At 60.1% G+C, this 55,558-nt stretch carries 52 protein-coding genes and 1 other RNA gene (2 of these 53 cut by a window edge); 24 read left to right on the plus strand and 29 right to left on the minus strand.

The features are described 5' to 3' along the window. A protein-coding gene (locus AC0Z8Z_RS20020; protein WP_163022078.1) for an FdhF/YdeP family oxidoreductase crosses the window boundary here: on the plus strand, window positions 1-367 show its end. Its footprint begins 1,964 nt before the window's first position; the window shows 367 of its 2,331 coding nt (coding positions 1,965-2,331); its start codon lies beyond the left edge, outside the window; the stop codon is at window positions 365-367. A gap of 447 nt (window positions 368-814) precedes the next feature. After that, window positions 815-1,276, plus strand: coding sequence for a glycine zipper domain-containing protein (locus tag AC0Z8Z_RS20025; protein WP_037016408.1), 462 nt, complete (start codon window positions 815-817; stop codon window positions 1,274-1,276). 70 nt (window positions 1,277-1,346) lie between these two features. Here the strand turns inward: AC0Z8Z_RS20025 and AC0Z8Z_RS20030 are convergent, their stop codons facing one another. Both AC0Z8Z_RS20030 and AC0Z8Z_RS20035 read right to left on the minus strand, forming a co-directional pair. After that, window positions 1,347-1,775: an acyl-CoA thioesterase gene (locus AC0Z8Z_RS20030; RefSeq protein ID WP_122534061.1), complete on the minus strand. Its 429-nt coding sequence runs from the start codon at window positions 1,773-1,775 to the stop codon at window positions 1,347-1,349. A gap of 54 nt (window positions 1,776-1,829) precedes the next feature. Continuing rightward, entirely contained in the window at window positions 1,830-3,761 is a 1,932-nt protein-coding gene (locus tag AC0Z8Z_RS20035; protein ID WP_485620273.1) for a RecQ family ATP-dependent DNA helicase, read from the minus strand. A 244-nt stretch (window positions 3,762-4,005) separates the two neighbouring features. Here AC0Z8Z_RS20035 and AC0Z8Z_RS20040 point away from each other — a divergent pair, with 244 nt between their 5' ends. The 3 genes from AC0Z8Z_RS20040 (at window position 4,006) to AC0Z8Z_RS20050 (ending at window position 7,037) form a co-directional block, all read left to right on the plus strand. Then, the gene (locus tag AC0Z8Z_RS20040) at window positions 4,006-4,812 is read left to right on the plus strand and encodes a hypothetical protein (protein ID WP_485620274.1); all 807 of its coding nucleotides are present in this window, start codon (window positions 4,006-4,008) and stop codon (window positions 4,810-4,812) included. Between the two features lie 130 nt (window positions 4,813-4,942). Then, on the plus strand, window positions 4,943-6,070 hold the full coding sequence (locus AC0Z8Z_RS20045; protein ID WP_485620275.1) for a hypothetical protein: 1,128 nt from the start codon (window positions 4,943-4,945) through the stop codon (window positions 6,068-6,070). Window positions 6,071-6,302: 232 nt separating this feature from the next. Beyond that, on the plus strand, window positions 6,303-7,037 hold the full coding sequence (locus tag AC0Z8Z_RS20050) for a hypothetical protein (RefSeq protein ID WP_272629538.1): 735 nt from the start codon (window positions 6,303-6,305) through the stop codon (window positions 7,035-7,037). 60 nt (window positions 7,038-7,097) lie between these two features. Here the strand turns inward: AC0Z8Z_RS20050 and AC0Z8Z_RS20055 are convergent, their stop codons facing one another. Then, window positions 7,098-8,639: a phosphoenolpyruvate carboxykinase gene (locus tag AC0Z8Z_RS20055; protein ID WP_122534066.1), complete on the minus strand. Its 1,542-nt coding sequence runs from the start codon at window positions 8,637-8,639 to the stop codon at window positions 7,098-7,100. 191 nt (window positions 8,640-8,830) lie between these two features. Beyond that, entirely contained in the window at window positions 8,831-9,733 is a 903-nt protein-coding gene (hslO, locus tag AC0Z8Z_RS20060) for an Hsp33 family molecular chaperone HslO (protein ID WP_485620276.1), read from the minus strand. 98 nt (window positions 9,734-9,831) lie between these two features. Between hslO and AC0Z8Z_RS20065 the strand changes: the two genes are divergently transcribed. Next, the gene (locus tag AC0Z8Z_RS20065; protein ID WP_122534068.1) at window positions 9,832-10,641 is read left to right on the plus strand and encodes a phosphatase PAP2 family protein; all 810 of its coding nucleotides are present in this window, start codon (window positions 9,832-9,834) and stop codon (window positions 10,639-10,641) included. Between the two features lie 65 nt (window positions 10,642-10,706). On the opposite strand, the gene AC0Z8Z_RS20070 is transcribed toward AC0Z8Z_RS20065, so the two are convergent. Next, the gene (locus AC0Z8Z_RS20070) at window positions 10,707-11,108 is read right to left on the minus strand and encodes an RNA-binding S4 domain-containing protein (protein ID WP_205485232.1); all 402 of its coding nucleotides are present in this window, start codon (window positions 11,106-11,108) and stop codon (window positions 10,707-10,709) included. Window positions 11,109-11,227: 119 nt separating this feature from the next. Between AC0Z8Z_RS20070 and rimA the strand changes: the two genes are divergently transcribed. Genes rimA through rimK form a run of 3 tightly spaced genes read left to right on the plus strand, consistent with a single transcriptional unit; the run spans window position 11,228 to window position 13,401 of the window. After that, window positions 11,228-12,001 carry a S6 modification regulatory phosphodiesterase RimA gene (rimA, locus tag AC0Z8Z_RS20075; RefSeq protein WP_485620277.1) on the plus strand — a complete coding sequence of 258 codons (774 nt, stop codon included), beginning with the start codon at window positions 11,228-11,230 and terminating at the stop codon, window positions 11,999-12,001. 15 nt (window positions 12,002-12,016) lie between these two features. Beyond that, window positions 12,017-12,499 (plus strand): retropepsin-like aspartic endopeptidase RimB, encoded by a 483-nt coding sequence (rimB, locus tag AC0Z8Z_RS20080; protein ID WP_065987437.1) that lies wholly within the window; start codon window positions 12,017-12,019, stop codon window positions 12,497-12,499. After that, window positions 12,496-13,401 (plus strand): 30S ribosomal protein S6--L-glutamate ligase, encoded by a 906-nt coding sequence (gene rimK / locus AC0Z8Z_RS20085; protein ID WP_065987438.1) that lies wholly within the window; start codon window positions 12,496-12,498, stop codon window positions 13,399-13,401. The genes rimB and rimK overlap by 4 nt, the downstream gene beginning before the upstream one ends. 81 nt (window positions 13,402-13,482) lie before the next feature. On the opposite strand, the gene AC0Z8Z_RS20090 is transcribed toward rimK, so the two are convergent. After that, window positions 13,483-14,796, minus strand: coding sequence for an ATP-binding protein (locus AC0Z8Z_RS20090; RefSeq protein ID WP_065987439.1), 1,314 nt, complete (start codon window positions 14,794-14,796; stop codon window positions 13,483-13,485). A 166-nt stretch (window positions 14,797-14,962) separates the two neighbouring features. Beyond that, complete coding sequence (gene ompR / locus AC0Z8Z_RS20095; RefSeq protein ID WP_065987440.1) at window positions 14,963-15,703, minus strand: osmolarity response regulator transcription factor OmpR; 741 nt, start codon at window positions 15,701-15,703, stop codon at window positions 14,963-14,965. Between the two features lie 277 nt (window positions 15,704-15,980). On the opposite strand from ompR, the gene AC0Z8Z_RS20100 reads away from it, so the two are divergent. From AC0Z8Z_RS20100 to gshA, 3 genes are all read left to right on the plus strand, one after another. After that, window positions 15,981-18,305 carry a Tex family protein gene (locus AC0Z8Z_RS20100; RefSeq protein WP_172610339.1) on the plus strand — a complete coding sequence of 775 codons (2,325 nt, stop codon included), beginning with the start codon at window positions 15,981-15,983 and terminating at the stop codon, window positions 18,303-18,305. Continuing rightward, window positions 18,305-18,688 carry a PaaI family thioesterase gene (locus AC0Z8Z_RS20105; protein WP_122623487.1) on the plus strand — a complete coding sequence of 128 codons (384 nt, stop codon included), beginning with the start codon at window positions 18,305-18,307 and terminating at the stop codon, window positions 18,686-18,688. Before AC0Z8Z_RS20100 ends, AC0Z8Z_RS20105 begins: the two co-directional genes overlap by 1 nt. Before the next feature lie 197 nt (window positions 18,689-18,885). Beyond that, the gene (gene gshA / locus AC0Z8Z_RS20110; RefSeq protein WP_485620278.1) at window positions 18,886-20,472 is read left to right on the plus strand and encodes a glutamate--cysteine ligase; all 1,587 of its coding nucleotides are present in this window, start codon (window positions 18,886-18,888) and stop codon (window positions 20,470-20,472) included. A gap of 324 nt (window positions 20,473-20,796) precedes the next feature. On the opposite strand, the gene argA is transcribed toward gshA, so the two are convergent. Both argA and argE read right to left on the minus strand, forming a co-directional pair. Next, entirely contained in the window at window positions 20,797-22,095 is a 1,299-nt protein-coding gene (gene argA, locus AC0Z8Z_RS20115; RefSeq protein WP_122534074.1) for an amino-acid N-acetyltransferase, read from the minus strand. Window positions 22,096-22,244: 149 nt separating this feature from the next. Continuing rightward, window positions 22,245-23,393, minus strand: a complete 1,149-nt coding sequence (gene argE, locus AC0Z8Z_RS20120) for an acetylornithine deacetylase (RefSeq protein WP_485620279.1) — start codon at window positions 23,391-23,393, stop codon at window positions 22,245-22,247. 166 nt (window positions 23,394-23,559) lie between these two features. Between argE and AC0Z8Z_RS20125 the strand changes: the two genes are divergently transcribed. Continuing rightward, on the plus strand, window positions 23,560-24,927 hold the full coding sequence (locus AC0Z8Z_RS20125; RefSeq protein WP_485620280.1) for a CYTH domain-containing protein: 1,368 nt from the start codon (window positions 23,560-23,562) through the stop codon (window positions 24,925-24,927). Between the two features lie 764 nt (window positions 24,928-25,691). On the opposite strand, the gene AC0Z8Z_RS20130 is transcribed toward AC0Z8Z_RS20125, so the two are convergent. Next, complete coding sequence (locus AC0Z8Z_RS20130; RefSeq protein ID WP_122534077.1) at window positions 25,692-26,162, minus strand: Lrp/AsnC family transcriptional regulator; 471 nt, start codon at window positions 26,160-26,162, stop codon at window positions 25,692-25,694. A 148-nt stretch (window positions 26,163-26,310) separates the two neighbouring features. Here AC0Z8Z_RS20130 and AC0Z8Z_RS20135 point away from each other — a divergent pair, with 148 nt between their 5' ends. Together AC0Z8Z_RS20135 and tfpB are read left to right on the plus strand one after the other, a co-directional pair. Further along, window positions 26,311-26,658: a hypothetical protein gene (locus AC0Z8Z_RS20135; protein WP_485620281.1), complete on the plus strand. Its 348-nt coding sequence runs from the start codon at window positions 26,311-26,313 to the stop codon at window positions 26,656-26,658. 112 nt (window positions 26,659-26,770) lie between these two features. After that, complete coding sequence (gene tfpB / locus AC0Z8Z_RS20140) at window positions 26,771-28,555, plus strand: type IV pilus assembly ATPase TfpB (protein ID WP_122534079.1); 1,785 nt, start codon at window positions 26,771-26,773, stop codon at window positions 28,553-28,555. A gap of 182 nt (window positions 28,556-28,737) precedes the next feature. On the opposite strand, the gene AC0Z8Z_RS20145 is transcribed toward tfpB, so the two are convergent. Both AC0Z8Z_RS20145 and AC0Z8Z_RS20150 read right to left on the minus strand, forming a co-directional pair. Next, window positions 28,738-29,787, minus strand: coding sequence for an L-idonate 5-dehydrogenase (locus AC0Z8Z_RS20145; RefSeq protein ID WP_485620282.1), 1,050 nt, complete (start codon window positions 29,785-29,787; stop codon window positions 28,738-28,740). A 14-nt stretch (window positions 29,788-29,801) separates the two neighbouring features. Continuing rightward, window positions 29,802-30,572, minus strand: a complete 771-nt coding sequence (locus AC0Z8Z_RS20150) for a glucose 1-dehydrogenase (RefSeq protein WP_485620283.1) — start codon at window positions 30,570-30,572, stop codon at window positions 29,802-29,804. A 271-nt stretch (window positions 30,573-30,843) separates the two neighbouring features. Between AC0Z8Z_RS20150 and AC0Z8Z_RS20155 the strand changes: the two genes are divergently transcribed. Continuing rightward, the gene (locus AC0Z8Z_RS20155) at window positions 30,844-31,161 is read left to right on the plus strand and encodes a DUF2388 domain-containing protein (RefSeq protein WP_065987516.1); all 318 of its coding nucleotides are present in this window, start codon (window positions 30,844-30,846) and stop codon (window positions 31,159-31,161) included. Between the two features lie 97 nt (window positions 31,162-31,258). On the opposite strand, the gene gcvH is transcribed toward AC0Z8Z_RS20155, so the two are convergent. From gcvH to AC0Z8Z_RS20195, 8 genes are all read right to left on the minus strand, one after another. Continuing rightward, window positions 31,259-31,642, minus strand: a complete 384-nt coding sequence (gcvH, locus tag AC0Z8Z_RS20160; protein ID WP_192171356.1) for a glycine cleavage system protein GcvH — start codon at window positions 31,640-31,642, stop codon at window positions 31,259-31,261. A 67-nt stretch (window positions 31,643-31,709) separates the two neighbouring features. Then, window positions 31,710-32,792 (minus strand): glycine cleavage system aminomethyltransferase GcvT, encoded by a 1,083-nt coding sequence (gene gcvT / locus AC0Z8Z_RS20165; protein ID WP_485620284.1) that lies wholly within the window; start codon window positions 32,790-32,792, stop codon window positions 31,710-31,712. Window positions 32,793-32,946: 154 nt separating this feature from the next. Then, window positions 32,947-34,563 carry an ABC transporter permease gene (locus tag AC0Z8Z_RS20170; RefSeq protein ID WP_485620285.1) on the minus strand — a complete coding sequence of 539 codons (1,617 nt, stop codon included), beginning with the start codon at window positions 34,561-34,563 and terminating at the stop codon, window positions 32,947-32,949. Between the two features lie 194 nt (window positions 34,564-34,757). Beyond that, window positions 34,758-35,759 (minus strand): extracellular solute-binding protein, encoded by a 1,002-nt coding sequence (locus tag AC0Z8Z_RS20175; protein ID WP_485620286.1) that lies wholly within the window; start codon window positions 35,757-35,759, stop codon window positions 34,758-34,760. Window positions 35,760-36,037: 278 nt separating this feature from the next. Beyond that, the gene (locus AC0Z8Z_RS20180; protein WP_485620287.1) at window positions 36,038-37,258 is read right to left on the minus strand and encodes a 2-octaprenyl-3-methyl-6-methoxy-1,4-benzoquinol hydroxylase; all 1,221 of its coding nucleotides are present in this window, start codon (window positions 37,256-37,258) and stop codon (window positions 36,038-36,040) included. A gap of 49 nt (window positions 37,259-37,307) precedes the next feature. Beyond that, complete coding sequence (ubiH, locus tag AC0Z8Z_RS20185) at window positions 37,308-38,495, minus strand: 2-octaprenyl-6-methoxyphenyl hydroxylase (protein WP_485620288.1); 1,188 nt, start codon at window positions 38,493-38,495, stop codon at window positions 37,308-37,310. Next, window positions 38,492-39,826: a Xaa-Pro aminopeptidase gene (gene pepP, locus AC0Z8Z_RS20190; RefSeq protein ID WP_122534088.1), complete on the minus strand. Its 1,335-nt coding sequence runs from the start codon at window positions 39,824-39,826 to the stop codon at window positions 38,492-38,494. The genes ubiH and pepP overlap by 4 nt, the downstream gene beginning before the upstream one ends. An 81-nt stretch (window positions 39,827-39,907) precedes the next feature. Continuing rightward, window positions 39,908-40,465, minus strand: a complete 558-nt coding sequence (locus AC0Z8Z_RS20195; protein WP_172610326.1) for a YecA/YgfB family protein — start codon at window positions 40,463-40,465, stop codon at window positions 39,908-39,910. Between the two features lie 149 nt (window positions 40,466-40,614). On the opposite strand from AC0Z8Z_RS20195, the gene AC0Z8Z_RS20200 reads away from it, so the two are divergent. From AC0Z8Z_RS20200 to AC0Z8Z_RS20215, 4 genes are all read left to right on the plus strand, one after another. Continuing rightward, the gene (locus AC0Z8Z_RS20200) at window positions 40,615-40,824 is read left to right on the plus strand and encodes a TIGR02449 family protein (protein WP_037016503.1); all 210 of its coding nucleotides are present in this window, start codon (window positions 40,615-40,617) and stop codon (window positions 40,822-40,824) included. Next, window positions 40,821-41,144 carry a cell division protein ZapA gene (locus AC0Z8Z_RS20205; protein ID WP_282365809.1) on the plus strand — a complete coding sequence of 108 codons (324 nt, stop codon included), beginning with the start codon at window positions 40,821-40,823 and terminating at the stop codon, window positions 41,142-41,144. Before AC0Z8Z_RS20200 ends, AC0Z8Z_RS20205 begins: the two co-directional genes overlap by 4 nt. Window positions 41,145-41,175: 31 nt before the next feature. Next, a non-coding RNA gene (gene ssrS / locus AC0Z8Z_RS20210) (6S RNA) lies at window positions 41,176-41,354 on the plus strand. A gap of 101 nt (window positions 41,355-41,455) precedes the next feature. Continuing rightward, window positions 41,456-42,085, plus strand: a complete 630-nt coding sequence (locus AC0Z8Z_RS20215) for a 5-formyltetrahydrofolate cyclo-ligase (protein WP_485620289.1) — start codon at window positions 41,456-41,458, stop codon at window positions 42,083-42,085. 49 nt (window positions 42,086-42,134) lie between these two features. Here AC0Z8Z_RS20215 and AC0Z8Z_RS20220 read toward each other — a convergent pair whose 3' ends face one another. Then, window positions 42,135-42,284: a hypothetical protein gene (locus tag AC0Z8Z_RS20220; RefSeq protein ID WP_122534092.1), complete on the minus strand. Its 150-nt coding sequence runs from the start codon at window positions 42,282-42,284 to the stop codon at window positions 42,135-42,137. Between the two features lie 193 nt (window positions 42,285-42,477). Between AC0Z8Z_RS20220 and AC0Z8Z_RS20225 the strand changes: the two genes are divergently transcribed. Continuing rightward, complete coding sequence (locus AC0Z8Z_RS20225) at window positions 42,478-42,927, plus strand: EVE domain-containing protein (RefSeq protein ID WP_485620290.1); 450 nt, start codon at window positions 42,478-42,480, stop codon at window positions 42,925-42,927. Between the two features lie 17 nt (window positions 42,928-42,944). Here AC0Z8Z_RS20225 and AC0Z8Z_RS20230 read toward each other — a convergent pair whose 3' ends face one another. Then, complete coding sequence (locus AC0Z8Z_RS20230; protein WP_122623502.1) at window positions 42,945-43,355, minus strand: flagellar basal body-associated protein FliL; 411 nt, start codon at window positions 43,353-43,355, stop codon at window positions 42,945-42,947. 135 nt (window positions 43,356-43,490) lie between these two features. Between AC0Z8Z_RS20230 and AC0Z8Z_RS20235 the strand changes: the two genes are divergently transcribed. Continuing rightward, on the plus strand, window positions 43,491-44,468 hold the full coding sequence (locus tag AC0Z8Z_RS20235; RefSeq protein WP_485620291.1) for an NADPH:quinone oxidoreductase family protein: 978 nt from the start codon (window positions 43,491-43,493) through the stop codon (window positions 44,466-44,468). A gap of 59 nt (window positions 44,469-44,527) precedes the next feature. On the opposite strand, the gene AC0Z8Z_RS20240 is transcribed toward AC0Z8Z_RS20235, so the two are convergent. Beyond that, complete coding sequence (locus tag AC0Z8Z_RS20240; protein WP_485620292.1) at window positions 44,528-45,229, minus strand: energy transducer TonB; 702 nt, start codon at window positions 45,227-45,229, stop codon at window positions 44,528-44,530. 189 nt (window positions 45,230-45,418) lie between these two features. Between AC0Z8Z_RS20240 and AC0Z8Z_RS20245 the strand changes: the two genes are divergently transcribed. Continuing rightward, a complete protein-coding gene (locus tag AC0Z8Z_RS20245) occupies window positions 45,419-46,561 on the plus strand; it encodes an acyltransferase family protein (RefSeq protein ID WP_485620293.1) in 1,143 nt (380 codons plus the stop codon). On the opposite strand, the gene AC0Z8Z_RS20250 is transcribed toward AC0Z8Z_RS20245, so the two are convergent. Continuing rightward, window positions 46,558-47,547, minus strand: coding sequence for a WaaS/CpsH family glycosyltransferase (locus AC0Z8Z_RS20250; RefSeq protein WP_485620294.1), 990 nt, complete (start codon window positions 47,545-47,547; stop codon window positions 46,558-46,560). The two genes, AC0Z8Z_RS20245 and AC0Z8Z_RS20250, sit on opposite strands and share 4 nt — an antisense overlap. A gap of 217 nt (window positions 47,548-47,764) precedes the next feature. On the opposite strand from AC0Z8Z_RS20250, the gene glpT reads away from it, so the two are divergent. Further along, window positions 47,765-49,114, plus strand: a complete 1,350-nt coding sequence (gene glpT, locus AC0Z8Z_RS20255) for a glycerol-3-phosphate transporter (protein ID WP_172610318.1) — start codon at window positions 47,765-47,767, stop codon at window positions 49,112-49,114. Between the two features lie 56 nt (window positions 49,115-49,170). Here the strand turns inward: glpT and AC0Z8Z_RS20260 are convergent, their stop codons facing one another. From AC0Z8Z_RS20260 to rho, 5 genes are all read right to left on the minus strand, one after another. Then, on the minus strand, window positions 49,171-49,845 hold the full coding sequence (locus tag AC0Z8Z_RS20260; RefSeq protein WP_172613006.1) for a gamma-glutamylcyclotransferase: 675 nt from the start codon (window positions 49,843-49,845) through the stop codon (window positions 49,171-49,173). Window positions 49,846-50,057: 212 nt separating this feature from the next. After that, complete coding sequence (locus AC0Z8Z_RS20265; RefSeq protein ID WP_172610315.1) at window positions 50,058-51,026, minus strand: CDP-6-deoxy-delta-3,4-glucoseen reductase; 969 nt, start codon at window positions 51,024-51,026, stop codon at window positions 50,058-50,060. Further along, on the minus strand, window positions 51,026-52,492 hold the full coding sequence (gene ubiD / locus AC0Z8Z_RS20270; RefSeq protein ID WP_122534102.1) for a 4-hydroxy-3-polyprenylbenzoate decarboxylase: 1,467 nt from the start codon (window positions 52,490-52,492) through the stop codon (window positions 51,026-51,028). The genes AC0Z8Z_RS20265 and ubiD overlap by 1 nt, the downstream gene beginning before the upstream one ends. A 70-nt stretch (window positions 52,493-52,562) precedes the next feature. Next, window positions 52,563-54,521, minus strand: coding sequence for an acyltransferase family protein (locus AC0Z8Z_RS20275; protein ID WP_485620295.1), 1,959 nt, complete (start codon window positions 54,519-54,521; stop codon window positions 52,563-52,565). A gap of 94 nt (window positions 54,522-54,615) precedes the next feature. After that, window positions 54,616-55,558, minus strand: the 3' portion of a protein-coding gene (gene rho / locus AC0Z8Z_RS20280; RefSeq protein WP_037016529.1) for a transcription termination factor Rho. It continues 317 nt past the right edge of the window; only the last 943 of its 1,260 coding nucleotides appear in the window; its start codon lies beyond the right edge, outside the window; it ends in the stop codon at window positions 54,616-54,618.

The raw sequence follows: 55,558 nt of genomic DNA on the forward strand, positions 1-55,558 counted from the left end.
GATCATGCAGTCGATGCGTTCGCATGATCAGTACAACACTACTATCTATGGCCTGGACGACCGTTATCGCGGCGTGAAAGGTCAGCGTGACGTGATGTTCGTGAACGAGGCCGACATCATTCGGCTGGGCTTCGTACCGGGTCAGAAAGTCGACATCGTGTCGATCTGGGGCGATGACATCACCCGGCGCGTGAAGGGTTTCACCCTGCTGCCGTTTGACATCCCGGCCGGCCAGGCCGCTGCGTACTACCCGGAAGTGAACCCGCTGGTACCGCTGGAAAGCGTTGGCGACGGCAGCAGCACGCCAACTTCCAAGTTCGTCGCGATCAAGCTTGAGCGCCACGCGGAAACAGCGCGGATTATCTGATCTGCGTAGCAAAGCATGTCTATGTGGGCGAGATGGCCCACATAGTCCTGCTTTCAGTTTCTAGAGAAATTGGCTGAATGTTCCGGCCCATTCGTGAGCAAGCTCACTCCCACAGGTCCAGCGGCTTGGCCAAATATCAAGTTGACCGCTGCCCACGTGGGAGCGAGCTTGCTCGCGAAGGGGATCTGACAACCGCTGGATAGTTAGCGGATGTACCGGCCTCGTCGCAAGAAAAAGCTCACCCCTTCCTGCGGGCACAAAAAAGGCCCGAATCGCGAGATTCGGGCCTTTATCAAGTAGCGTATGACTCACTAACCTGACTTAGGTTCCCGAGCCAAAACAATAAGTTAGCGTTTTGTATACAGGTCGTGCTATTCGTCGGAATTCGATTGTGACATTTTCTTCATGATCGCAGGATCGCGGCGTCATCCCTATGAGCATCCATATATGAAGTATTCCTCGATTCTGTTGTTGTCGTTCTCACTGGTCAGCGGTTTTGCCTCAGCAGGCGATAACGTGACGGCCGGCGTGGGCGGCGCATTGGGTGGGGTACTCGGCTCCGTCGTTGGCCAACAGGTCGGCGGCAGCACAGGTTCGGCAATTGGTGCCGGCCTTGGCGGTGCGGCCGGTGGCGCAGTGGGCGCCAATCGCCGGAATCGTACCGAAGCCGCAATCGGCGGCGGCCTGGGTGCCGCTGGCGGTAACGTGATCGGTCGCAGCGTCGGTGGTAGCACCGGCAGTTTGATCGGCGCAGCAGCAGGCGGCGGCGCGGGCGGCGCACTTGGTAACTACATGGGCGACGAAAGCCGCCGTGACGACGACCGGGGCCGTGGCTACCGTGGCGATCGCCGCGACTACAAACATGGTCGCGGCCACGCGTATGGCCATCGCAAGCACCATCGTGACTGATGCCGTCGAGTTTCTCTCGCGCATCTGACCCGATAAACGCCGGCCGCCGATAACGCGGCCGGTTTTATGTTCAGGCCACCAATCGCTCAAGCGCCTGCCGCAACCCTGCCGGGATCGGCACTGGCTGATTGGACGCCCGATCCACAAACACATGCACGAAGCGGCCTGCTGCACGCGCCTCCTCCTCTCCCGTCTTGAATACTGCCAATTCATATTGCACCGAGCTGTTGCCCAGCTTGCCGACCCGCAGCCCGACCTCGATCAGCTCGGGATACGCAATCGACGCAAAGTAATCGCACGACGAACTCACCACGAATCCCACTGTTTCACCGTCATGAATATCCAGCCCGCCCTGTTCGATCAGGTAGGTATTCACCGCGCTGTCAAAAAAGCTGTAGTACGTGACGTTATTGATATGGCCATACACATCGTTGTCGTGCCAGCGCGTCACGATCGGCTGGAAGTGGCGATAGTCGGCGCGCTGCGGGGTGTCATTCATGGGGCTCCCTCCGGTGTGTCTGTCGTGTTTCATCGTTCATGAGGTTCGTGACCACTATTGAATCTGGCGTTGAATCCACTGACGCACCTCCGCATACGGATAGGCCTCCAGCGCCGCAAATCCGCCGATATTACGGGCCTTGAGCCGGGTAAACATCGGCACGCTGATCCCGCAGAGAAACCGCGTCAGGCACTCCGGGCCCGGTTCATGCCCTCGGACCTCGAGGTGCTTGCTGACGAAATCGCTGCACAGGTCCGCAAAGTCCTGCTCGCTCAAGGACGTCAAGGCTGGCGGCTCGGGGAGTACGGCCACATGCCCCTCGCACACCGAACAATGACCACAGCGCTCGGGCGCACGGTCGTCGCCAAAGTATTGAGCGAGACGATGACTAAGGCACTGCTCGCTGGCGAACAGCTCGAGCATCGCGTGGATGCGCGCGACTTCGGTCTTTTCATGATGGACGAAGTAGTCATGCAACTCCTCGCTCAGCGCCTGTGCGTCGAAGTCGGCAGCGATCAGGCTGTAGACCTCGGTCATCTGCTTGCTTTCAAGCTCGATCCAGCCCTTCTCCTGAAAGAAATCCAGCGCCGTCACCACGCGCCCTCGCTCGGCCTGATACTGCTGATACATCGCGTCGAAATTGACGGTTGCCCACGTCCGCGCCCGGCTTGATGTCTCGGTCAGCGCCTGCACGAATTCGCGTCGTTCGCCCTGAAACCGCTGCACCAGCACCTGCGGCTCGATCAGGTACTTGAAGCGGTACTCCGCGAAATACGAATAACGCGGCGCGATGATCCCGCGCAGTTCCAACTGCACCAGCAGCGTCTTGAGGGGCAGTTGGCGGATGTTGCTGAGGTCCGACAAGGGCGCCAGCAGAAACTCCCATTGACTGTCGTTGCGCGCGCCTTGCAGATCTTCCAGCACCAGTCGAATGCCTTCCTGCTCCGGCGTATCGCCGTACACGAAGTTCTCCAGCACGTTCAGGCTGTCGCGATTGGCCAGCACCAGACACTCCGACGTCGCCCCATCCCGGCCTGCACGACCGATTTCCTGGCTGTAGTTCTCGATGGATTTGGGCAAGTCGAAATGGACGACGTTGCGGATGTCACTCTTGTCGATGCCCATCCCGAAAGCGATCGTGGCGACGATGCAGTTGAGCCGCCCCTCCATGAACTGGCGCTGAATCGACTCGCGCTTATCGTGGGGCAGGCCGGCATGGTAGGCGTGCGCCTGGATGCCGTTCTGCGACAGATGAGCGGCCACGAACTCGGCAGTTTTCTGCAACGTGACGTAGACAATGCTCGGCTGCCCGGCCCGTTCGCCGAGCCACTCCACCAGCCGCCGGCGCTTGTCCCGGCCTGCGACGGGCTCAACCCTCAGGGTAAGGTTTGGCCGGTAGAAACCGGTCGTCACCACATCGTCCGGCGCGATGCCGAACTTGCTCTGCATGTCATCGATGACTTGAGGTGTCGCGGTCGCTGTCAGTAGCAGCGCCTGGGGGATGTTGAACTCGCGCTGGTAGTCAGGGAGTTTCAGGTAATCGGGCCGGAAGTTGTGGCCCCACTCGGAGATGCAGTGCGCCTCGTCGACGACCAGCAGGGAAATCGGCACTTGGGTGATGAAATGCCTGAAGCGTTCGTTTTTCAGGCGTTCGACGGAAATCATCAGGATTTTCAGCTCACCGGAACGCGCACGAGCCATGACATCGGCGACCTCGTCGCGACTTTGCGCGGAGTCGATACTCGCCGCCGCAATGCCGTGCCGCTGCAGGAAAGCCAACTGGTCCTGAATCAGCGCCAACAGCGGTGACACCACCAACGTCAGATGCGGCAGCAGCAATGCCGGCAGCTGATAGCAGAGGGATTTACCGGAACCTGTGGGAAATATCGCTGCGGCGGAGCGTCCGGCCAACACCGCACTGATGGCGGTCTCTTGCCCGGCGCGAAACTGCCGATAACCGAAAACCTGCTCAAGGGTTTGATGCATGTGCTGCCACTCCTTTGACCGTCGCCAGGGCGTGAACCATAGCGCGGTGGGTCCGGGCGCAATACACCTAAACCATTACAGAAATATCTGACAGGATACATCCCGGATACAAACACCGCGCGCAATGCTGGCAAAACGTCATTCCGAGGATTAATCTCGCGCGACGCGTATTCAAGCGCGGCACGTCAGACGCCCCAATCAACTGCAAACCGGTCGACACCACACGATTCGCCAAGGAGAGGCAATGCAATCCACGCCCCAGCCCGAGGATGACGGGCTCACCATGAAACGACTGGCGCCCGGCCAGTTCGACGTTGTACTCGGCTCTCACCCTGCCCGGCGAACCGCGGCGTCCGGCAATAGCAACTGGCCGTTCAGCAGCGTGCTGATCTGCTTGGCGCTGCTGATCGCAATCATCTTTCTGATCGCCCAGATGTTTCGCACACCCAAGCCAGCAGCGATGGTCATTCCCGCCCCGCCCACCGCAGAAGTCGTCAGCGAGCCCGAGGCGATACAACCTGTTGCTCAGGTGCGCAACGTCGAACAAGTCGTTTATATCGCCCCCAAGGCTGACGTCTCGCAACCCGTCACCGCGCGGCCGCTCGATACCTGCCTGAAAGGCGGCAACCTCATCGACCAGGATGTCGTGAACTGCCGCTTCGGGGACGCTCAGGGCAGCGACGCCCAAGCCGTCCGCCCCCAAGGGATGGTTTCAGAGCATTACATGGCGAGCTACAAGGCCGCTGCCGCAAAGCCCAGAACCGAGCCCGCTCGGCGTTATGAAGTAGCGGGTGTGTTTATCCGTGAAATCGACGGGCGAAACCGATATGAAGCCCGCTATCGTATTTCCAACAATCATATTGAAACCAGCAGTGTCTGCATGAACTTCCTGGCCGACAGTGTCGAACACCGTGAGTGCCGCCGGGCTGCCGTACCCTACTTCAAAGACATGTGCAGCGATTGGAGCAAACGCGTCGCCAAAGACAAAAGTGATAAAAATAAACTGGCGCAAGAACAGTACTGTACAGCGGCCCGGGATTATTCAGCGTGATGGATAACCCATTCACGCCGCTGGATATTTATTTACGCTCGTCACTCAACATGAAGTAACAACAACCGCGGACGCTTCCCCAAACAGTCTTCTAACCTCGTGGTTCCTATCAACCAACGAGGTTAGAAATATGACAACATTTACAATTTTCTTTTGCGGCACGGGCTCGACTAAATACGACAACCTGCACAAGAACTACTGGAACGGTGAACTGGTTGCGACGCTGGCCAATAACATTGCCGGTCACGAGTTCGCGGAGTGGATTGTTATCGACGGCCCGGGTAGCGGCAACATGCAGGCCGACGAACTGTTTACCGAATCCAAAGGATTTGGCTGGACTGGCACTGCATTCGGCAAAGGCTGGCATGAGAATGTGCAGCATGCTCTCAACATCATCCGGGGCCAATTCGATTGGCAAAGAACCAAGCTGTCTGAAGCCGACTACCAGCGTCTCAAGCGAGCCGACGTGCCTATTCCAGACGCGCAGGCACACGGCTCGTGGTTCTGGCGGCAATACGACTACGGCAATCGCATCAGCCCGCAGGAACTCCAGCAACAGCTGATCAAGAACCTGAGAAAAGACGGCTTGATTCCCAAACAGATCAACCTGGTGGGGTGGAGCCGCGGCGGGGTGAGTTGCCACATGCTCGCCAACGCGCTGATGGCGAATCCGGAAACGCGCCAGATACCGGTCAACATATTCGCGGTAGATCCGGTGCCCGGTCCCTTGAATTACCAGCTTGAGAAAGTTTCTCTCGGCAGCAACGTCAAAGAATACGTGGCGTTCTATGCCCGCGACGAACGCTCTAAAGGGTTCTCATGCATCATTCCGAAAACAGACGCCAGAACTAAAGTCAGCATCTTTCCCATGGCAGGGCGCCATGCGTCTTTGGTAGGTAATGCGTCGCTCACAGGGGCAAGCGGGCCCGGAGACCTTACAGAACCGGGCACAATCGTTCGACACTATGCCGAAGTCTGCCTGTCCCGATGGGGCACGAAGCTGCAACGAAAACTGAATCTGTCAGCGATCGATGTCAGCCGGCTTCATCAGAGCGTCGTCATGCACGAGGCTGACTTCATCAAGATGCGCAATCATTCTTACACTGTCTTGCGTGAAGACCATAAAACAGAGCGTTACGTCAGCTATGCAGATAAAGGGACTGGCTTCAGCATGGTTGCCGGTACTCCATTCAAGCCAGCGCAGGGCCTGGCTGCCACACTCGCGAAGGGGAATGAAGCCTACAATGACATCTGCTGAAACCAGACCCGGCGTCATGGGCAACTAAAGCCCTCTGATGGCTGTCCAGTCCATCGCCAATGGCCTCCTCGCCGAGCGCCGCGGTGGCGAAAACCAAATTCCTGAAGAAACCGCCCACGAGGGCGGTTTCTTCATCCCGCTTTTTGTCATTGCTGGATTGACCCGTCAGCGCTTTCTGCGGTCATACGGAGCTACAGTCAGAGCCAACCGCAGCGATTACGGACGGAATACCATGCCTCAAGCAGCCACGCGAACCACCACCCGCCTTTTCCCGCTGCTATTGGCCGTCACGACCGCCATGCTGTGCGGCTGCGGCGATGATTCCAAGACCTCCGACGTCGCGACGGCAAGCGCCTCGCCAGCGCAGAAAACCATGAGCGTGGATGTCAGCGGTGCGTTGAACCTTCATTACGAAGCGCGCGGGGATCAGGTGAGCCTGGGCTTCTTGCCCGGCAAACTGCCTGGCTCCAACTGGTTGACGCTGAGCGCGGACCAGGAAGCAGAAGGTGACCGCAATGAGGTCAGCATCGGGCCGATCCTCGGATTCTCCTTCGATAACCCCGATCAGGAAAAGAAGGCGATCATGTTTCAGGGAGGCCGCGTCGAAGTGGCCCACGATGAAAACAGCGCGTCCTACGACACCGGTTCGTACTACCAGTATTTCGATACGGACAAGAACGGCAGCAACAGCAACGTCCAACTCGTCTTCAGCAAAATCGAGAAGCTAAGCTCCCCTAACAAACTGCTCGACCGCTACCGGTTGATCGGTACGTTTCAGTTCAATGCGGCGCTGTCACCTGAGCAACCCACCGACGACTGCACCCGGGAAGCCGCTGCTTACGCGGCAGAGCACGGCGAGCGCCACCCGGGGTTTGACGCCAGGCTGTGTAACGCGAAAAGCGTCGTGGCGAAGGGCAGCTTTGATATCACCCAGGACTTTCCGGCAACGACGAAAGCAGACGGATAACATCGCGCAGGCATAAAAAAACCGCCCCGAAGGGCGGTTTCTTTTTAACAGGTGCCGATCTTACAGCTTCGGACCCGCTGCCTTGATCGCGTCGCTCACTTCAAACTTCTTGAAGTTCTCGATGAAGAGGCCGGCCAGAGCTTTGGCTGCTTCGTCATACGCGGCTTTGTCAGCCCAGGTGTTGCGCGGGTTGAGCAGGCCGGTTTCGACGCCCGGTACGGAAGTCGGGACGTCCAGGTTAACGGTGTCGAGGTGCTCGGTTGCTGCACCGATCAACGCGCCGCTCTGGATGGCCGCGATGACGCCACGGGTGGTCGGAATGTTGAAGCGTTTGCCGACGCCGTAGCCGCCGCCGGTCCAGCCTGTGTTGACCAGATAGACCTTGGAGCCGAAACCGCGGATGCGCTTGATCAGCAGCTCTGCGTATTCGCCCGCCGGACGCGGGAAGAACGGTGCGCCGAAGCAGGTGGAGAACGTCGACTTGATGCCAGCGCCCGAGCCCATTTCAGTGGAGCCAACCAGTGCGGTGTAACCCGACAGGAAGTGGTAGGCCGCTTGTTCTTCGCTGAGGATCGACACGGGTGGCAGCACGCCGGTGAGGTCGCAGGTCAGGAAGATGACTGCGTTTGGCTCGCCGCCCAGGTTCTTCTCGGAGCGCTTTTCAACGTGCTCTAGTGGATACGCGGCGCGGCTGTTCTGAGTCAGGCTGCTGTCGGCGTAGTCGGCATGACCGGCTGCGTCCAGCACCACGTTTTCCAGCACGGCGCCGTGCTTGATGGCCTTCCAGATAACCGGCTCGTTCTTCTCGGAGAGGTCAATGCATTTGGCATAGCAGCCGCCTTCGATGTTGAAGACAACGCCTTCGCCCCAACCGTGTTCGTCGTCACCGATCAGGTAACGGGTCTCGTCGGCGGACAGCGTGGTTTTACCAGTCCCGGACAGACCGAAGAACAGCGTCACGTCGCCGTCTTCACCGATGTTGGCCGCGCAGTGCATTGGCAGCACGTCGGACGCCGGCAGCAGGAAGTTCTGCACCGAGAACATGGCTTTCTTCATTTCACCGGCGTAACGCATACCGGCAATGAGCACCTTCTTCTGGGCGAAGTTGATGATGACGCAGCCGTCCGAGTTGGTGCCGTCACGCTCAGGCACGCACTCGAAGTTGGCCACGTTGAGCACTTGCCATTCTTCACGACCGGCCGGGTTGTACTGGGCCGGGTTAATGAACAGGCAGCGACCGAACAGGTTCTGCCAGGCTGTCTGCGTGGTCATCTTGACCGCGAGGTAGTGATCTTCGGCTGCGCCTACGTGAACGTGGGAAACGAAGTGTTCCTGGGCGTTGTTGAACGCCTCGACACGGGCCCACAGAGCGTCGAACTTATCGGCAGGGAATTTGCGGTTGATCGGACCCCAGGCGATCGCGGCCTGAGTGGTCGGTTCATCTACGATGAAGCGGTCGACAGGCGAGCGGCCAGTGCGGTGGCCTGTTTCCACGACGAGTGCGCCAGTATCGGACAGCACGCCTTCTTCGCGTTTGAGGGCTTCTTTAACCAGATCGTCGACACTGAGATCGGTGTGAACGGCGTTATTGGCTTGCGTCATGAGATTCCCCGTCGGCTCGATGGCCGAGTGCTCCAAACGTTTTGTAGTAGAAAAACCAACACTACTACAGCTAAAAAGTGGCCGGATTATGCCAGAAAAGCCCAAAAAAGGTAGGGCCCTCCTGTCAGAACTACATGAAGAAGAGTCAAGCGGGCCGGGCGGAAAGCTTTCAGCGCAGGACCCGCACTACATTAATGGCGGGTATCGGAAGGGGTATCCACCCCACCCCCTGCAAACAACTGCGCTACATCGGTCGCATCGAACAGATAGCGCTGATTGCAGAACTGGCAGTCGATCTCCACCGCACCGTGATGCTCGACCACCAACTGCTGTGCATCTTCCAGACCAAGACTGACCAGCGCATTGCCAGAACGTTCGCGCGAGCAGCTGCAACGGAACACCAATGGCTGGACGTCGAACATGCGCACGACGTCTTCGTGGAACAGCCGATGCAACACGGTTTCGTTGGTCAGGCTGAGCAGTTCCTCGGCGGTCAGGGTGTCGACCAGTGTGTTGACGTGCTGCCAGCTGGCCTCGCGTTCTTCAAGCTCTTTCAGCTTTTCAGCTGGCAGCTGTTGCAGCAGCAGGCCCCGTGCGCGCTTGCCGTCGGCCTTGATCCAGAAGCGAGTCGGCAATTGTTCCGACATCACAAAATACTCGGACAGGCACGCCGACAGGTCGACGCCATCAAGGCCCACGATGCCCTGATAGCGTTTGCCCTGACGCGGGTCGATGGTCATGGTCAGGTCGCCATTGGGCATCAGGTCGAGTAGCGTGGCGTCAGGCTTGACCAGGGTTTCGTCGTAGCGCGCAATGCCGCGCAATTCCCGCTCGCTGGAGCATTCGACCATCAGCAACGATACCGGCCCAAGCGACCGCGCCTGCAAAATCAGCAAGCCGTCGAACTTCAGTGTGCCGACCAATAGCGCGGCGGCGGCGAGCATCTCGCCGAGTAACTGGGCGACTGGCTCGGGGTACGGGTGCTTGGCAAGTACCTCGGCGTAGCTGCGCTCAAGGGCCACGAGCTCGCCGCGAACGTCGCTCTCGTCGAAGATGAAGCGCTGGGTGTAATCGGTATCCGCAAAGTCTGACATAGGAGAAGGTATCTGAATGGATGACAAAATGATGACAAGCGCCTATAAAGCGCGGTTTAGCACCGACGGGTGCACTGTCATGCCGATGGGGGCATTTTATGGACTATCCCGCATTGTTCCAACCCAAGTGGAACGCCAAAAAATTCATGCTGTGCAATCTGGTGGCACTGGCACTGCTGCTGCTTTGGATCTGGCCCACGGGCCACGCGGCTTTCACGCACTTCGATGAAGGCCTGTTTCACGTACTGAACCGCCCGCTTGAGCAAAACAAGGCGTGGTTGTGGATCTGGACGATTGCCAGCATGCGGCCCTTCGATGTCGTCGTTGGCCTGATCCTTCTTACGCTGCTTATCAAAGGCGAGTGGGTATTCAAATCACTGCAAACGCGTGCTGCGCTGATCGGCTTTGTGTTGACGCTGATTCTGCTGCTTATCATTCGAACGGTGTTTTCCAAAATCATCGACCACAGCGCACTGCAACATGACAGCGCATCGATGATGATCCCTGATGCCATCAAGCTCAGCGACATATTCCCGGGGCTTGAAGACAAGTGGCAGCTCAAGGATCGCTCCAGCCAGAGCTTCCCGGGCGACCACGCTTCGGTGCTGTTGATCTGGGCGATGTTCATGAGCGTCTATAGCCGCACGGTTGGCCAGCGTGTCGTCATCTGGGCGCTGGCGTTCCTGTTCATGATGCCGCGCCTGGTTGCTGGCGCTCATTGGGGTCAGGACGATTACATCGGCGGCGTGATGATCGCGTTGCTCGCCCTTGGCTGGAGCTGCTACACCCCGTTCGTTGCCACCGTCACCGCTTTCCTGTTTCGACTGACCGCGCCCGTGTTCAATGTGCTGGGCCGCCTGCCGCTGCTCAAATGCCTGAGCATCATGAAGCAGGGCTCTCATTTGTAAGCTGCCTGTCGCCACTGAGCAGTCCGGGGTCGATGAGTGCGCGATCCCGGAAAGCGGCTAGATCGTCAGTCGTCACCCGAACGAAAATGAAACAATTGCCGGCGCTGCTTCTTGGTCGGCCTGCCGTCAGTCGTCACGCCCAGGCTTCCGGCCTTGCGCATCTCGGCGGCTTGCTCGCGTTTGGCAAGGCTCTCCGGCGTTTCGCTATACAGCAACTGAGCCTCAGGCGCGCCACGGCGGACAATCGACAATGCCTTGACGACGACGGTCCGCTCATCGAAGCCTGCTCTGATCTGCAACTCATCCCCCACACGCGGCTCTTTTCCCGGCTTGCAACGCTCGCCGCGGCAATGAACCTTGCCGCTTTCAATGGCGGCTTTCGCCAAGGCGCGCGTTTTGAAGAAGCGTGCCGCCCAAAGCCATTTGTCCAGACGGACTTTGTCGTCCTCGTCTGACTTCTGTGTCATCTGAATTCCTCAATCGTGTAATGGTCAGAAACCGTACTACGTCACGCCGGGGACGCAGTAACCGCCACCCTCGTTTACACTGCCCACCAAGACTAAAGCACCGGCTTCAGGAGAACGACGTGACAGACTTCCCAACGTCATTGACTGGTGGGTGCGAGGGCTGCAAAGAAAGCTCCGTGCTGGATTTCGAATTTGAATTTGCCTATCAGCCTATCGTGGACGTCCGCGACCACTCGGTGTTTGCCCACGAGGCGTTGGTACGTGGCGTCAACGGCGAAGGTGCCTTGTCTGTGCTGAACCGGGTTGACGACACCAACCGTTACCGTTTCGATCAATTGTGCCGAACCCGCGCGATTTCAACTGCCGCCCGGCTGGGAATGGACGAACACCTGTCGATCAACTTCCTGCCGAATGCGGTTTATCGCCCCGAACTGTGCATTCGCAGCACCCTGGAAGCCGCCCGGGCCCACAACTTTCCGCTGGACCGACTGATCTTCGAGACCGTCGAAACCGAGCACATTTGCAACAACAGCCACCTGACCAACATTCTTCGCCAATACCGCCAGTTTGGCTTCAAGACCGCCATCGACGACTTTGGCGCCGGGCACTCAGGGCTGACCCTGCTCGCCGACTTTCAGCCTGACTTGATCAAGCTAGATATGGCGCTGGTGCGCAATGTCCATCTCGACCCCGCACGGCAGGCCATCGTGCGCGGCATTGTCACAATGTGTGCGGACCTGGGCGTTACAGTGATCGCCGAAGGCATTGAACATGCAGGCGAACGGGATTTCCTCGCCGACTGCGGCATTTACCTGATGCAAGGCTACTGGTTCGCCAAGCCAGCATTCCAGGCGCTGGCGCATATCGATGCCGCCGCCTGGCAGAACGTGTAAACGAACGGAACCGCTTTGAAAACATTTGACCATCTGACAGTTATCGGCCTTCGCGAATGGGTGGCTTTGCCCCATCTGGGAGTCGCCGGGTTGCGCGCGAAAATCGACACCGGGGCGAGCACTTCCAGTCTGCACGCGACAGAAATAGAACCGTTCGAACGGGACGGCGAAAAATGGGTGCGCTTCAACGCGCATCTGGGGACGGTGGTGCAGCTGCGTCATCGTCGCTGCGAGGCTCAACTGGTGGCGATGAAAACCATTAAAAGCTCCAACGGCCACGCCCAGGTTCGCTACGTCATTCGTACGACCTTGGCGCTGGGGGATCGGGTCTGGCCAGTGGAATTCACGCTGGCCTGCCGCAAGGCCATGCGCTACCGGTTGCTACTGGGCTCCAAAGCCCTGATTGATGGCCAGTTGGTGGTCAATCCGGGTGTTACTTATATTCAGGACAAGCCGGTATTCCCGGCTTCAAATCTCTCTGCCACAGGTGCTGCATGAAGATCGCTGTGCTTTCGCGAAACCCGCGTCTGTATTCAACTCGTCGTCTGGTCGAAGCTGGCATTCAGCGCGGCCATGAGGTCGTGGTGGTCGATACCCTGCGCGCCTATATGAACATCGCCAGTCATAAGCCGCAGATCCACTACCGAGGAAAACCCCTGGAAGGCTTTGATGCGGTGATACCGCGCATTGGCGCCTCCGTGACCTTCTACGGCTGCGCCGTGCTGCGTCAGTTTGAGATGATGGGCGTGTTCCCGCTCAATGAATCCGTCGCGATCGCACGATCGCGCGACAAATTGCGCTCGCTGCAGTTGTTGTCGCGTCGGGGTATCGGTTTGCCCGTCACCGGCTTCGCTCACTCACCGGATGACATCCCAGACCTGATTCAAATGGTCAACGGCGCACCCCTGGTCATCAAAGTGCTCGAAGGCACGCAAGGCATTGGCGTGGTGTTGTGCGAAACCGCGACGGCGGCTGAATCCGTGATCGAGGCCTTCATGGGTCTGAAGCAGGACATCATGGTCCAGGAGTACATCAAGGAAGCGGGTGGCGCCGACATCCGCTGCTTCGTGGTGGGGGACAAGGTCATTGCTTCGATGAAGCGTCAGGCGAAGCCCGGGGAATTCCGTTCCAACCTGCATCGTGGCGGCACCGCCAGCCTGATCAAGATCACGCCGGAAGAGCGCATGACGGCCATACGCGCGGCCAAGGTCATGGGTTTGAGTGTCGCGGGCGTCGATATCCTGCGCTCCAACCACGGGCCACTGGTGATGGAGGTGAACTCGTCGCCAGGTCTTGAAGGCATTGAAACCACGACCGGCAAGGATGTGGCGGGAATAATCATCGAATACATCGAAAAAAACGGCGGGCCGCACATGACCCGCACCAAAGGCAAAGGCTAACGGCTTAGCCCGTCTCTGCACGGAGGCCTTGGTCGCGAGCACGCCAGTCGCCCAGGGCCCCCAGGCAGAATCACGAACGAATCAATCGGCATCCCGCGGCAACAACAGCCCCAACGGCAGCCGAACCCTGGCCTCCAGCCCGCCTCCCGAACGATTGCGCAGCTCGACATTGCCGCCGTGCATCGCCGCAATGCGCTTGACGATCGCCAGGCCAAGCCCTGTGCCCTTGCCACTTCTGGCGCGGTCGCCACGGATGAAAGGATTGAAAATCCCCTCCAGTTCCGACGGATCAATACCCATACCGCGATCCAGCACGCTTAGCACCACATAGGGCGCACCGCTGTCGCCGGAAACGTAGGCCGCCACTTCAACGCCGTCACCGGCATGGTGCATGGCATTGCCGATGAGGTTATTGAGCAGCCGCTTCATGGAAACCCGTCGCAGCGGGAAAGGCGGAATGGACTCCAGACACAGCCGGACCTGCTCCACCGGGTTGTTGTATGGCGCGACAACTTCGTGGACCAGCTCAACCAGATCGACTTCCTCGACCTCTTCATCACGCCCATCCCTGATAAATGCCAGGAACTGATCGAGGATGGCGTCCATGTCTTCGATGTCGCGCACCATGCCTTCCATGAACTCGTTGTTGGTCGGCATCAACTCCAGTGACAGGCGCAACCGGGTCAGCGGCGTCCGCAAATCGTGGGAAACCCCGGCCAGCATCAGCTCGCGCTCCTGACCGGCTTGCTCAACGTCTTCGGCCATCTGGTTGAACGCGCGGTACACCTCGGTGATCTCGCTGGGCGTGTCGCCGACCGGCAAACGCACACTGCGCCCCTGCCCTAGCTGGCGCGCGGCAAAGACGAGGCGTTTGAGCGGCTGATTGAGCTGGCTGACGAAGATCCACGCCGATGCCGTCGAGAGCAACCCGATCGCCAGGAACCAGCCCAACACGCTCCAGATTTTCTGCCCGCGCAAGGGATGTGGGTACAGCGGCACTTTCAGCCAGCCATCGCCGAGACTCGGCGCCCTCACCCACAACGCCGGGGGCGCGTGGACACGCAGGCGCACTTCGGTGTCCGCGCCCAACTCATCCTGCATCTGCCGCTGATAGATCTCTGAGTACGGCCAGTGCTGCTCGCCTTCAGGCACACCGCCGCCTACCACACGGATAAGCCCGGCAGCGTCGGCGATGGTCTGCCGGTCGCTCTCATCGGCCGCCCAGTAAGCCCGCAAAGTGAGTGCAACGCCGTGGCTGTACTGGCGATCGACCAGAACATCCTCGTTCATCAGCAGATAGACGAGGGTCAGCGCCTTCGAAAACAGCACGACAATGAGCACCAGCCACAGGGTGCGGGAGAAAAAGCTTTGCGGGAACCAGAGCGGTGTCTTCATAACAGCAGCTATACACTTTGCGGAAGCGAGGCGGGCTCGCGAATTTGCGGAACACATGACACAGCAAAAACCAGTCACGCCAATGGCCGCTTCCGCGAACATTGAGGTGACTGGCTAACGGAGGCGGGCGTGAGACAGGCCCGGCAGGTTACCGTCGAACTTGCTGCTACTGCTTGTTGGCACCGTCTGGCACGAAAACATAACCCACTCCCCAGACCGTCTGAATGTAACGCGGCTTGGCAGCGTCCACTTCAATCAGACGACGCAGGCGGGAGATCTGGACGTCAATGGAGCGCTCCAGCGCGTCCCATTCGCGGCCACGGGCCAGGTTCATCAGTTTGTCCCGCGTCAACGGCTCACGGGCATGCATGACCAACGCCTTCAGCACGGCGAATTCACCGGTGGTGAGCATGTGAACTTCGTCGCCGCGCTTGAGCTCGCGAGTGGCGAGCGACAGAGCGTAATCGCCAAAGGTGACGGTTTCGTCTTCGGTGGCGGGTGCGCCGGGTACGGGTGCGGATTGACGACGCAGCACGGCGCGGACGCGAGCCATCAGTTCGTCAGGATTGAAAGGTTTTGCGAGGTAGTCGTCGGCGCCGAGCTCAAGGCCCTTGATGCGGCTAAGCTCGTCGCCCTTGGCGGTCAGCATGATGATGGGGACTTGATTGTTCGCGGCGCGCAGGCGGCGGCAGGCGGACAGGCCGTCTTCGCCCGGCAGCATCAGGTCCAGCACCACGAGGTGGAACACTTCGCGCGCCAGCAGCCGATCCATTTGCTCCACGTTGGGCACAGCCCGGGCGCGGTAGCCCTTGCTGTTGAAAAAGCGTTCTAGCAGGCTGCTCAAGCCCGGGTCATCGTCAACGATGAGGATTTTCTCGCCTTCAGCCGTTTGTGCAGTGCTGCTCATTGGAAGCTCCTTTGATCTCGGCGCGCATTATGGCGTAGCTGCAGTTATGCGCACCGTGTGCATTGTTAGCAGATTTTTCCTGACTCCACATGGGCGCTCTCGTCCAGTCGCCTGAGGGAAATTCACAGCGTCCGCGCGGGCTGAAACCGGCGTGACGGGCCGATCCCCTATTCAGGGCTCACTGGGTATAATGCGCCGCCTTCAAGGTCAGGCAACGCTCGTTCAAGGCGGTTCGCCAGTCGCTGATTTTATGCACACACATTTGCCAGGTGGTTTTATGGACAGTATCAACAGCCGCATCGCCGAGGAACTCGGCGTCCGCCCGCAACAGGTCGAAGCGGCCGTAGCGCTACTGGATGAAGGCTCAACGGTGCCTTTCATCGCTCGCTACCGCAAGGAAGTCACTGGCAGCCTCGATGACACTCAACTGCGTCATCTGGAAGAGCGCCTGCGCTACCTGCGCGAACTCGACGAGCGCCGCATCAGCATCCTTGCCAGCATCGAAGAGCAAGGCAAGCTGACCCCTGAACTGGCGCGCGACATCAAGCTCGCCGACACCAAGACTCGCCTTGAAGACTTGTACCTGCCGTATAAGCAGAAGCGCCGCACCAAGGGCCAGATCGCACTGGAAGCCGGCCTGGGCGAGCTGGCCGACGGCATCTTCAACGATCCGACCCTGTCCCCTGAAACTGAAGCCGCGCGCTTCGTCGATGCCGAAAAAGGCTTCGCCGACGTCAAGGCCGTACTTGAAGGCGCCAAATACATTTTGATGGAGCGCTTTGCCGAAGACGCGACGCTGCTGGAAAAGCTGCGCAGTTTCCTCAAGCACGAGGCCGTGATCAGTGCCCGGGTAGTGCCAGGTAAAGAGGAAGAAGGCGCCAAGTTCCGCGACTACTTCGAACACGACGAGCCGCTCAAGAGCATGCCGTCGCACCGCGCGCTGGCGATCTTCCGGGGTCGCAACGAGGGCGTGCTGAGCTCGGCGCTGAAAGTCGGTGAAGAGCTGCCAGGCACCCTGCACCCCTGCGAGATGATGATCAGCGAGCGCTTCGGCCTGCAGAATCAGAACCGCCCTGCGGACAAATGGCTGGCTGAAGTGGTGCGCTGGACCTGGAAGGTCAAGCTGTACTCCAGCCTCGAAACCGACCTGCTCGGCGAGCTGCGCGAAGGTGCCGAGACCGAAGCGATCAACGTATTCGCTCACAACCTGCACGACCTGTTGCTGGCCGCTCCTGCGGGGCCGCGCGCCACGCTGGGCCTCGACCCGGGCCTGCGCACGGGCTGCAAGGTCGCCGTGGTCGATTCCACCGGCAAATTGCTGGACTACGCCACGGTTTACCCGCACGTACCGAAAAACCAGTGGGATCAGACCATCGCCGTGCTGGCTGCCCTGTGCGCCAAGCACTCGGTTGACCTGATCGCGATCGGCAACGGCACTGCCAGCCGCGAAACCGACAAGCTGGCCGGCGATCTGATCAAAAAATACCCAGGCCTGAAGATGACCAAAGTCATGGTCTCCGAAGCCGGCGCTTCGGTGTACTCGGCGTCGGAACTCGCCGCCAAGGAATTCCCGGACCTCGACGTTTCGATCCGCGGCGCCGTGTCCATCGCCCGCCGCTTGCAGGACCCGCTCGCCGAACTGGTGAAAATCGACCCGAAATCCATAGGCGTTGGCCAGTACCAGCATGACGTATCGCAGCTGAAGCTGGCCCGCGGCCTCGACGCAGTGGTGGAAGACTGCGTGAACGCCGTCGGTGTGGATGTGAACACCGCCTCTGTCGCCCTGCTGGCGCGGATCTCCGGCCTGAACACCACGCTGGCGCAGAACATCGTTTCCCATCGTGACCAGAATGGCGCGTTCAAAACCCGGGCTGCGCTGAAGAAAGTCCCGCGCCTGGGCGAGAAAACCTTCGAACAGGCCGCAGGCTTTCTGCGCGTCATGAACGGTGACAACCCGCTGGATTCGTCCGCGGTTCACCCTGAGGCGTATCCGCTGGTGCAGCGCATTGCCGCCCAGACCGATCGCGACATCCGCTCGCTGATCGGCGACGCAAGCTTCCTGAAACGTCTCGATCCGAAGAAATTCACAGATGAAACCTTCGGGCTGCCGACCGTCACCGACATTCTTCAAGAGCTGGAAAAACCAGGCCGAGATCCGCGTCCGGGGTTCAAGACCGCTGAGTTCCAGGACGGCGTTGAAGACTTGAAAGATCTTCAGCCGGGTATGATCCTTGAAGGCGTTGTCACCAACGTCACCAACTTTGGTGCATTCGTTGATATCGGCGTTCATCAGGACGGTTTGGTACATATCTCTGCGCTTTCGGAGAAGTTCATCAAGGACCCTCGCGAGGCGGTCAAAGCCGGCGATGTGGTGAAGGTCAAGGTGATGGAGGTGGACATCCCGCGTAAGCGCGTGGGTCTGTCGATGCGCATGAGCGATACACCGGGCGAGAAGGTAGATGGCGCTCGCGGTGCCCGTCCGGGAGCCGCGCCGCGTCAGCAGCAAAGCAATGCCCCTCGCAAGGAAGCCGCCACCCCGGCGCCGAGCAATAACCCGATGGCGTCGCTGTTCGCCAATGCCAAGCAACTGAAGAAGCGCTGATGGATATCCCTGACGAACTGACCCAGAGCGCCTACTTCAAGACGCTCGGATGCCGAGTGGTGCAACTGGACGAAGGCGTTGCTGTGGTGGCCTTGCCGCTTGAGCCACACCTGCGCAATCGCGGCAACGTCATGCATGGCGGCGCGCTGTTCAGTCTGGTCGACATCACCATGGGCCTGGCCTGCTCCAGCGCCCACGGCTTCGACAAGCAAAGCGTCACCGTGGAATGCAAGATCAATTACATGCGCGCCGTGGCCGAGGGCGAAGTCATCTGCACCAGCACGGTGTTGCATGCCGGACGCCGAACGCTGGTGGTTGAAGCTGACGTTCGCCAGAACGACAAGCTGGTTGCCAAAGCGCAGGGCACGTTCGCGATCGTCTAGCTGTCCGATAGCGTTATGAGTTAATTTCGGCACTGTTCAGCAGTGTCGAAATTTTCTGATTTCCTAGTAGGAACGATCAGCGACGGGCATCGGCGTTAGGGCCATCGACGAGGCGAAAACGCCAGTTCCTTTCTTCACCCTTGTAGACCGCCATATCGCCCCCATATAGGGCCGACTGACGCGTGAAGGATTCCAACTTGAGCGAACTTCTCAACCGCCGCCTGACTCTGCTTGGCGAGCACTCCAACCTCTCCCTTCTGGAGAAGTGCTTGCATGGCATCGAGCGTGAATGCCTGCGCGTTACGGGCGAAGGCCGCCTGGCACAAACCCCGCACCCGGAAGCCCTCGGCGCGGCGCTGACCAATGAGCAAATCACCACCGATTACTCCGAGTCTTTGCTGGAGTTCATCACTCCGGCCCTGGCCAACCCTGCCGACACGCTGGAAAGCCTGGAGAAGATTCATCGCTTCGCGTACAGCAAACTGGGTAGCGAATACATCTGGAGCCCTTCGATGCCGTGCCCGCTGCCGGCCGAGGCGGATATCCCGATCGCCTATTACGGCACCTCCAATATCGGCAAGCTGAAATATGTCTATCGTCAGGGCCTTGCCTTGCGTTACGGCAAAACCATGCAGTGCATCGCCGGCATTCATTACAACTTCTCGCTGCCCGAAGCCATCTGGCCCGTGCTCAGGCAGGACGCGAAATTCGAAGGTGATGACCGCGACTTCCAGTCCGAAAGCTACATCGGCCTGATCCGCAACTTCCGTCGTTACAGCTGGCTGCTGATGTACCTGTTCGGCGCATCGCCGGCGCTGGACGCCAGCTTCCTGCGCGGCCGCTCGCATCAGCTTGAGCAGTTCGACGCCGACACGCTGTATCTGCCGTACGCCACCAGCCTGCGGATGAGCGATCTGGGTTACCAGAGCAATGCCCAGGCAGACCTGACGCCTTGTTACAACGATCTGCTGACCTACACCGACAGCCTGCGCCGCGCGGTGGCAACGCCCTACGCGCCCTACGTCGAGATCGGCACACACAAGGATGGCGAGTGGATTCAGCTGAACACCAACGTCCTCCAGATCGAAAACGAGTACTACTCGACGATCCGCCCGAAACGCGTCACCTACTCCGGTGAGCGTCCGATTCAGGCGCTCGTCGCCCGCGGGGTGCAGTACGTGGAAGTCCGCTGCCTGGACATCAACCCGTTCTTGCCGGTCGGCATCGACCTTGAGCAATCGCGCTTCATTGATGCGTTCATCCTGTACTGCGCACTGCACGACAGCCCGCAACTGGCGAGCAACGAATGCGGCAACGCCAGCACGAACTTCCTGACCGTGGTCAAGGAAGGTCGCCGCCCCGGCCTGCAACTGAACCGCAACGACACGACAATCGACCTGAAGGTCTGGGCCAACGAGATGCTGGACACGATCAAGCCGATCTGTGAACTGCTCGACGCCAGCCAGGGCACGGATCAGCACGTCAAATCGCTGGAGGTTCAGCGGGCAAAAGTCGCAGACGCTTCTCTGACGCCTTCGGCAAAGGTGCTGGCGGCGATGACCGAGCACAAGGAAGGGTTCACGGCCTTCTCGCTGCGCCAGTCACAGATTCATGCCGAGCATTTCCGCAGCAATCCGCTGAGTGCCGAAGACCAGACCCATTTTGAAAGCAAGGCGCGCGAGTCTTTGGCTCAGCAAGCGGAGCTGGAACAGACCGAAGAGAAAGTGGATTTCGACACGTTTGTGGGTGCCTATCAGGCAAGCATTCTGGCGATCAGCAACTGATCAGAGTGGGTCGTGTCATCACTGACACGACCCGATCAACCCTGTGGGAGTACCACGCCCTTCCTACATTGGATTTCGGTCGTTCAGCACCTGAGCAGCTGACCCAGCGCCTTCGCGAGCAAGCTCACTCCTACAGGTTTTGCATTCAACGCTGATCTCCGGTGCACTACGACCCATTGTGGGAGCGAGCTTGCTCGCGAAAGCAGTGGCTCAGGCGAGAGAGATGTAGCGCCTGACTTAGCCGCCTCGCGAGCAAGCTCGCTCCTACAAGGGTGGTATCGAACCGAAAATGCGCGTCAGGCTTCAGGCCCTGACGCGCTTCGCTTAAATCGCCTTTTCGAAAATCTTCGAATTACGCTGGTAGTTGTAGAGCGACGCACGTGCGCTGGGCAGGCGATCAACGCTGCTGGCCTCGAAACCGCGCTCCTGGAACCAGTGGGCGGTGCGCGTGGTGAGGACGAACAGGGTTTTCAGACCCAGCGCCCGGGCGCGTTCTTCGATGCGTTCGAGCAGTTCGTCGCCGCGCCCGCCGTGACGGTATTCCGGGTTAACCGCCAGACACGCCAACTCACCCGTCTCGGAATCGGCAATCGGGTACAGCGCCGCGCAGGCGATGATCAAGCCTTCGCGCTCGACCACGCTGAACTGCTCGATTTCACGCTCAAGCACTTCCCGCGAACGACGCACCAGAATGCCCTGTTCTTCAAGCGGCGTGATGAGGTCGATCAGCCCGCCAACGTCGCCAATCGACGCTTCGCGCACCAGTTCGAACTGCTCCTGGGCCACCAGTGTGCCGCCGCCGGCGCGGGTGAACAGCTCGGAGAGCAGCGCGCCATCTTCGGCGTAGCTGACGATATGGCTGCGCGCCACACCACCGCGGCAGGCCTGCGCCGCCGCATCCAGCAGCTCCGCCTGGTAGTTGCTGCCCAGCCGCTGAAGGTGCGCGGGGACCTGTTGTGGACGCAGCTCACGGACCAATCGGCCCTGCTCGTCCAGCAAGCCTGACTCGGCGCCAAACAACAGCAGCTTTTCCGCCCCCAGATCAATCGCCGCACGCGTCGCAACGTCTTCGCAGGCAAGGTTGAAAATCTCGCCAGTGGGCGAATACCCCAGCGGTGACAGCAACACGATGGAGCGTTCGTCGAGCAGCCGGCTGATGCCCTTGCGGTCGATGCGGCGTACTTCACCGGTGTGTTGGAAATCGACGCCCTCAAGGACGCCGATCGGGCGCGCCGTGACGAAGTTGCCGCCTGTGACGCGCAATCGCGAGCCCTGCATCGGCGAGGCGGCCATGTCCATCGACAAACGCGCTTCGATGGCGATGCGCAGGGCGCCGACGGCGTCAATCACGCATTCGAGGGTGGCGAAATCGGTAACGCGCATGTCGTGATGAAAATGCGGCGTCAGGCCACGGGCCTGCAAGCGGCTTTCGATCTGCGGGCGGGAGCCGTAAACCAGTACGAGGCGCACGCCGAGGCTGTGCAGCAACACGAGGTCGTGGACGATGTTGCCGAAGTTCGGGTGCTCGACGCCATCGCCTGGAAGCATGACGACGAAGGTGCAATCCCGGTGGGCATTGATGTAGGGAGACGCGTGGCGGAGCCAATTAACGTAATCGGGCATATCCGAAAGAAGCCTGTAGTGGATGGACGAAGGGTGGAAACACTCAAGACGGCATGAGCTTTATCGTCGGAACAGGCATCGCAACACGCGTACTCTCCTTTTGGGTTGATTCTGAGACAGGCCCTGCCTCATGCAGCACCTGGGTGCACTCAAGGGGTACCCAGGCAGTAATGTTCGATCAATTGACGTAACAGACGCACTGTAGGCTGCAAACGTGACATTTCAAGATACTCACCGGGCTGGTGCGCGCAGGCAATGTCCCCGGGCCCCATCACGATGGTTTCGCAACCAAGGCGCTGAAGATAAGGCGCTTCGGTGCCAAATGCCACTGCTTCGGCCGTATGACCGGTCAGACGCTCGGCGATTCGCACCAGTTCCGCGTCGGCGCTTTCTTCAAACGGTGAGACTTCCGAAAACAGTGGCGCGTAATCGATCTGCACCTGATGGAGTTCGGCAACGGGTTGCAGCTTCTGCCGAATCGCCGCGCGCAGCACTTCAGGGTCCATGCCCGGCAGCGGGCGCAGGTCGAACTCCAGCGAGCATTGCCCGCAGATCCGGTTCGGGTTGTCGCCGCCATGGATGCAGCCGAAGTTCAGGGTCGGTTGCGGCACGCTGAACTGCGGATTGCGGTATTGCTCCTGCCATTGGCGGCGCAGGCCTTTAAGCTCGCCGATGGCGTCGTACATGGCTTCAAGGGCGCTACGCCCCAGGCTCGGGTCAGAGGAGTGACCGCTGCGGCCGAGAATCTCGATGCGCTCCATCATCACGCCCTTGTGCAAGCGGACAGGCTTGAGGCGCGTCGGTTCGCCGATAACCGCCGCGCGACCCAGCACACCGCCCGCTGCAGCCAAGGCCTTGGCACCTGCCATGGAGCTCTCTTCGTCGCAGGTGGCGAGGATGATGAGCGGCTGCTTGAACGGCTGATCGAGCAGCGGCTGAAGCGCCTCGATGGCCAGCGCGAAAAAGCCCTTCATGTCGCAGCTGCCCAGTCCTACCCAGTTGCCGTCGACTTCGGTCAGCTTGAGCGGATCGGTCTTCCACAACGCATCGTCGCAAGGAACGGTATCGCTGTGGCCCGCCAGCACCAGCCCGCCGGGGCCCGTGCCATACGTCGCCAGCAGATTGAACTTGCCGGGGCTTACCTGCTGGATGTCGCAGGCGAAACCCAGATCGCCCAGCCATCCCGCCAGCAGGTCAATGACGGCGCGATTGGACTGGTCGAGCGCGGGCTGCGTACAGCTCACAGACGGCGCGGCGATCAGGGCGGCGAACTGGTCTTTCATGGACGGCAACGGCATAGGCGACTCCGGTGATGGGGTGCGACACGCCAGCCATCATAGGTCGATTGGCCCGCATGAATAAACTGTCACGGTTGATGTCCTGTACACTGCACGGCCCACGCAGCTGTGTCGATTCCGGCTGCGACCCCTGTTATCAGCGATAGAGCGTTTGGATTCTCCGGCCATGCAGAAAGAAACCGAAATCAAACTCCGCGTCAGCCGCGAAACCCTCATAGCCCTCCGCGAGCACCCGTTGCTGAAGAAGCGCAACAAGAGTGGCTGGGAGCGGTTGGAGCTGTTCAACCAGTACTTCGACACTCCCGAGCGTGAGCTGGCCCATGCCAAAGTTGCGCTGCGGCTGCGTCGCGACGGCGACGCGATCATTCAGACCCTCAAGACCCGCGGCCAGAGCGTGGCGGGCCTGTCCGAGCGCAACGAATACAACTGGGACGTGCCCAAGGCCAAGCTGGACCTGAAGAAGCTCGACGGCGAATGCTGGCCCGAGCAACTGGCGGATCTGGACAAGAAAACCATCAAGCCGGTGTTCACCACTGATTTCGTCCGCGAGAAAGCGGAAATCGCATGGGGCCGTGGCAAGACCAAGGTGGTGATCGAAGCAGCACTGGACCTGGGCAGGGTTGTCGCCGGCAAGCAGCAGGAAGAAATCTGCGAGCTGGAACTGGAGTTGCGCGAAGGCGACCCTGCCGCGCTGCTGGAACTGGCCGCAGAGCTGGCCGAGAAGCTGCCGCTGATGCCCTGCGATATCAGCAAGGCCGAGCGTGGTTATCGCCTGTTCGACGCCAGCAGCTACTCGATCAAGCTGCCGACGCCCGAGCTGCATGGCGAACTCTCGGTAGACGACGCGTTTAACGCCATCGCCTGGTTCCTGCTCGGCAGCAGCCAGCGTCTGGCCGAGCAATACCGCTTCAACGGCCACTGGAGCCTGTTGCAGGAATGGGTCGAAGTGCTCGCTGAACTGCGCGCTCTGGCCGGCAGCCTGGGCCAAGCCGCTCCGCGCTCAACGACCCATGACCTGCGCGCCGCGCTGGACGCCTTGCTGGAAGACTGGCGCACGCTGGTGCTCGCCGGCCAGGAAGATGGCGACGTACGCGCCGCTGCCCATGAGCAGTTCATCGAAGAGTTGCAGGACACCCGCTGGGGCCTGTTCTCACTGACCACCTCACGCTGGTTGATGGCGCGCAGCTGGACGGTCGAGCGCAATAATCGTGGCAATCGTCAGGGCCACGCGATGCTCAGCAGCTGGGTGCCGCGTTTCCTGGGTGATGAGGCGACCGCGCTAAACTTGCCGCGCTACCAGCAGCAGCCGGAAGACCTGGCGGAGCAGTTGCCACGCATCGAGCGCATTCAGGTGTGGCTGCATTACGCCCGCCAGGCCCTCGACCTGCCTGAGCTGGATCGCTTGTACGGCGAGCTGAACAAGCTCGAACAACTGGCGCATCTGGACATCACCGATGAAATCCTTGATGCCCGCGTCCAGCAAACCATCACCGTCCTGCAAAGCCGGGCGTGGAAGACATTGCTGAAGTTGTAAGACGCCGTATGGATGGGACGGCTGGCACGGTTGGTAGCACCGGCTGACGCTGTTTCGTAGGACCGGCTTTAGCCGGGAAGAGGCCAGTGGAAGCACCGCAGTTTTGCGGTGTGCCTACCGACGCTTTCCCGGCTGAAGCCAGTCCTACGAAAGGCACGCGGTGTGTCAGTAGGACCGGCTTCAGCCGGGAAGAGGCCACCCTGAGCACCCTCAATTTCGCAGTGTGTCTACCGACGCCTTCCCGGCTGAAGCCGGTCCCACTAAATGCACGCGGTGTGTCAGTAGGACCGGCTTCAGCCGGGAAGAGGCCACCCTGAGCACCCTCAATTTCGCAGTGTGTCTACCGACGTCTTCCCGGCTGAAGCCGGTCCCACTAAATGCACGCGGTGTGTCAGTAGGACCGGCTTCAGCCGGGAAGAGGCCACCCTGAGCAGCCTCAATTTCGCAGTGTGTCTACCGACGCCTTCCCGGCTGAAGCCGGTCCCACTAAATGCACGTGGTGTGTCAGTGGGACCGGCTTCAGCCGGGAAGAGGCCAGCCTGAGCACCCTCAATTTCGCAGTGTGCCTACCGACGCCTTCCCGGCTGAAGCCGGTCCCACTAAATGCACGCGGTGTGTCAGTGGGACCGGCTTTAGCCGGGAAGAGGCCAGTAGCCGCACCTTAATTTTCGTGGTGTGTCCACCGACGCCTTCCCGGCTGAAGCCGGTCCCACTAAATGCACGTGGTGTGTCAGTGGGACCGGCTTTAGCCGGGAATTCGCACCCTATCTGCCAATCGGCAAGCTCGTCGTCGATTTGATTTCCGACAGCGCCACTGTCGAATTCACTTCCTGAATCCCCGGCACCAGCGAGAGCTTTTCGAAGAAGAATCGCTCGTACGCTTCGATGTCCGGCGTGACGATGCGCAGCAAAAAGTCCACCGACCCCATGAGCACATAACACTCCAGCACTTCCGGGAAACTACGGATTGCCTCAGTGAATTCAGTGAAGTTGGACCGACCGTGGGCGTTGAGTTTTACCTCTGCAAAAATTTGCGTATTCAGGCCGATCTTCTTGCGATCCAGCAGCGTCACCTGCCGCCGAATAACGCCCTCATCTTTGAGCCGCTGAATCCTGCGCCAGCAAGGCGATTGCGACAGGCCAACCTGCTCGGCGATTTGCGCGCTGGACAGCGACGCATCCTCCTGCAGCAGCGCGAGAATCTTCCGGTCGTAGGCGTCCAGCTCAATTTGCATAGTCAATTCCTGAAAGGAAGATTCGGCACATAAACAAGTCCAATACAGCCTAATACAGCGCATCTCCGATCAGAAATTTCTTTTTCAACGTGTAAAAATTTCTGCCATTCAACGTCATCGCCACGACGAGTTTGTCAGGAGATATCCCATGCCGCATTTCGACGCCGCCAGCCCTGCCCCTTTCCGCCACGATGCCTGGTCGGTCGGCAATGTTCATTGCCTGTCGCGCTACCAAATCCTCGCCGAGGCAGAGGCTGACGTGCTCTGCCGGCTGCTCAACCTGTTCGCGATGCAGTACCTGATCCCTCAACAGGTCAGCGTGTTGCAGCAGGACGGCATGCTGATGGTGAGCGTTGAAGTGGGCGGCATGACGTGGCACCGCGCTCAGGTGATTGGCGAAAAAATGCGCAATCTGGTCAGTGTTTGCTCGGTTGAACTTGAACCCATGGGCAATTTGCACGTCGTAACCGAGGTCGTCTCACTCGCCGCCAGTTGAGTGCTCCGAAAATATTGGCAACGCTTCGCTACCGGCAGGGCGCTACAACTGGCACGCCTGGGACTACTCTTGCTCAACACCGAAGTAAGCCGTCTCGTACCAAGGAGCCCGCATGTCCGTCCTCGCCTCATCATCTCAGGACCGCTGGCTGGATCTGAACGAAGTATTGCGTGACCTCGTCGCGCAGGGATACCTCGATCAGGACAACGCCGAATATGCGCTCACGCTGCGCCGAGCCGCGCAGAACCTCCACGCCCACCCGCTCGAACTCATCGCCACCCAGCAGTTCGACAACCACAAGCGGCCCGGCAAGAAACTCGACCTCGAAACCCTGACCGCCTGGCTGGCGGAGCAATCGGGCCAGCCCTATCTGCGCATTGACCCGCTGAAGATCAACGTCGCCGCCGTGACCCCGTTGATGTCCTACGCCTTCGCCCAGCGCCACAAGATTCTTGCGGTGGACGTCGATCGCGACGCAGTGACCATCGCCAGCGCGCAACCGTACGTGAATGCGTGGGAAGCCGACCTCACCCACGTGCTGAAGATGCCGATCAAGCGCGTCGTCGCCAATCCCGTGGACGTACAGAAACTGGCCGTCGAGTTTTACCGGCTGGCCAAATCGGTCAGCGGCGCGAGTGCAAGCGATCAGAAAATCAGCAACATGGGCAACTTTGAACAGTTGCTCAAGCTCGGCGCCAGCGATCAAGAGCCGGACGCCAACGACGCGCACATCGTCAATATTGTCGACTGGCTGTTCCAGTACGCCTATCAGCAGCGGGCGAGCGATATTCACATCGAGCCCCGCCGCGAGGCCGGTACCGTACGCTTCCGCATCGACGGCGTGCTGCACAACGTTTATCAATTCCCGCCCCAGGTGGCGATGGCCGTGACCAGCCGCCTGAAAAGCCTGGGCCGGATGAACGTGGCCGAAAAGCGCAAGCCCCAGGACGGTCGGGTGAAGACCAAGACGCCCGACGGCGGCGAGGTGGAGCTGCGGTTATCGACGCTTCCCACCGCCTTCGGCGAAAAGATGGTCATGCGGATTTTTGACCCGGAAGTGCTGCTCAAGGACTTCGACCAGCTCGGATTCTCCGGCGATGACTTGCGTCGATGGGAGGGCATGACCCGACAGCCCAACGGCATCATTCTGGTGACCGGCCCGACAGGTTCCGGCAAGACCACCACGCTGTACACGACGCTGAAAATGCTGGCGACTTCGGAGGTGAACCTCTGCACCATCGAAGACCCGATCGAGATGGTTGAGCCTGCGTTCAATCAGATGCAGGTGCAGCACAACATTGATTTGACCTTTGCCAGCGGCGTGCGCGCGCTGATGCGGCAAGACCCGGACATCATCATGATCGGCGAGATTCGCGACCTGGAAACCGCAGAAATGGCGATTCAGGCGGCGTTGACCGGTCACTTGGTGCTGTCGACGCTGCACACCAACGACGCGCCCAGCGCCATTAGCCGTCTGCTGGAGTTGGGTGTGCCGCATTATCTGCTCAAGGCAACGATCCTCGGCGTGATGGCGCAGCGTCTGGTGCGTACGCTGTGCCCGCACTGCAAGGCGCCGATCGAAATGGATGAGGTGGACTGGCAGACCCTGACGCGGCCGTGGCAGGCGCCGGTGCCCACCGGCGCGCATCGGGCCGTGGGTTGCGCGGAGTGCCGCGACACGGGCTATCGCGGGCGGGCGGGGGTGTACGAAATCATGCTGATGTCGGACGCGGTGAAGTCGCTGATCACGGCGGACCTGGACCTGACGGCGTTGCGCCGTCAGGGCTTCAAAGACGGCATGCGCAGCCTGCGCTTGTCCGGCGCGCAAAAGGTCGCGGCGGGCCTGACGACGGTTGAAGAGGTGCTGCGTGTGACACCGCAGAGCGAACAGCGCTAAACCGCCCCCACGTTGGAGATGTCCCGGCGCGCAGCAAACGCGGTCCATGTGGGAGTGAGCTTGCTCGCGAAGGGGGTCTCATAACCGCTGGATATTGAGCGGGTGTCCCCGCCTTTACGCGAGCAAGCTCGCGCCCACAGTTCCGATCAACCCTGGCACAGGCCTGAACTGACCGCAGTCCATTACTGGTCCGGCACCCCGAAATCCAGCACGACTTTCATCGCCTGCTGCTTGTCCCCCGCCAGCTCGAACGCCTGGACCGCGTCCTGAAACGCAAGGGTGTGGGAGATCACCGGCGTCACGTCGATCACCTTGCGGTTGAGCAGGTCCACCGCCTGAGCGAACTCGGGGTGGAAGCGAAAGGTGCCGCGCAGATCGATTTCCTTGCCCACCACCAAGTTCAGCGGAATCGCCACATCGCCACCGAGTCCGACTGTCACCATAATCCCGCGCGGGCGCATGCAGGTCAGGCCATCGCGCAAGGCTTGCGCGCTGCCTGAGGCCTCGAACATCACGTCGAAATAACCCTTGTCGGCGGTATAGCGCGCCAGTGCTTCAGGCTCGTCGCGCAGATTGTGGGTTTCGCTGGCACCCATGCGCCGCGCGCACGCCAGCGCGCTGTCGCTCAGGTCCGCGGCGATAATCTGCAACGCTCCCGCCGCGCGCAGGCTGCCGATCAGCAAGTTGCCGATTGGACCGCAGCCGGTCACCAGTACGCGCTTGCCGAACACGCCACCGGCGCGCTGGATCGCATGAAGCCCGACCGACAAGGGCTCGGCCAGTGCGCCTTCAGCCAGCGTCGTGGTCGGCGCCAGCGCATGGGCCTGGCTTGACTCGATCACCAGACGCTCGCGGAACGCGCCCTGAATGTGCGGAAACGGCATCGCGCTGCCGTAAAAACGCATGTTCAGGCAATGGTTGAGAAGGCCTTCGTGACAGTATTTGCAGTCTCCGCAAGGACGTGACGGCGACACGGAGATCCGTTGCCCGACGCTAAAAGCGCTCTGCGCGTCGCCGACTTCCTCGATGACCGCCGAGATTTCATGGCCGAGGACCATCGGCTCTTTCAACCGAACCGCGCCGAAACCGCCGTGCTGGTAGTAATGAAGATCCGAGCCGCAGATGCCGCCGCGAGCAACGCGTACGCGCAACTGTCCGGCAGACAGGGGCAGTGCTTCGTTGCCGGGCTCGACACGCAGGTCTTTCGCGGCATGGCAGACAATCGCTTGCATGTTCGTTCTCCGGATTACAGCGATGCCGTAATGGCACCGTCGACGTAAAGAATATGGCCATTGACGAAGCTGGCTGCGTCCGAGGCCAGAAACACCGCCGCGCCCGCCAGCTCCGACACTTCGCCCCAACGACGGCTCGGCGTGCGCTGCACCAGCCAGTCGCTGAATTCGGTATTGGCGACCAGCGCAGCGTTCAGCTCGGTCTTGAAGTATCCTGGTCCGATTCCGTTGACGTTGAGACCGAACGGGCCCCAGTCGATCGCCATGCCTTTGGTCAGCATCTTCAGCGCGCCTTTGCTCGCGGTGTACGGCGCGATACCCGGCCGGCCCAGCTCACTTTGCACCGAACAGATATTAATGATGCGCCCGCGTCCACGGGGGATCATGCAGCGCGCGACGGCCTGGCCGACGAAGAACGCGCTGTCGAGGTTGGTGCGCATCAACTCGTGCCAGTCCGCCTCGGCGAACTCCGCCAGCGGCCCGCGCCGTTGGATGCCGGCGTTGTTGACCAGGATTTCCAGCGGTCCGACGCGTTCTTCGATGTCCTGAACCGCAACGGCGACCGCCTTGCTGTCCGTCACATCAAAACTCTGCGTGTGAACTGCATGACCCTCCGCTATTAGGACTTGGGCGGCCGATTGCAGCGTCTCGGCATTGCGGCCGTTGAGCACGACCGTGGCGCCCGCTTCCGCCAGGCCCCGGGCAATCGCCAGACCGATGCCTGCGCTGGAGCCGGTGACCAACGCTACCCTGCCGTCGAGACGAAAACTTTCCAGAACAGCCATGACGCCCTCCTATTGTTTTTGCGGCTTGAATCTCTATTGGCTGCGCCAGCCGTTCCTGCGCTCAAACACAGAAGCCGCGCAGAATGCAGTTACCTTACTCTGCCCGATCGATTTCCCACCGTCATCAACCGTGACCCTCTGAACGATGATCAACTCCCGGGACGAGCCGACTTGGCAGGCCGTCGCACTATGACGCCCTGTGCCTGGGGAACTAGAGCAGGGAACGGCGTATCAAATCGTTTCAGAACAAACAAACATCGGAGTACCTCTCATGCGTCTCAAACTTGCTGTAGCCACGTTAGCCTTGCTTTCCCTGCCGGTCGGTTCAGCGATGGCTGACGGTTTTCTGCGGGACGTGCTGTCGTCTGGTGCCACAACCGGTTCCACCTACCTTACCTTCCGTCACCACAAGCTGATCGTCGCCGCACAAGACGACGCTGGCAGCTTCGTCGCCAGCAACGGCGAAATCCGCGGCCCATACCTGGAAGCAGCCATGGATCAGGTGCGCAAAGACAATCCGGCCCTGAAGGCATCGGACATGGACCTGGCAAACGCCATCCTGGCTAAGAATCTGGTTGCCGAGCAATAAGTCGGACCTGTTGTGACGAGTTGGCGGCATAACGTCGATCTCGCTCCCACAAAAAAGCCGCTCATCCGAGCGGCTTTTTTACGTCTGACCGACCGGCTTATTCGCCGATCAGCGCCTTGTAGCCCGCTGCGTCGAGCAGCTTGCCCAGGTCCGCGGCATTGGCTGGCTTGACCTTGAAGATCCATGACGCGTATGGCGCCTCGTTCAATGCCTCTGGGCCATCAGCCAGCGCCTCGTTGACTTCGACGACTTCGCCCGCCACGGGCGAGTAGATGTCAGACGCAGCCTTTACCGACTCGACGACACCGGCCTGATCACCTGGGGCCGCGAAAACCTTACCCACCTCAGGCAGCTCGACGAACACCACGTCACCCAGCGCTTCCTGCGCATGATCGGAAATACCGACAACGATCAGATCACCCTCTTGCTTGGCCCACTCGTGGCTCTCGGCAAAACGCAGTTCGGCGGGAATAGTGCTCATGTTCTTATCCTCTCTACTTCATCAGGTCAGCGGAAAAACCCGCCAGGGATGGCTTCAAAAATCAGGGTTATATCAAGGCCTTGCCGTGCCGCACGAATGCGGGTCGAACCACTCGGACCGGGTACCACTTGCCCCGGATTTCCACCTCGGCACGGTCAGCGGTAGCCATCGGCACTCGCGCCAGCGCGATCGACTTGCTTAGCGTAGGAGAGAAACTACCACTGGTGATCTCTCCTTCGCCAACTTCCGCTATTCGGACGACCTGATGAGCACGCAAAACGCCCCGCTCTTCCAGGACCAGCCCTACAAGCCTTGAGGAGATGCCTCGCGCTCGCTCTGCTTCGAGTGCAGCGCGCCCGATGAACTTACGGTCTTCAGGTATCCACGCGACCGTCCAGGCCATGTTGGAGATCAGGGGCGAAACCTGCTCGTCGATTTCCTGACCGTACAGGTTCATCCCTGCTTCCAGGCGCAGCGTATCGCGGGCGCCCAGACCGATCGGCGAGATACCGGCGCCGACCATGTCGTTGAAGAAACTGCAGGCCTCGGTCGCTGGCAGGATGATCTCGAGACCGTCTTCACCGGTATAACCCGTGCGGGCAATGAACCAGTCGCCTTCTTGCTGGCCTTCGAAGGGCCTGAGGGTGTGGATAAGCGCAGTGCGTTCCTGATTAACCAGTTCGCCGATCTTCTGCCGGGCGTTTGGCCCCTGAATGGCAAGCATCGCCAGTTCCGAGCGGTGCTTGACCCGCACGTCGTAGCCGGCAACGTTGGCGTTCATCCAGGCCAGATCCTTATCGCCGGTGGCTGCGTTGACCACCAGGCGATAACCCTCGTCGGTCAGGTAGACGATCATGTCGTCGACGATACCGCCCTGGGTGTCCAGCATCGCGCTGTAAAGCGCCTGCCCGGTCTGTTGCAACCTGCCGACGTCGTTGGCCAGCAGATGTTGCAGCCAAGGCTTGGCCTGGCTGCCGGATACGTCGAGCACATGCATGTGCGACACGTCGAAAATCCCGCAATCCCGGCGCACCTGATGGTGCTCCTCGACCTGCGATCCGTAGTGCAAGGGCATGTCCCAACCACCAAAATCAACCAGCTTCGCGCCAAGCGCGAGGTGCAGGTCAAAGAGGGGCGTACGCTGTCCCATGGGTTTCTCCTTCCGGGCGTGGCGAAGACGCGGTCACTGGCAATCCCGCAGATCCCCCGTGAATTGGGGTCTGACACCTTTGCTAATTTGAGGAATTGTCTGACAGACCGAGTCGATTGCGGCGCATTGTAGCCGCAAGGTTAGGACCCCGCACCTAACCAATCGGTCTGGCCGAACGTCTAATCAGACCGATGACCGGCAGCAGCCCGACCAGCACCAGCGTCAGCGCAGGCAAAGCCGCACGCGCCCACTCACCTTCGCTGGTCATTTCGAAGATGCGCACGGCCAGCGTGTCCCAGCCAAACGGCCGCATGAGCAGCGTGGCGGGCATTTCCTTGAGGACATCGACGAAGACCAGCAGCGCAGCGCTCAACGTGCCGGGTATGAGCAGCGGCAGATAAATCCTGAAAAACAATCGCGGGCCGCTGACCCCCAGACTGCGCGCGGCTTCGGGCAGTGATGGACGAATGCGCGACAGGCTGTTCTCGAGCGGCCCGTACGCGACCGCAATGAAGCGCACCAGGTACGCAAGCACGAGCGCCCCCAGGCTGCCCAGCAGCAAAGGCCGGCCAGCGCCGCCCAACCAGCTGGATAACGGCACCACCAGTTCCCGGTCCAGATAACTGAACGCCAACATGATCGACACCGCCAGCACCGAGCCGGGCAGCGCGTAACCGATGTTGGCGACGCTGACGCCCGCGCGAATGGCGCGTGTGGGGGCAAGGCGCCGGGCAAACACGAGGATCATCGCGACGCACACCGTGACCAGCGCAGCGATGCCGCCCAAGTAAAGCGTGTGCAGGATCAACCCGGCGTAGCGCTCGTCGAGGTCGAAACGCCCGCGTTGCCAGACCCAGACAATCAACTGCAGCAGTGGCACCACAAACGCGCAGGCGAACACCAGCCCACACCATGTGCTGGCGGCGATGGCTTTCAGGCCATGCAGGTGATACAGCGCCTTGACCCTCGGGCGCTCGTTGCTTGGCCGGCTCGCCCCGCGCGCGCGATGCTCGCCGTACAGCAGGACCATGACGGCCAGCAGCAGCAGGCTCGCCAGTTGCGCCGCGCTCGACAAACTGAAGAAGCCGTACCAGGTTTTGTAGATAGCGGTGGTGAAAGTGTCGAAGTTAAACACCGACACCGCGCCGAAATCGGCCAGGGTTTCCATCAGCGCCAACGCCACACCAGCACCGATCGCCGGCCTCGCCATGGGCAGAGCTACGCGCCAGAACGCTTGCCACGGCGACTGACCGAGAATACGCGCCGCCTCCATCAGGCCTTTGCCCTGGGCCAGAAACGCCGTGCGCGCCAACAGATACACGTAGGGGTAAAACACCAGCACCAGCACGATGATCACGCCGCCGGTAGAGCGGACTCGCGGCAGACGCAGGCCGGAGCCGAACCACTCGCGCAACAGCGTTTGCACAGGGCCTGCGAAATCCAGCAAACCCACAAAGACGAACGCCAGCACATACGCCGGGATGGCAAACGGCAGCATCAGCGCCCAGTCCAGCCAGCGCCGCCCCGGAAACTCACACAGCGCCGTCAGCCACGCCAGACTCACTCCCAGCACCGTGACGCCCAGCCCCACGCCAAGCACCAGCGTCAGGGTGTTGCCGAGCAACCTTGGCATCTGGGTTTCCCAGAGGTGCGACCAGATCTGCTGATCGATGGTCTGCCAGGAGAACAGCAATACGCTCAATGGCAGCAGCACCAGCGCGGCAATGGTAAAAACCAGGGGGTACCAGCGACGCTGGAGGGAATGGGCCAAAGGGGTTACTCATGGAGAGTTGCGGATTGACGAAGCCCTCGGGGGGAGCGGGGTGGCGCTCCACCTTGCTCGCGAAGAGGCCGGCACATCCGCTAGATCTCCAGCGATTGAAATGCCGTCTTCGTGAGCAAGCTCACTCCCACAAGATCTTCACCATGCAAAACCGGCGTAATTCGGGCTTTTTTCGCGAAAGATCAATTCCAGCCAGCACGGTCCATCATGCGGATCGCCTCGGCCTGCCGCCGACCGGCCACTTCAACCGGGATGGTGTCCGCCTTGAATGCGCCCCAGCTCGCCACTTCCTCAGACGGTGCGACTTTGGGGTTGGCGGGGAATTCCTGGTTGGTGCCGGCGAATATCGTCTGGGCTTCGGGGCCTGTCATCCATTCCACCAACGCTTTGGCGGCGTCGGCATGGGGCGCGTACTTGGTCAGGCCAATCCCGGAAAGGTTGACGTGCACGCCGCGGTCCGACTGATTGGGCCAGAACAGGCGCACGGCAAGATCCGGATTGTCCTTGTGCAAACGACCGTAGTAGTAGGTGTTGACGATGCCGACGTCGCATTGGCCGGCATTGATGGCTTCCAGCACCGCGATGTCATCGGAAAACACGTCGGTCGACAAGTTATTCACCCAGCCCTTGAGGATCTTTTCAGACGCCTCGGCACCATGGGTTTCGATCAGCGTGGCGGTCAGCGACTGGTTATAGACCTTTTTGGCGGTACGCAGGCAGAGACGGCCTTCCCAATGTTTGTCGGCCAATGCTTCGTAGGTGGTGAGTTCTTCAGGTTTGACGCGGTCGGTGGAGTAGGCAATGGTCCGGGCGCGCAGGCTCAGGCCGGTCCAGCTGTGGGTGGAAGAACGGTATTGCGAGGGAATGTTGGCATCGATGACCGGCGAGGTGAACGGCTGCAGGATGCCCATCTGTTCAGCTTGCCAGAGGTTACCTGCGTCGACGGTGAGCAGCAGGTCAGCCGTTGCGTTTTGGCCCTCGGCCTTGATGCGCTGCATCAGCGGCGCTTCCTTGTCGGTGATGAACTTGACCTTCACGCCGGTTTTGGCGGTATAGGCGTCGAACACCGGTTTGATCAGCTCATCGATTCGGGAGGAATACACCACCACTTCATCTGCGGCCTGGGCGGTGCTGCCGAGCATGGTTAATGCCAGGGCAGCCAAAAGACGCTTGCTCGCCTGCATGCAGGTTCTCCTGAGTCGAGAGAGGGGAAAAACGAGGCGAAATGGTAGTGAATCGCATCTACCTTCTCAACCGAAGTCAGGATTGAGCCGTTACCGGATGTTGCGGAGTGCCCGCAGTGCCACATTCAGAACCACTGAGCGCGCGCAGTTTTAGTGGGACCGGCTTGAGTCAGGAAAAGGCCAGCTTGAACGCCATCAGAGTCCCGGCGTAACGAGTGGCGCTTTCCCGGCTAAAGCCGGTCCCACGGTGAAGCGCGCGTAAAGACAGTGCTGTGTTGTCAGAGCCGTGCCAGCGTCGGCAAATCCCCGGTCAGCCCCAAGGCCTGGCGAACGAACAACGCTTTGGCTTCTGCCGAACGATCGACCATCTTTAACCCGGCGTTGCGCAACAGGCGAACTGGCAGTGCGTCGGCCTGGAACAGCCGCTCGAAGCCCTCCATCGCCGCCATCAACGCCAGGTTATGCGGCATGCGCCGACGCTCGTAACGGCTCAACACACGCTCATCAGCCAGCCGTTCCCCGCGCTCGACCGCATCTCGCAGCACTTCGGCGAGCACGGCTGCGTCGAGAAAGCCCAGGTTGACGCCCTGCCCCGCCAATGGATGGATGGTGTGCGCCGCATCGCCGATCAGCGCAAGGCCTGGCGCCACGTAGCGCTTGGCATGGCGTTGACGCAGCGGGACGCAAACCCGCGAATCAGCCGATATCACCTGCCCGAGACAGCCTTCGAACGCATTCTCCAGCTCACGGCAGAAGCGTTCGTCATCAAGCTTCATCAACCGCTCGGATTGCTCCGGTGTCACCGACCAGACGATGGAGCACCAATGCTCACCCTCTCGATCCAGCGGCAAAAAGGCCAGCGGGCCGTCGTCTGTAAAGCGCTGCCACGCGGTTTTGCGGTGGGAATCCGCCGTGCGCACGCTCGTCACAATGGCGTGATGCAGGTAGTCCCATTCCCGCGTTGCGGTGCCGGTCATGCGCCGCACGGTCGAGTTGGCGCCATCGGCCGCGACCACCAGCGGCGCGCGCAATGTGCGGCCGTCGGACAGGGTCAGAAGCCAGTCATCGCCGGAATGACGCATCTGCTCCAGACGTGCATCGGCCAACAAGCTGATGTCGCTGTCATGCAGATGTTCGACCAGCGCATCCTGCACCACGCGGTTTTCGACGATGTGCCCAAGCACCTCAGCGTGAACGCTTGAGGCAGAAAAATGCACCTTGCCCGTGCCGCTGCCATCCCACACGTGCATGTCGCTGTAGGGGCTGACCCGCCGCGCGACGATGCCGTCCCAGACGCCGAGCCGCTCGAGGATGCGCTGACTGGCGATGGACAGTGCGCTGACCCGCGCCTCGAATGGCGCGTCGGCCACGAACGGCTTGACCGTCAGAGGACCTCCATCCACCACGAGGATGTTCAGCCCACTGTCTCGCAGCGCCAGCGCCAGCGCGCTCCCCACCATTCCGGCCCCGACAATCAGCAGATCTGCGCGCGTTTCCATGCTTTAAATCGTTCTCGGTTGTGGCGAAGGCCACGAATGAATGGAGTGTTCAGACATCGCTTCGCGTTCCCAGGCCCATGGCCTGACGGGCAAACCAACTCTTGGCGGAAGGCAGCAGATCCAGGCCCAGAAGGCCCAGGTTGCGGCCTGCTGTGACGAGGGACTGCTGACTGCTGAACAGCCGGGTGACTTGATCCGAAAAGCCGACGGTCAGTTTTTGATCAACCCGCTGACGCTCGCGGTAGGCCTGCAGCGTTGAAAGCTCGCCCAGCGGCGCGTCACTGGCCAGCAGCGCCTCGGCCAGGGAGGCAGCATCACGCAAGGACAGGTTGAAGCCCTGCCCCGCAATCGGATGCAGACTGTGGGCAGCGTTGCCGAGCACCACCAGATGGGAGCGGATCTGCTCTTCGGCCTCGATCAACGCCAGCGGATAGCTGTGACGCGCACCCACTTGCTTCAGCGCGCCCAGACGGTAGCCGAAGACGCCCTGCAGTTCTTTGAGAAAGCTTCGGTCGTCCAGCGCCATCAGCCGCTGAACGTCATCGCCGGTGCGCGTCCAGACCAGTGCGCAGCGGTTATCCGGAAGCGGCAGCAGCGCCATGGGGCCATTTTTGGTAAACCGCTCGAAGGCCTCACCACCATGAGCATCGCCCGGGGTAATGTTGGCGATCAGCGCGCTCTGATCGTAAGGCGTGTGTCGCACGGCAATCCCCAACTGCTCGCGCAGGCTGGAACGGCCACCGTCGGCCAGCACCGCGAGGTCGCAGGTGAGCAGAGTTTCGTCGTTGAGCGTGAGTTGGTAGCCATCGGGCAGCGCCTGCATGTGCGTGACTTCGGCCGGCACACGCCAACTGATCACGTCCTTGTCCAGCGCCTGCCACAGGCATTGGCCCAGCCAGGCGTTTTCAACCACATAGCCCAGGGCCGGAACGCCTTCCTCCATCGAAGACAGGTGCGCTGCGCCAAACCGGCCTTTGTCTGAAACGTGAATTTTGAGGATGGGCTCGGCGCGGTGGCTGATCTGCTGCCACAGGCCCAGGCGCTCGTAGATCTGCCGCGCACCGAACGACAGCGCTGAAGAGCGGGCGTCGTAGCTGGGCTGGTACGTGTCGCCGGGCGCAAACGGCTCGATCAGGACAATCTTCCAGCCCCGAGCCTTCGCTCCAGCTTGCAGGGCGAGAGCCAGGCTTGCGCCGACCAGTCCGCCACCGACGATGGCCAGATTAAAGCGGCTCATGCGGCTTGCGTTCGTGCGGCGGCCATTAACGCCTCGATCTCGGCCACGGTCTTCGGCACATCGCCCGTCAGGATTTCACAGCCTTTTTTGGTCACCACGACGTCATCCTCGATTCGCACGCCAATCCCGCGCCATTTTTTAGCGACGGCCTGATTGTCCGGGGACACATAAATACCGGGCTCGACCGTCAGCGCCATCCCGGCCTCCAGCACACGCCATTCTCCGCCGACCTTGTATTCGCCGACGTCGTGCACGTCCATGCCCAGCCAGTGTCCGGCGCGGTGCATGTAAAAAGCTTTGTACGCTTCGGCGGCAATCAGTTCATCCACCGCGCCTCGCAGCAGCCCGAGCTCTACCAAGCCTTCGGTAATGACCCGAACCGTTGCCTCGTGGGCCTGATTCCAGTGATTGCCGGGTTTGATCGCAGCAAACGCTGCTTCCTGGGACTTGAGCACCACTTCGTAAATCGCTTTCTGTTCGGCGGAGAATTTACCGCTTACCGGGAAGGTACGGGTGATATCGCTGGCGTAGCAGTCGATCTCGCAACCGGCATCGATCAGCACCAGATCGCCGTCTCTGAGCAGCGCATCGTTCTCCTGATAATGCAGGATGCAGGCGTTGCGCCCCGAGGCAACGATCGAGCCATAGGCCGGCATCTTCGCGCCGCCCTTGCGGAATTCGTAATCAAGCTCCGCTTCCAGGCTGAACTCGTACAGCCCGGCGCGACTGGCCTGCATCGCCCGCACGTGGGCTCGGGCCGAGATCTGTGCCGCCTCGCGCATCACTTTCACTTCGGCCGCCGATTTGTACAGGCGCATGTCGTGCAGCAGGTGATCCAGGGCAACGAATTCTTTGGGTGGCTGCGCGCCCAGATGCGCTTTGGAACGGATGACGTTGATCCACTCCATCACATGCCGGTCGAATTCGGGGTTGCTGCCCATGGACGAATACACCCGGTCGCGACCCTCAATGAGGCCGGGCAGGATGTCGTCGATGTCGGTGATCGGGAAAGCATCGTCGGCGCCGTACTCGCGCATCGCACCATCCTGACCCGCGCGCAGGCCGTCCCACAACTCGCGCTCGGGGTTGCGCTCGCGACAGAACAGGACGTACTCACCGTACTCGCGGCCGGGGATCAGCACGATCACCGCCTCAGGTTCGGGGAAGCCACTCAGGTACTGAAAGTCGCTGTCCTGGCGGTACACATGTTCAACGTCCCGGTTCCGAATGGCCACAGCCGCCGCTGGCAGAATGGCGATGCTGTTAGGCTCCATCTGCTCCATCAACGCCTTGCGGCGGCGGGCATATTCGGCTTTCGGGATATGAATCATGGGCAAGTGCGGTTCTCCGGGAGGTGCGCTTCGGCCACCGCCGCGCGTAAGCGGCGTGGCCGAGGCAGCATTGACGCGCTGTCAGTGCAAAGAGGGCTTGGCTTCGTCTTCAGCGTCGGATTTCTGGTTGAACTCTGTGAACAGCAGCAACGGCGCAACGCGCAGGTACTCCATGACTTCCATGTAGTCGCTCTCGCCGTCTTCGGACTCGTCCAGCGCGTCATGAACCTGAGCAATAGCGGCCAAGTCTTGCAGCACGTCCCTGGCGTCATCACTCAGCGACTGACCACCCACCCGGGCAAAGCCGCTGAGGAAACCCTGGCACCACTGGGCCATGGCGGCAGTGCGGGCAGCCAGAGGCTCATCATCGCCGGGCAACAGCAACACGACGGTCATGTCGTCGCCGGTCAGTTCGCTTTTGACCATTGCCTGCAGGCCGATCAGCGCCTGGCGCACTTTGTCGTCAGGCTCTGTTTCCAACAGCAGATGAGCGTCGGCCAGCCACTCCTCTGCATCGAAGCCTGCGCCGGCGCAACTGCGGCCCAGCAAAAGGCCGTGCAATTCGGCAGGAGATACGTGATGACCACTGCTGGTGAGCAGGGTGGCGAAGCCGTTGTACGGGGAATTCTGAATAGGCATGGGCAACTAGGCGCCAAGCGGCGCAATGTCTAGAATGAAGGCCTTGTATCGTAGCACCGGCAGACGCGCCCAAGCTATCAGGCGATGTCCGGGGCGAATCCAGACGCCAGCGCCTGCACCACTCATCTGAAAGTAATCAGTGGAAAACAATGGAAGACAATGACCTGCAAGCGCTGATGGCTCGACTGGAGTTATTGATCAATCGTGTCGAGCAACTAAAAAGTCAAAACGGACTCCTATTAGCTCAGGAAAAATCCTGGCGCGAGGAACGCGCTCAACTCATTGAAAAAAACGAAATCGCCCGGCAAAAGGTCGAGTCCATGATTTCGCGCCTCAAGGCCCTGGAGCAAGACTCATGAGTAATGGCAACAGCATCACCGTGCAAATCCTCGACAAAGAATATTCGATCATCTGTCCGCAAGAGGAGCGCACCAATCTGGTCAGCGCCGCGCGTTACCTGGACGGCAAAATGCGCGAGATCCGCAGCAGCGGCAAAGTCATCGGCGCCGACCGTATTGCGGTGATGGCCGCGCTGAACATTACCCATGACCTTCTGCACAAACAGGAACTGCCACCGGCAAAGGCCCAGACCAATGGCGCCAATAGCGAGCAGGTTCGCGATTTGCTGGACCGTGTTGACCTGGTCCTTGCCACGGATTCGGATAAAGCACAAGGCTGATTGTTCGGACATCATTCGGTATACTTGCGACCGCTCCCTGGAGTGCTTGCCAGTCGGTCATGTCCCTGAGCCGATACGCACAACCACGGGGGTTGCACGTTGGGGTTGGTGTGCATGTCCGCTCGACGGAAAGCCTTAAAACCTCCTGCAATCTCCACCTTGAACTTTCGGGTTCAAGGGCTACACCGACAGCGGTTCGTCGGGGAGTCTCGAACCTTCTACCCATCGCCAGGCGCCCCGTCTGGCGGTGGGCACCGTGAATCTGTCTGATTACACGACATCACCTTCCAAAGCCTCACGGACCCGCCAGCATGACCTCATCCGGCGCCGCTCCCCTCCCAGATCACTCAAACCTCTCTCGGCCACAGTTGCGTCGGCTGCTTCGTCACAATCGTCGCGCGCTCAGCCCGGCAGAACAGCGACAGGCGGCAAATGGTTTGTGCCATCAGCTTGCGCAAAACCCTCTCTTTCGCCGCGCCCGGCACGTTTCTCTCTACCTTCCGATGGACGGTGAGATCGACCCGCGCCTGCTGCTTCGTGCCGCTCAAAAACGCGGCAAGACCACGTACTTGCCAGTGCTCAGTGCCTGGCCGCGAACGAAAATGGTGTTTCAGCGCGTCCGCCCTGGTGAGAAGTTCAAGCCGAACCGGTTCCGTATCCCGGAGCCACGTATCAATGCCAGGCGACAGCGCAAGATCTGGACGCTGGATCTGGTGCTGATGCCGCTCGTGGGGTTCGATCCGGAAGGGGGACGCCTTGGCATGGGTGGCGGCTTTTACGACCGCAGCCTGGCGTATCTCGCGCGCCGTAAAACCTGGCGCAAGCCGATATTGCTAGGACTCGCCCATGAGTGTCAGAAAGTCGCGAAGCTGGCGGTCGCCAGTTGGGACGTCCCGTTGACGGGAACGGTGACGGATAAGCGTTGGTACATCGCGGGGTGAGTCGTCATCGAGGCGCGCTCCTGCGAAGAAAGCGCGCTGCGATAGCGGTTTAGCGGCGGAGCTGTGGCTGCTGTTGCTGAGTGATTTCGACCGGCGCGTCAGCCTTGGCAGCCCACAGACTTTGCGCGTAACCGGTGGTGACGATTCCCAAGCCGAACAAAATTGCCAAAATCCACAGTACATCCGGCTTGCGTCGCATTCATCGTCCCCTTTGTAACGAATCAGAATCTAAAATCGATAACGTTTAAACAGGCTGCCACATCGTGCAGCCCTTAAAATCCCGGCATTCTGCGGCAACGTGACGCAACACGCAAATACTGACGCCAGCCGACCGTCGGGTTGTCATCAAACCGTAGGACAACTTTCCCAACACCTGTTCAGGAGCCTTGTAAATGGCCTATTGGCTGATGAAATCCGAGCCCGACGAGCTCTCGATCAGCGGGCTGAAAAAGCTCGGGCAGACGCGCTGGGACGGTGTCCGCAACTATCAGGCCCGCAACTTTCTGCGCGCGATGGCCGTGGGCGATCAGTTCTTTTTCTACCATTCCAGTTGCCCCGAGCCCGGGATCGCCGGGATCGGAGAAATCGTCAAGGCTGCGTATCCCGATCCCACTGCGCTGGACCACAAAAGCCCCTACTACGACGCTAAAACCACCGAAGAGAAGAACCCCTGGACCGCCCTTGATGTGGCATTCGTCGAGACGTTTCCGAATGTGCTGGGGCTGGGTTTGCTGAAACAACAAGCTGCCCTTGAACAGTTGCCGCTGGTGCAGAAAGGCAGCCGTCTGTCCGTCATGCCGGTGACCGACGAGCAATGGGCCGCCGTGCTTGACCTGCGCTGAATTCGGAGTATCGCGCTTTACTGGGCAATAAAGTTATTGAACAGCAGATCATCAACCACAGGCTTGCCCGTTTCCTGGGTGAGCACTTGCTGGGTCTGCTTCAGCGCTTCCTGACGCAGTTTTTCCTTGGCATCGACGTTGCCCATGCTGTCGACCGTTTGCTGAGTGAACAATGCCACCAGTTGGTTGCGAATCAGCGGCTCGTTCTGCTTCACCAGTTTCTGCGCCTCGGCGCCGGTCACGCGCAAGGCGACATCGGCCTTGTAGACGTGCAATTTCGGGCTGCCATCCAGTGAGTAGTTGCCTACGAAGGGAGGCGTCAACGCCACGTAGGAAACCTTGTTCGGATCTTCTTTCTCGCCGCCCTCTTCCGCCAGCGCTACAACAGGCATCGACAATGCCATCAACATCACAATCCACGCTTTCACAGTCCGCTCCTCAATCCGTTTCGCCGCATAGCTTACTTCAGCTTATGCACACCTATCAGGCCGGGCCATGCTCATTGACCCCACAACCTCGCTACCTGTACTTATCGGCCATCCCCGAAAAAGGAATAGCCCTCGATGAAAGCCGTGCTTTGTAAAGCCTTCGGTCCCGCTGCAGATTTGGTGCTGGAGGAAATCCCCAGCCCGGAGCCGAAGAAAAACGAGATTCTTCTGGACGTGCACGCTGCCGGGGTCAACTTCCCGGACACGCTGATCATCGAAGGCAAATACCAGTTCAAGCCGCCTTTTCCGTTTTCGCCCGGAGGTGAAGCCTCGGGCGTTGTGACCGCTGTCGGCGAGAAGGTCAGCCATGTCCGTGTCGGTGACCGGGTGATGGCGCTGACCGGCTGGGGCAGCTTCGCTGAACAGATCGCCGTCGCCGGTTACAACGTCCTGCCCATTCCCGAAACGATGGACTTCACCACCGCCGCCGCATTCAGTATGACCTACGGCACGTCCATGCACGCCCTCACACAGCGCGCCAAGCTACAGGCAGGCGAAACGCTCCTCGTCCTCGGCGCCTCCGGGGGCGTCGGCCTAGCCGCGGTAGAGATCGGCAAAGCCATGGGCGCTCGCGTGATCGCCGCCGCCAGCAGCGCAGAAAAGCTGGAGGTCGCCAAAACCGCAGGCGCCGACGAGTTGATCAACTACAGCGAGAACAATCTGAAGGATGAAATCAAGCGCCTCACCAACGGCAACGGCGTCGATGTGATCTACGACCCTGTGGGCGGTGACCTTTTTGATCAGGCTGTTCGCGGCATCGCCTGGGACGGTCGCCTGTTGGTCGTCGGCTTCGCCAGTGGCCGCATCCCCGAACTGCCCGTCAATCTCGCGTTGTTGAAAGGTGCCTCGGTTGTAGGTGTTTTCTGGGGCTCATTTGCTCAACGCCAGCCCCAGGACAACGCGGCGAATTTCCAACAACTGTTCACTTGGTTCGGCGAGGGCAAGCTGAGGCCGTTGGTGTCTAAGGTGTACCCGCTGGAGCAGGCGGGGGACGCCATTGAATCGTTGGCGCAGCGTAAAGCGGTGGGCAAGGTGGTGGTGAGCGTCAGGTAGCGTGTATCGAGACCGACCCCGTTCCGAAGGGGCCGACGTGGCGGTACTCCCCCACGCGCTCACAGCATCATGCTCACCTGTTCAGGCAACACGTCCTTATAACGCAGTGCCGGATTCGCCCGGCATCGCTGAATGACCTCCGGAACTGCCTCTGCCAGCGCATCCCCCAGCGCGAACCTTTGCTCGTCGGACAGCTTTCTGTAAGTCCCCACTCTTGCAAGCACGCTGTAGGTGTGCCGGAACACGCTCATCTCCACCTGTTCAAGATCAGACGAGTTCTGCTGGAAGTCTTCGAAGCGTTTGTTGAATTTCGCGCAGGACAGGTGGCGCAGACTGCGATGAAGCCAAGGGACGGGAGCATTTCCTTCACGCGGGTGGACGAAGTAATGCTCCTGACGCAGCGAAATGACTGCCGGACGCTGCTCACTGACGACCCAGGGTTTTACGCGCCACGTTGGCACAACGTTGACGATTGAGAGGGAAAACAGAGGGTGAGAGCTGTCCAGCACCTCAGGCTTGGAAACCCGTCCGTCATGGTGCGCCTTCAGGTCGTAGACGACCCACCCGGATATTCCGGATTTTGAAAGCGAATACGGCCAGGCGGGCGCCCTGCGGTAATCAAACTCCACACTGCGCTCATCTGCATTGGCGCCGATACATGCCGCGAACATCATCCATAAAATCCACCTGCTCATTAATGCAATCACCTGCGCGTTTCTTCCAGTCTGCCCCCTGCGCGGGTGCAAAAGGCTGGCGCGCATTCTGTGCGCCGGTCTGCGGCGGCAATAGCTCATGACTTCCCAGGGCTGCGTAGGATCGGTCCCAAAAAAGACACTTAGCTAAACAACCCACGACGGCGCCTGATGTGTTCCGTATATTTCTCGGCCGATACATACCGAACACGAATTCATTCGGTATCGACTCCAATACAAACTGCGGACCCCGTATTGATGACCGTCACTCTGATTTTGATCACGCTATACGCGCTGTCGATCGCGCTATTTTGCTTCGCCACCCGGCGTCTGCCGATTCTCTCCCAGGACGCGCTCCACCGCGTTTCATCGCTGGACGGGCTGCGTGGCGTGCTCGCAACCGCTGTCATCGTTCATCACTTCATCGTCAGCTATTACTGGCACGTCAACGGCGTCTGGGAAACCACGGACAGTCGCGTGCTGAACAATATGGGCACGGTGCCGGTGTCGTTGTTTTTCATGATTACGGGTTACCTGTTTACCGCGAAGATCTACCGAAGCGAGCCTAAATGGCGTCAGATTCTGTCGTCACGGATACGACGAATCTTCCCGATGTACCTCTTCAGCGTCGCGCTGATTACGGCCATCGCGCTGCACCAGTCCGCAGGCATCAGCGCGCCGGTCATGGACACCATCAAGTCGCTCGGCCGATGGGTGATTTTGATCGGCAGCCCCATCAACGGTTTCCCGGACACCGTGCGTATCAACGCCTCGGTGCAGTGGACGCTGCTCTATGAAGCGGTCTTCTACCTGTCGCTGCCGGTGCTGTATTGCCTGCTTCGGCGCAAGCTCCCCGGCATGGCGGTCGTCGTCGCGCTGATAGTGCTGGCGTGCCTGTGGGGCGAATACCACCATCACTTTCACAACCGGTTCATCAAACTGTTTGCTGTCGGCATTGCAGTGGCGGTCTTTGAAGACCGGATGCGCCGGTGGAACATCGACTTCTCGGGCGTGCGCTGCACGTTGGTTGCAGTCGCGATACTGCTGATCTGCATGAAACTCAAATCGTACTCGACGCTGCAAATGCTGATTCTCGGCGTCCCGTTCGCGCTGTTCGTGCTCGGCAACAGTTTGCACGGGGTACTGGAGATCCGCGGGTTGAAGATTCTGGGCGAGGCCAGCTTCAGCATCTATCTGCTGCATGGCATCGTCATCTACAGCGTGTTCAGCCTGCTGGACGCGTATGACTTCGCCACGCCGGATCCGCTCAGCTACGCGCTGTACTTACCGCTGATCATCCTGCTCACCAGCAGTATCAGCGTCGCGACGTACTGGTGCATCGAGCACCCATTCCTGCGCAAGGCATCGCCAAGTGCCAAAGCAACCCTGCCGAATGCTTAAGGTTCGGTAACGGGTAACGGCGGCGGGCTGGCTGGGGGCGGACTGAAAACCTCGTTCGCCCAACTGGCCATGCTGTACCGCTGCACGACTTCTTCGGGCAGGTCCACGTAGTCCCCGTTAATGAACGACTCAGGGATAACGGGGTGATCGCTGTCGATGATCAGAATGTTGCACGGATCATAGAAGTCGTAATCCGCCACCGATGCATTGTTGGTGATCATTTTCTTGCGATACAGCAGCGCCTCAAAAAAACGGAAGCTCAAACCCGCGTGGCCCGGCCGGACGATGTCGATGAGTATTTCCGAACGCCTGACGTATTCGGCCGTTTCATCGATGTCCATGCGCTGGCGAAAGAATGTCAGTAACGAACTGGCTCCGGGCACTGGCTTGCTCTGCACCAGGAATTTGCAGGTACCGGTGTAGCCCAGTTGTTCAAACGCCTGGGCCACCCGGCCGAGCACATCAACGCGATGCTTGCCGCCCATCACGACAAAGGCTTTGAAGTCGGATGTTGTTTTGAAATCGGCGTGTTCTTCGTAGATGTAGTTGTAGAGCTTGCGCAGTCGATACTCGCGAGCATCAGCGCCATCGAAGGTGTAGACCTTGTCAAACGTCGCCAGTTGATCAATCGGCATCGATAACCGCGCAATCCCGTCAGACAGATACGCGACGCTGAGCGCCGCCGCAGCCTGGGCCTGCGTGACCAAAACCTGATCCAGCTGGCTTGGATTCACCACCAGCAATGCATCGACATGGCCCGCCGCCCGAATGGCTGCACGAGCACGCTTAACGATCAGGTACTTTTTCAGCCATCGCCGCAGTTTCCCCGGAAGCCATGGCAGTTCCTTCGCGCCGCGGGTCAGGTCAATGAACACAACGTCGTTCGACTTGCCGAGAAAGTTGCCGAGCCGGGCGAGGTATCCGCCGACATCGCGGCAAAGAATGATGATCTTTTGATTCTGAATCTCAAGCGGGGGTGACTGCATGTGGGTTTGCCAATCGTGAGCGCGTGAGCGCGCATTTTACCTGTCCCGCGCAACGAAACCCATCGTTGGGCAGCCCTGCACAAACGGGATGTTCGCAAAGGAATTCCCTCTCGGCCCGTGTTTACGCCATTTTTATCCGATGAGAAGCCTTCCTATTTTCTGTAACGAAAATGTAATATTCGGATTCGCATAACAAGAAAATAAATGGAGTGTCCCGATGTTTGCCTTTTTCCGTCCTGCCGCGCATCAGGCTCCGCTGCCTGCGGAGCGTGTCGACTCCACCTACCGCCGCCTTCGCTGGCAGATTTTCGCCGGTATCTTCTTCGGTTACGCCGGCTACTACTTGCTTCGCAAGAATTTCTCGCTGGCCATGCCCTACCTGATCGATGAGGGATACACACGGGGTCAGCTGGGGCTTGCGATCTCGGCGATCGCCATTGCGTACGGGCTGTCGAAATTCCTGATGGGACTGGTGTCGGATCGCTCCAATCCGCGTTACTTCCTGCCATTCGGGCTGTTGATTTCCGCGCTGGTGATGTTCGTGTTCGGATTCGCACCCTGGGCGACGTCCAGCGTGACGATCATGTTCATTCTGCTGTTCATCAACGGATGGGCGCAGGGCATGGGCTGGCCGCCAAGCGGACGCACGATGGTGCACTGGTGGTCGCAGAAGGAACGAGGCGGCGTAGTGTCGGTGTGGAACGTGGCGCACAACGTCGGCGGCGGCTTGATCGGCCCGCTGTTCCTGCTTGGGCTTGGCTGGACCAACGACTGGCACGCAGCGTTTTACGTGCCTGCGGCGGTTGCCCTATTCGTCGCCCTGTTTGCCTTCGTGACCATGCGCGACACCCCGCAATCTGTGGGCTTGCCGCCGGTCGAGGACTACAAGAACGACTACCCGGAAGGCTACGACGCGAGCCACGAAGAGGAATTCACTGCTAAAGAGATCTTCGTCAAATACGTCCTGCGCAACAAAATGCTCTGGTACATCGCGCTGGCCAACGTGTTCGTCTACCTGCTGCGTTATGGCGTGCTGGACTGGGCGCCAACGTACCTGAAAGAAGCCAAACACTTCGACGTCGACAAGACCTCGTGGGCCTACTTCTTCTATGAGTGGGCAGGTATTCCGGGCACGCTGCTGTGCGGCTGGATGTCCGACAAGATCTTCCGTGGCAACCGTGGCCTGACCGGCATCGTGTTCATGGCGATGGTGACCGTCGCGACGCTGGTCTACTGGCTCAACCCGCCAGGCAACCCCACCGTCGACATGATTGCGCTGGTCTCGATCGGCTTCCTGATCTACGGCCCGGTCATGCTGGTCGGCTTGCAGGCGCTTGAGCTGGCTCCGAAGAAAGCCGCTGGCACCGCAGCAGGGTTCACAGGCCTGTTCGGCTATCTCGGTGGCTCGGTCGCCGCCAGCGCGCTGATGGGCTACACGGTTGACCACTTCGGCTGGGACGGCGGCTTCGTGCTTTTGGTGTCCGCTTGCATCCTCGCGATAGCGTTCCTGGTGCCGACGCTGCGCCATACGCGGGTGGCGAGCCAGTCGCGAGAGGAGATGGCTTAAGTCTCAAACGAAATGGCTTGGTCAGTGCGCTGATCAAGCCTTTTTCGGACCAGATGCTATATCGCCAACAACACCGGCCTGCAGCGCTTGAATCGCGCCTCCAGGCTCAGGTCCGGCATGGCGTGGGTGCGCAGCGCGTGGATGGTTTGCTCGACATATTCCCACGTGGTCCCGTACCGCCCGCTGGCATTGGCCAGCACCTGGGTGAGCACGCTGTCTGGCAGGTTGCCGGCGTAACTGGGCAGATGCCGCTCCAGCACAAACCCCAAAGCCTGCACCTTGGTGCCGTCTTCAAGTCGGCAGTTGAGCCAGTGTGGGCGATAGGACGGGAACGGCATTTCTCTCTGCCACAACGCCAGCAGGGACTCGTCGATATTGTCTTCGGGCAAACGGTACGCGAAGCCGCTGCAGGAGCCGCCGCGGTCGAGACCGAAGACCAGCCCTGGCTGCTCGGGCGTGCCCCGGTGTTCGTGGGACCAGAGGTAGAGACCACGGTGATAGCCGTGGACCCGACCGCGCTGACGCTCGACGGCGCTGCACTCGGGCCGCCAGATCAATGATCCGTAAGCGAATAACCAGATTGGGCCGCCCTGGTGACGACTCATCGTGGCGTGGATAGAGGCAAGAAGCTGTTCCCGGGTGAGCTTCGGCCCAAGATCGATGACCGGCGGGTAGGACAACCCCAAGCCGTCATGGACAGCTTCCGCCAGGATATTGATTTGATTACCCATCTGGTTCCCCCCACCGGCAAGGCTGACGCCGGTGCAACGCTGAACACTCATGAAACGGGTCTGGCAACAACGAATGAACAATCAGACGGCATCGCAGGCAGTGTGACGTTGTGACTCGGTCTCCGGCGCGTGGGTCACGCCGGAGAAACCGTTATCTGACAAACAGTCATGCAATACGCTGTCCACATCCTGCGTCAACGAGTGGCTGCGCTTCAGGGTCTCGGCGCATAAGCGAAGACATCGGCACGCATTTGATGCGCGTCCATGCCCGCCAGCACCAGCGCATCCAGGGTCGAATAGACCATCGCCGGTGAACCGCTGGCGTACACATAAAGGGACTTCAGATCGCTGAAGTCCTCGCAGACCGCCTCGTGCAGCATGCCGCAGCGCCCTTCCCAACCGCACAGGTCACTGACAACTTTGTGCAGGAACAGGTTGGGCAGCGTCTGCCATTCATCCCAGTGCTTGAGCTGGTAAAAATCTTCCGGACGGCGCATTCCCCAATACACATGTACCGGATACGGAAAGCCTTTGGAGCGGCAATGCTCGATCAGGCTGTGCATCTGCCCCATACCGGTGCCTGCCGCGATCAATACCAGCGGACCATCGGGCAATTCGCCCAGGTGAGTATCACCGAAGGGCAGGTCAACCCGCGCCATGCCATCGCGCTGCAGCTGCTTGATCAGATTTTGCGCACTCGCCTCACGGGCAAGCACGTGAAATTCCAGATCTCGCCCGCTCTCCGGCGCTGAGGCCATTGAAAATGCGGATTTCTCGCCGTCGTCCCGATGGATCATCAGGTACTGGCCGGCGTGATAACGCGGCGGCTTGCCTGCAGGCGCTCTGAGCATGACGCGCCAGACATCGCCGCCCACTTCCACACACTCGCTGACCTGGCAAGCAAACGTGCGCACCGGTAGCTCACCGAGCGCCAGAACGCTGTCCCACAGCACGACGCAGTCTTCCTGCGGCACCGCCAGGCACGTATAGATTTCGCCGTGGTTGCGGATCTCTCCAGCCTGCTCGACGCTGCCTTCAACTAGCAGCGCGGAACAGATGTGACAATTGCCGTTGCGACAGCTCTGAGGGCATTCGTAGCCCAGACGTTGAGCGGCGTCGAGGATCCGCTCGCCTGGCAATGTCTCGATGACCGCGCCCGATGGCTGCAAGGTTACACGCATCAATCAATTCCCAGCTGAGTCCAGATTTCATCGATCCGGCGGGTCACCGCTTCGTCCTTGACGATAGCGCGACCCCATTCACGGGTGGTTTCGCCCGGCCACTTATGGGTGGCATCGAGCCCCATTTTCGAGCCGAGACCTGAGACCGGCGAGGCGAAATCGAGGTAGTCGATTGGCGTGTTGTCGATCATCACCGTGTCGCGCTTGGGATCCATGCGCGTGGTGATCGCCCAGATGACGTCATTCCAGTCACGGGCATTGATGTCGTCATCGGTAACGATAACGAACTTGGTGTACATGAACTGTCGCAAAAACGACCAGACGCCCAACATCACGCGCTTCGCATGGCCGGGGTACTGCTTCTTGATCGTCACGACCGCCATGCGGTATGAGCAACCCTCGGGCGGCAGGTAGAAGTCGACGATCTCCGGGAACTGCTTCTGCAGGATCGGCACGAACACTTCATTCAGCGCGACGCCCAAAATCGCGGGCTCGTCAGGCGGCCGGCCTGTGTAGGTGCTGTGGTAAATCGGCTTGATGCGATGGGTGATCCGTTCGACCGTGAAGACCGGGAAGCTGTCGACCTCGTTGTAATAGCCGGTGTGATCGCCGTACGGGCCTTCATCGGCCATTTCGCCGGGATGAATCACGCCCTCGAGGACGATCTCTGCACTGGCCGGGACCTGGAGGTCGTTGCCACGGCACTTGATCAGCTCGGTACGGTTGCCACGCAGCAGGCCGGCGAATGCGTACTCGGAGAGGCTGTCAGGCACTGGCGTAACGGCGCCGAGAATGGTGGCCGGGTCAGCGCCCAACGCCACGGACACCGGAAATGGCTGACCCGGGTGCTTGTCGCACCAGTCCTTGAAATCCAGCGCGCCGCCACGATGGCTGAGCCAGCGCATGATCACCTTGTTGCGGCCGATTACCTGCTGGCGGTAGATGCCCAGATTCTGCCGTTCTTTATTGGGCCCGCGAGTGACCGTCAGGCCCCACGTGATCAGCGGGCCGACATCGCCGGGCCAGCAGGTCTGCACCGGCAGCATGCCAAGGTCGACGTCGTCGCCCTCGATTACGATTTCCTGACACGGGGCATCCTTGACGACTTTCGGCGCCATGGCGATGACTTTTCTGAAGATAGGCAGCTTGGACCAAGCGTCTTTCAAGCCCTTGGGTGGCTCGGGCTCTTTGAGGAACGCCAGCAGCTTGCCGATTTCCCGTAGTTCGGACACCGATTCGGCACCCATGCCCATGGCGACGCGCTCGGGTGTGCCGAACAGATTGCCAAGCACCGGAATGTCGAAACCCGTCGGCTTTTCGAACAGCAGTGCCGGCCCCTTGGCGCGCAGGGTCCGGTCGCAGATTTCGGTCATTTCCAGTACAGGGGAAATGGGTACCTGAATGCGTTTCAACTCTCCGCGCTGCTCAAGCTGCTGCACGAAATCCCGTAGATCCTTGAATTTCATTAACCCGGCCACTCACCAAATAGATGCACATCCTACCTGCTCTGACCGCAGACGGCAGCTTGTGTCCCACTCAAATGCGCGGTGTTGCGCGGAATACCGGTGTGAACAGCGGCTGCATCTTCTCGCCGCCCAGATCGGACAGGTGATCTTCGTCCTTGTACAGAGAATGCCCGTCGACTTCGGCACGGCAAAGGCCGCCCTCACACAGCAGCGGTTTTGGATCAATCAGGTGAACGCCCGGATCCGCTTCGCTAAGGGTGGCAAACAGCTGATTGATGAACGCTTGCCGCGCATCGAGCTCCGCTGCCGGCCGTCCAACCTGTGCAGCGGAAAGCCCAACCCGCGCCAGACTGCTCAATCTTTCGATGGATCCCTTGCGCTGCTGCGGCACCTCCTTGAACAGCCATACCTGCGCGCCGGCAGCCCGCAATTCAGCGATCTGCGCTTTCAAAGCATCGGCGAAATACGCTTCGTTTCGGGGAATGGATTCGTGTTTCAGCAGCACGTTGCTCTTGTTGCCGTCTTCCAGGCCGTAGATATACAAACTCCAGCGTGCGGCCAGCGTCACGTCAGGGATTTTCTGTGCTCGAACGCGCTCGACGTTCAGGACGTTGAAGTCCTGACAACGTTTGCTTGTTGCAGTGCTGACAAGCGGCGCGCATCCGCTCATGCTCGCCAGCCAGACAGGCGTGCGAGCTTGCTCGGCCGCGCTTCTGACCCCAGGCCACAAGGCCGCTGCATGACTGTCGCCCCAGATCAGATGGGACGGCGCGGCGTCCGCGCTGCCCCCCGCTTGACAGAGCTTGTCCAGGTCTTTGCTTTTCTTCGATCCCAGCAGGAAGCAGTCCATCTGCCCGGCGCCCCACTCCCGCGACTGCGCATACGTAAGCGCCTGACCCGACAGGCGTTGCGGCACACCTTCATTGGAGCGCACCGCCTGCCCCATCAGCGCCAGCACAGCCAGGGTCAGCAGGCCGCCAATCAGTATCGGCTTGCGGCCGGCCAATACGCGGCGCTCACGGAATGGGAGCTCGACGAACCGCCAGCTCAGCCAGGCAAGCACAGCCGCCAGCAGGATCCAGCCGATCGCTTCCAGATCGGAAATACCGTCGGCGGAAATGGCGTTGGCGTAGACATGAATAGGCCAGTGCCACAGGTACAGCGAGTAGGAAATAAGCCCGATCGCCACCAACGGTTTGATACTCAGGAAGCGCCCTACCCATGACGCGGGATGACCGTTGGCCCAGATCATCGCGGTCGTGCCCAGCACCGGCAGCAGCGCCGCCCAGCCGGGGAATTGAGTGGTTTTGTCAAAGCTCAGCATCGCCAGCACCACTGCAGCAAAACCGCTCAGGCTGATCGCTTGATAAAGCCAGCTCGGCAGCCGGTCTTTGGGCGTCGGCGCGACGGCCAGCATCGCCCCGCACAGCAGCTCCCATGCACGCATCGGCAGCAGAAAGAACGCGGCTTCGGGTTTGTGCTTCATCGCCCAGATGTTCAGCCCGAACGACAGCACCAGCAAGCCAAGCAGCAACCAGCGCCAATGCCGTACGTACCGCGTCGCCAGAACCATCAGCAATGGAAAGAAAATGTAGTACTGCTCTTCCACCGCCAGCGACCAGGTGTGAAGGAGTGGTTTGAAGTCTGAAGCGGAATCGAAGTAGCCGTCCTGGCGCATGAACAACAGGTTGGACATGAACATCGACTGATAGCGCACTTCCCGGCCCAGCTCGGCGTAGTCCTTGGGCGTCAGCAATATCCAGCCAAACGCCAGCGTGGCCAGCACGACAACGGTGACGGCAGGGACGATACGCCGCGCTCGACGGGCCCAGAAGTCGACGAAGCTGAAGCGTCCTGCGCTGATCTCGCGGAAGATGATGGACGTGATCAGGAAGCCGGAGATGACGAAAAACACGTCGACGCCGACGAACCCACCGTTCAGGCCAAGACCGAAGTGAAACAACAGCACCGGGACCACGGCCAAGGCTCGCAGCCCATCGATATCACGGCGATTGCCAAACGTGTGCATGACGCTCCTTGTCTACGGGAGAGATCTAGGAAAAAGGTCAAAAAAAATGGTGCCCAAAAGGACACCATCTTTCTACATTCGGTTCAGCGCGGTGTTACTTGCGCTTCATCGACAGGAAGAACTCATCGTTGGTCTTGGTCTGTTTCAGCTTGTCGATCAAGAACTCGATGGCTGCGACTTCATCCATGGGATGCAGCAGCTTGCGCAGAATCCACATGCGCTGCAGCTCGTCGTCGGCCGTCAGCAACTCTTCGCGGCGTGTGCCGGAGCGGTTGATGTTGATGGCCGGGAAGACGCGCTTTTCTGCGATCTTGCGATCCAGAGGCAGCTCCATGTTGCCGGTGCCTTTGAATTCTTCGTAGATCACTTCGTCCATCTTCGAGCCGGTTTCAACCAGCGCGGTGGCGATGATGGTCAGCGAGCCGCCTTCTTCGATGTTACGTGCCGCACCGAAGAAACGCTTTGGCTTCTCAAGGGCGTGTGCATCGACACCACCGGTCAGGACCTTGCCGGAGCTCGGAATGACAGTGTTGTAGGCGCGAGCCAGACGGGTGATGGAGTCGAGCAGGATGACCACGTCTTTCTTGTGCTCGACCAGGCGCTTGGCCTTTTCGATCACCATTTCGGCGACCTGCACGTGACGGGTCGGTGGCTCGTCGAAGGTGGACGCAACCACTTCGCCGCGCACGGTGCGCTGCATTTCGGTCACTTCTTCCGGACGCTCATCGATCAACAGAACGATCAAATGGACTTCAGGGTTGTTGCGCGTGATGTTCGACGCGATGTTCTGCAGCATGATGGTCTTGCCCGCTTTTGGCGGAGCAACGATCAAACCGCGCTGACCTTTACCGATCGGGGCACACAGATCGATGACGCGACCGGTGAGGTCTTCCGTGGAACCGTTACCGGCTTCCATCTTCATGCGAATGGTCGGGAACAGCGGCGTCAGGTTTTCGAACAGGATCTTGTTCTTCGCGTTTTCCGGACGGTCGAAGTTGATGGTGTCGACCTTGAGCAGTGCGAAGTAACGCTCGCCT

This window comes from Pseudomonas sp. 1L-C-7-B-C1, from assembly GCF_057291635.1.

Excerpts from the sequence above, each read along its gene's own strand:
- AC0Z8Z_RS20145 (WP_485620282.1), bottom strand. The coding sequence starts at position 29,787 with ATGCAAGCGATTGTCTGCCATGCCGCGAAAGACCTGCGTGTCGAGCCC.
- AC0Z8Z_RS20205 (WP_282365809.1), top strand. The coding sequence starts at position 40,821 with ATGAGTAATGGCAACAGCATCACCGTGCAAATCCTCGACAAAGAATAT.
- AC0Z8Z_RS20090 (WP_065987439.1), bottom strand. The coding sequence starts at position 14,796 with ATGAAGACACCGCTCTGGTTCCCGCAAAGCTTTTTCTCCCGCACCCTG.
- AC0Z8Z_RS20215 (WP_485620289.1), top strand. The coding sequence starts at position 41,456 with ATGACCTCATCCGGCGCCGCTCCCCTCCCAGATCACTCAAACCTCTCT.
- AC0Z8Z_RS20235 (WP_485620291.1), top strand. The coding sequence starts at position 43,491 with ATGAAAGCCGTGCTTTGTAAAGCCTTCGGTCCCGCTGCAGATTTGGTG.
- ompR (WP_065987440.1), bottom strand. The coding sequence starts at position 15,703 with ATGAGCAGCACTGCACAAACGGCTGAAGGCGAGAAAATCCTCATCGTT.
- ubiD (WP_122534102.1), bottom strand. The coding sequence starts at position 52,492 with ATGAAATTCAAGGATCTACGGGATTTCGTGCAGCAGCTTGAGCAGCGC.
- AC0Z8Z_RS20030 (WP_122534061.1), bottom strand. The coding sequence starts at position 1,775 with ATGAATGACACCCCGCAGCGCGCCGACTATCGCCACTTCCAGCCGATC.
- argE (WP_485620279.1), bottom strand. The coding sequence starts at position 23,393 with ATGCCGTTGCCGTCCATGAAAGACCAGTTCGCCGCCCTGATCGCCGCG.
- AC0Z8Z_RS20200 (WP_037016503.1), top strand. The coding sequence starts at position 40,615 with ATGGAAGACAATGACCTGCAAGCGCTGATGGCTCGACTGGAGTTATTG.
- rimK (WP_065987438.1), top strand. The coding sequence starts at position 12,496 with ATGAAGATCGCTGTGCTTTCGCGAAACCCGCGTCTGTATTCAACTCGT.
- AC0Z8Z_RS20050 (WP_272629538.1), top strand. The coding sequence starts at position 6,303 with ATGCCTCAAGCAGCCACGCGAACCACCACCCGCCTTTTCCCGCTGCTA.
- gcvH (WP_192171356.1), bottom strand. The coding sequence starts at position 31,642 with ATGAGCACTATTCCCGCCGAACTGCGTTTTGCCGAGAGCCACGAGTGG.
- pepP (WP_122534088.1), bottom strand. The coding sequence starts at position 39,826 with ATGATTCATATCCCGAAAGCCGAATATGCCCGCCGCCGCAAGGCGTTG.
- AC0Z8Z_RS20035 (WP_485620273.1), bottom strand. The coding sequence starts at position 3,761 with ATGCATCAAACCCTTGAGCAGGTTTTCGGTTATCGGCAGTTTCGCGCC.
- argA (WP_122534074.1), bottom strand. The coding sequence starts at position 22,095 with ATGCCCGATTACGTTAATTGGCTCCGCCACGCGTCTCCCTACATCAAT.
- glpT (WP_172610318.1), top strand. The coding sequence starts at position 47,765 with ATGTTTGCCTTTTTCCGTCCTGCCGCGCATCAGGCTCCGCTGCCTGCG.
- AC0Z8Z_RS20240 (WP_485620292.1), bottom strand. The coding sequence starts at position 45,229 with ATGCGCGCCAGCCTTTTGCACCCGCGCAGGGGGCAGACTGGAAGAAAC.
- AC0Z8Z_RS20250 (WP_485620294.1), bottom strand. The coding sequence starts at position 47,547 with ATGCAGTCACCCCCGCTTGAGATTCAGAATCAAAAGATCATCATTCTT.
- AC0Z8Z_RS20275 (WP_485620295.1), bottom strand. The coding sequence starts at position 54,521 with ATGCACACGTTTGGCAATCGCCGTGATATCGATGGGCTGCGAGCCTTG.
- tfpB (WP_122534079.1), top strand. The coding sequence starts at position 26,771 with ATGTCCGTCCTCGCCTCATCATCTCAGGACCGCTGGCTGGATCTGAAC.
- AC0Z8Z_RS20150 (WP_485620283.1), bottom strand. The coding sequence starts at position 30,572 with ATGGCTGTTCTGGAAAGTTTTCGTCTCGACGGCAGGGTAGCGTTGGTC.
- AC0Z8Z_RS20180 (WP_485620287.1), bottom strand. The coding sequence starts at position 37,258 with ATGGAAACGCGCGCAGATCTGCTGATTGTCGGGGCCGGAATGGTGGGG.
- AC0Z8Z_RS20225 (WP_485620290.1), top strand. The coding sequence starts at position 42,478 with ATGGCCTATTGGCTGATGAAATCCGAGCCCGACGAGCTCTCGATCAGC.
- gcvT (WP_485620284.1), bottom strand. The coding sequence starts at position 32,792 with ATGGGACAGCGTACGCCCCTCTTTGACCTGCACCTCGCGCTTGGCGCG.
- ubiH (WP_485620288.1), bottom strand. The coding sequence starts at position 38,495 with ATGAGCCGCTTTAATCTGGCCATCGTCGGTGGCGGACTGGTCGGCGCA.
- AC0Z8Z_RS20100 (WP_172610339.1), top strand. The coding sequence starts at position 15,981 with ATGGACAGTATCAACAGCCGCATCGCCGAGGAACTCGGCGTCCGCCCG.
- AC0Z8Z_RS20025 (WP_037016408.1), top strand. The coding sequence starts at position 815 with ATGAAGTATTCCTCGATTCTGTTGTTGTCGTTCTCACTGGTCAGCGGT.
- AC0Z8Z_RS20220 (WP_122534092.1), bottom strand. The coding sequence starts at position 42,284 with ATGCGACGCAAGCCGGATGTACTGTGGATTTTGGCAATTTTGTTCGGC.
- AC0Z8Z_RS20040 (WP_485620274.1), top strand. The coding sequence starts at position 4,006 with ATGCAATCCACGCCCCAGCCCGAGGATGACGGGCTCACCATGAAACGA.
- AC0Z8Z_RS20245 (WP_485620293.1), top strand. The coding sequence starts at position 45,419 with ATGACCGTCACTCTGATTTTGATCACGCTATACGCGCTGTCGATCGCG.
- AC0Z8Z_RS20155 (WP_065987516.1), top strand. The coding sequence starts at position 30,844 with ATGCGTCTCAAACTTGCTGTAGCCACGTTAGCCTTGCTTTCCCTGCCG.
- AC0Z8Z_RS20175 (WP_485620286.1), bottom strand. The coding sequence starts at position 35,759 with ATGCAGGCGAGCAAGCGTCTTTTGGCTGCCCTGGCATTAACCATGCTC.
- AC0Z8Z_RS20105 (WP_122623487.1), top strand. The coding sequence starts at position 18,305 with ATGGATATCCCTGACGAACTGACCCAGAGCGCCTACTTCAAGACGCTC.
- AC0Z8Z_RS20070 (WP_205485232.1), bottom strand. The coding sequence starts at position 11,108 with ATGACACAGAAGTCAGACGAGGACGACAAAGTCCGTCTGGACAAATGG.
- AC0Z8Z_RS20065 (WP_122534068.1), top strand. The coding sequence starts at position 9,832 with ATGGACTATCCCGCATTGTTCCAACCCAAGTGGAACGCCAAAAAATTC.
- AC0Z8Z_RS20125 (WP_485620280.1), top strand. The coding sequence starts at position 23,560 with ATGCAGAAAGAAACCGAAATCAAACTCCGCGTCAGCCGCGAAACCCTC.
- AC0Z8Z_RS20130 (WP_122534077.1), bottom strand. The coding sequence starts at position 26,162 with ATGCAAATTGAGCTGGACGCCTACGACCGGAAGATTCTCGCGCTGCTG.
- AC0Z8Z_RS20195 (WP_172610326.1), bottom strand. The coding sequence starts at position 40,465 with ATGCCTATTCAGAATTCCCCGTACAACGGCTTCGCCACCCTGCTCACC.
- AC0Z8Z_RS20135 (WP_485620281.1), top strand. The coding sequence starts at position 26,311 with ATGCCGCATTTCGACGCCGCCAGCCCTGCCCCTTTCCGCCACGATGCC.
- hslO (WP_485620276.1), bottom strand. The coding sequence starts at position 9,733 with ATGTCAGACTTTGCGGATACCGATTACACCCAGCGCTTCATCTTCGAC.
- AC0Z8Z_RS20045 (WP_485620275.1), top strand. The coding sequence starts at position 4,943 with ATGACAACATTTACAATTTTCTTTTGCGGCACGGGCTCGACTAAATAC.
- AC0Z8Z_RS20265 (WP_172610315.1), bottom strand. The coding sequence starts at position 51,026 with ATGCGTGTAACCTTGCAGCCATCGGGCGCGGTCATCGAGACATTGCCA.
- AC0Z8Z_RS20260 (WP_172613006.1), bottom strand. The coding sequence starts at position 49,845 with ATGGGTAATCAAATCAATATCCTGGCGGAAGCTGTCCATGACGGCTTG.
- AC0Z8Z_RS20055 (WP_122534066.1), bottom strand. The coding sequence starts at position 8,639 with ATGACGCAAGCCAATAACGCCGTTCACACCGATCTCAGTGTCGACGAT.